The sequence below is a fragment of the Pseudomonas sp. UBA5666 genome (assembly GCF_002420785.1).
Lineage (GTDB): Bacteria > Pseudomonadota > Gammaproteobacteria > Pseudomonadales > Pseudomonadaceae > Aquipseudomonas > Aquipseudomonas fulva.
Genome location: NZ_DIIQ01000025.1, coordinates 52,013 through 109,683, shown reverse-complemented (window position 1 = coordinate 109,683; position 57,671 = coordinate 52,013). Strand labels below are relative to the sequence as shown.

General features: G+C 57.1%; 49 protein-coding genes and 1 pseudogene (2 of these 50 running past the window's edge). 14 read left to right on the top strand and 36 right to left on the bottom strand.

Features of this window, described 5'->3' with window-relative positions:
• The 21 genes from eno to rpsB all read right to left on the bottom strand — a co-directional run.
• Positions 1–448, bottom strand: the 5' portion of a protein-coding gene (eno, locus tag B2Y33_RS13130; protein WP_023534096.1) for a phosphopyruvate hydratase. 842 nt of this gene lie to the left of the window's left edge; 448 of the gene's 1,290 nt are visible here — the first part of the coding sequence; its start codon is at positions 446–448; its stop codon lies beyond the left edge, outside the window.
• 152 nt (positions 449–600) lie between these two features.
• A complete protein-coding gene (gene kdsA, locus B2Y33_RS13125; RefSeq protein WP_206405785.1) occupies positions 601–1,446 on the bottom strand; it encodes a 3-deoxy-8-phosphooctulonate synthase in 846 nt (281 codons plus the stop codon).
• 3 nt (positions 1,447–1,449) lie between these two features.
• On the bottom strand, positions 1,450–3,078 hold the full coding sequence (locus B2Y33_RS13120; RefSeq protein ID WP_049695534.1) for a CTP synthase: 1,629 nt from the start codon (positions 3,076–3,078) through the stop codon (positions 1,450–1,452).
• A 270-nt stretch (positions 3,079–3,348) separates the two neighbouring features.
• Positions 3,349–4,632, bottom strand: a complete 1,284-nt coding sequence (tilS, locus tag B2Y33_RS13115; RefSeq protein WP_049695567.1) for a tRNA lysidine(34) synthetase TilS — start codon at positions 4,630–4,632, stop codon at positions 3,349–3,351.
• 87 nt (positions 4,633–4,719) lie between these two features.
• On the bottom strand, positions 4,720–5,667 hold the full coding sequence (locus B2Y33_RS13110) for an acetyl-CoA carboxylase carboxyltransferase subunit alpha (protein ID WP_027913883.1): 948 nt from the start codon (positions 5,665–5,667) through the stop codon (positions 4,720–4,722).
• 106 nt (positions 5,668–5,773) lie between these two features.
• Positions 5,774–9,298, bottom strand: a complete 3,525-nt coding sequence (gene dnaE, locus B2Y33_RS13105; protein WP_027913882.1) for a DNA polymerase III subunit alpha — start codon at positions 9,296–9,298, stop codon at positions 5,774–5,776.
• Positions 9,299–9,473: 175 nt separating this feature from the next.
• Positions 9,474–10,097 carry a ribonuclease HII gene (gene rnhB, locus B2Y33_RS13100; RefSeq protein ID WP_059183693.1) on the bottom strand — a complete coding sequence of 208 codons (624 nt, stop codon included), beginning with the start codon at positions 10,095–10,097 and terminating at the stop codon, positions 9,474–9,476.
• 1 nt (position 10,098) lies between these two features.
• Positions 10,099–11,226 (bottom strand): lipid-A-disaccharide synthase, encoded by a 1,128-nt coding sequence (lpxB, locus tag B2Y33_RS13095; protein ID WP_027913880.1) that lies wholly within the window; start codon positions 11,224–11,226, stop codon positions 10,099–10,101.
• Between the two features lies 1 nt (position 11,227).
• On the bottom strand, positions 11,228–12,004 hold the full coding sequence (gene lpxA / locus B2Y33_RS13090; protein ID WP_027913879.1) for an acyl-ACP--UDP-N-acetylglucosamine O-acyltransferase: 777 nt from the start codon (positions 12,002–12,004) through the stop codon (positions 11,228–11,230).
• Positions 12,001–12,441, bottom strand: a complete 441-nt coding sequence (fabZ, locus tag B2Y33_RS13085) for a 3-hydroxyacyl-ACP dehydratase FabZ (protein WP_023534097.1) — start codon at positions 12,439–12,441, stop codon at positions 12,001–12,003. The genes lpxA and fabZ overlap by 4 nt, the downstream gene beginning before the upstream one ends.
• A gap of 113 nt (positions 12,442–12,554) precedes the next feature.
• Complete coding sequence (gene lpxD, locus B2Y33_RS13080; protein ID WP_111475253.1) at positions 12,555–13,610, bottom strand: UDP-3-O-(3-hydroxymyristoyl)glucosamine N-acyltransferase; 1,056 nt, start codon at positions 13,608–13,610, stop codon at positions 12,555–12,557.
• Position 13,611: 1 nt separating this feature from the next.
• Positions 13,612–14,115: an OmpH family outer membrane protein gene (locus tag B2Y33_RS13075; protein ID WP_023534153.1), complete on the bottom strand. Its 504-nt coding sequence runs from the start codon at positions 14,113–14,115 to the stop codon at positions 13,612–13,614.
• A 44-nt stretch (positions 14,116–14,159) separates the two neighbouring features.
• A complete protein-coding gene (bamA, locus tag B2Y33_RS13070) occupies positions 14,160–16,511 on the bottom strand; it encodes an outer membrane protein assembly factor BamA (RefSeq protein WP_027913877.1) in 2,352 nt (783 codons plus the stop codon).
• Between the two features lie 74 nt (positions 16,512–16,585).
• Positions 16,586–17,938: an RIP metalloprotease RseP gene (rseP, locus tag B2Y33_RS13065; RefSeq protein WP_206405784.1), complete on the bottom strand. Its 1,353-nt coding sequence runs from the start codon at positions 17,936–17,938 to the stop codon at positions 16,586–16,588.
• 67 nt (positions 17,939–18,005) lie between these two features.
• Complete coding sequence (gene ispC, locus B2Y33_RS13060; RefSeq protein ID WP_059183692.1) at positions 18,006–19,196, bottom strand: 1-deoxy-D-xylulose-5-phosphate reductoisomerase; 1,191 nt, start codon at positions 19,194–19,196, stop codon at positions 18,006–18,008.
• Positions 19,193–20,008: a phosphatidate cytidylyltransferase gene (locus tag B2Y33_RS13055; RefSeq protein WP_028686886.1), complete on the bottom strand. Its 816-nt coding sequence runs from the start codon at positions 20,006–20,008 to the stop codon at positions 19,193–19,195. The genes ispC and B2Y33_RS13055 overlap by 4 nt, the downstream gene beginning before the upstream one ends.
• Complete coding sequence (gene uppS / locus B2Y33_RS13050; RefSeq protein WP_027913873.1) at positions 20,008–20,763, bottom strand: polyprenyl diphosphate synthase; 756 nt, start codon at positions 20,761–20,763, stop codon at positions 20,008–20,010. Before uppS ends, B2Y33_RS13055 begins: the two co-directional genes overlap by 1 nt.
• Before the next feature lie 15 nt (positions 20,764–20,778).
• The gene (gene frr, locus B2Y33_RS13045) at positions 20,779–21,336 is read right to left on the bottom strand and encodes a ribosome recycling factor (RefSeq protein WP_049695527.1); all 558 of its coding nucleotides are present in this window, start codon (positions 21,334–21,336) and stop codon (positions 20,779–20,781) included.
• Positions 21,333–22,076, bottom strand: a complete 744-nt coding sequence (gene pyrH / locus B2Y33_RS13040) for a UMP kinase (protein WP_023534028.1) — start codon at positions 22,074–22,076, stop codon at positions 21,333–21,335. Before pyrH ends, frr begins: the two co-directional genes overlap by 4 nt.
• A 180-nt stretch (positions 22,077–22,256) precedes the next feature.
• Positions 22,257–23,120 (bottom strand): translation elongation factor Ts, encoded by an 864-nt coding sequence (gene tsf / locus B2Y33_RS13035; protein WP_023534066.1) that lies wholly within the window; start codon positions 23,118–23,120, stop codon positions 22,257–22,259.
• Between the two features lie 182 nt (positions 23,121–23,302).
• Entirely contained in the window at positions 23,303–24,040 is a 738-nt protein-coding gene (rpsB, locus tag B2Y33_RS13030) for a 30S ribosomal protein S2 (RefSeq protein WP_003252287.1), read from the bottom strand.
• 351 nt (positions 24,041–24,391) lie between these two features.
• Here rpsB and map point away from each other — a divergent pair, with 351 nt between their 5' ends.
• The 3 genes from map to dapC are packed head-to-tail and all read left to right on the top strand — an operon-like array spanning position 24,392 to position 29,136.
• The gene (gene map / locus B2Y33_RS13025) at positions 24,392–25,174 is read left to right on the top strand and encodes a type I methionyl aminopeptidase (protein ID WP_027913871.1); all 783 of its coding nucleotides are present in this window, start codon (positions 24,392–24,394) and stop codon (positions 25,172–25,174) included.
• 38 nt (positions 25,175–25,212) lie between these two features.
• Positions 25,213–27,912: a [protein-PII] uridylyltransferase gene (locus B2Y33_RS13020; RefSeq protein WP_027913870.1), complete on the top strand. Its 2,700-nt coding sequence runs from the start codon at positions 25,213–25,215 to the stop codon at positions 27,910–27,912.
• Positions 27,913–27,939: 27 nt separating this feature from the next.
• Positions 27,940–29,136, top strand: coding sequence for a succinyldiaminopimelate transaminase (gene dapC / locus B2Y33_RS13015; protein ID WP_028686888.1), 1,197 nt, complete (start codon positions 27,940–27,942; stop codon positions 29,134–29,136).
• Positions 29,137–29,162: 26 nt separating this feature from the next.
• On the opposite strand, the pseudogene B2Y33_RS13010 reads toward dapC, so the two are convergent.
• From B2Y33_RS13010 to B2Y33_RS12970, 9 genes and pseudogenes are all read right to left on the bottom strand, one after another.
• Positions 29,163–30,365 (bottom strand): annotated as a pseudogene (locus tag B2Y33_RS13010) (cation:proton antiporter); the annotation flags it as partial.
• Positions 30,366–30,563: 198 nt separating this feature from the next.
• Positions 30,564–32,093, bottom strand: a complete 1,530-nt coding sequence (locus B2Y33_RS13005) for a nucleotidyltransferase (RefSeq protein WP_206405783.1) — start codon at positions 32,091–32,093, stop codon at positions 30,564–30,566.
• Positions 32,090–32,650 (bottom strand): SLATT domain-containing protein, encoded by a 561-nt coding sequence (locus tag B2Y33_RS13000; protein WP_046784291.1) that lies wholly within the window; start codon positions 32,648–32,650, stop codon positions 32,090–32,092. The genes B2Y33_RS13005 and B2Y33_RS13000 overlap by 4 nt, the downstream gene beginning before the upstream one ends.
• Before the next feature lie 97 nt (positions 32,651–32,747).
• The gene (locus B2Y33_RS12995) at positions 32,748–33,152 is read right to left on the bottom strand and encodes a hypothetical protein (protein WP_206405782.1); all 405 of its coding nucleotides are present in this window, start codon (positions 33,150–33,152) and stop codon (positions 32,748–32,750) included.
• Complete coding sequence (locus B2Y33_RS12990) at positions 33,152–35,113, bottom strand: tyrosine-type recombinase/integrase (RefSeq protein WP_206405781.1); 1,962 nt, start codon at positions 35,111–35,113, stop codon at positions 33,152–33,154. Before B2Y33_RS12990 ends, B2Y33_RS12995 begins: the two co-directional genes overlap by 1 nt.
• The gene (locus B2Y33_RS12985; protein ID WP_206405780.1) at positions 35,114–37,039 is read right to left on the bottom strand and encodes a hypothetical protein; all 1,926 of its coding nucleotides are present in this window, start codon (positions 37,037–37,039) and stop codon (positions 35,114–35,116) included.
• Positions 37,036–38,454: a site-specific integrase gene (locus tag B2Y33_RS12980; RefSeq protein ID WP_206405779.1), complete on the bottom strand. Its 1,419-nt coding sequence runs from the start codon at positions 38,452–38,454 to the stop codon at positions 37,036–37,038. The genes B2Y33_RS12985 and B2Y33_RS12980 overlap by 4 nt, the downstream gene beginning before the upstream one ends.
• Before the next feature lie 1,039 nt (positions 38,455–39,493).
• Positions 39,494–39,856, bottom strand: coding sequence for a hypothetical protein (locus B2Y33_RS12975; protein ID WP_206405778.1), 363 nt, complete (start codon positions 39,854–39,856; stop codon positions 39,494–39,496).
• A 49-nt stretch (positions 39,857–39,905) separates the two neighbouring features.
• Positions 39,906–40,520 carry a hypothetical protein gene (locus tag B2Y33_RS12970; RefSeq protein WP_206405777.1) on the bottom strand — a complete coding sequence of 205 codons (615 nt, stop codon included), beginning with the start codon at positions 40,518–40,520 and terminating at the stop codon, positions 39,906–39,908.
• Between the two features lie 315 nt (positions 40,521–40,835).
• Here B2Y33_RS12970 and B2Y33_RS12965 point away from each other — a divergent pair, with 315 nt between their 5' ends.
• The 4 genes from B2Y33_RS12965 to B2Y33_RS12950 all read left to right on the top strand — a co-directional run bounded on the left by B2Y33_RS12965 (position 40,836) and on the right by B2Y33_RS12950 (position 42,151).
• The gene (locus B2Y33_RS12965) at positions 40,836–41,222 is read left to right on the top strand and encodes a hypothetical protein (RefSeq protein WP_206405776.1); all 387 of its coding nucleotides are present in this window, start codon (positions 40,836–40,838) and stop codon (positions 41,220–41,222) included.
• Entirely contained in the window at positions 41,223–41,450 is a 228-nt protein-coding gene (locus tag B2Y33_RS12960) for a type II toxin-antitoxin system Phd/YefM family antitoxin (RefSeq protein WP_206405775.1), read from the top strand.
• 15 nt (positions 41,451–41,465) lie between these two features.
• Positions 41,466–41,789, top strand: a complete 324-nt coding sequence (locus B2Y33_RS12955) for a DUF7693 family protein (protein WP_206405774.1) — start codon at positions 41,466–41,468, stop codon at positions 41,787–41,789.
• A gap of 152 nt (positions 41,790–41,941) precedes the next feature.
• Positions 41,942–42,151 carry a hypothetical protein gene (locus tag B2Y33_RS12950; RefSeq protein ID WP_236166220.1) on the top strand — a complete coding sequence of 70 codons (210 nt, stop codon included), beginning with the start codon at positions 41,942–41,944 and terminating at the stop codon, positions 42,149–42,151.
• Between the two features lie 718 nt (positions 42,152–42,869).
• On the opposite strand, the gene B2Y33_RS12945 is transcribed toward B2Y33_RS12950, so the two are convergent.
• Positions 42,870–43,934, bottom strand: a complete 1,065-nt coding sequence (locus B2Y33_RS12945; protein ID WP_236166222.1) for a hypothetical protein — start codon at positions 43,932–43,934, stop codon at positions 42,870–42,872.
• Positions 43,935–44,376: 442 nt separating this feature from the next.
• Between B2Y33_RS12945 and B2Y33_RS12940 the strand changes: the two genes are divergently transcribed.
• Entirely contained in the window at positions 44,377–45,384 is a 1,008-nt protein-coding gene (locus B2Y33_RS12940; RefSeq protein ID WP_206405773.1) for a metallophosphoesterase, read from the top strand.
• A 120-nt stretch (positions 45,385–45,504) separates the two neighbouring features.
• On the opposite strand, the gene B2Y33_RS12935 is transcribed toward B2Y33_RS12940, so the two are convergent.
• From B2Y33_RS12935 to B2Y33_RS12925, 3 genes are all read right to left on the bottom strand, one after another.
• Positions 45,505–45,975: a hypothetical protein gene (locus tag B2Y33_RS12935; protein ID WP_206405772.1), complete on the bottom strand. Its 471-nt coding sequence runs from the start codon at positions 45,973–45,975 to the stop codon at positions 45,505–45,507.
• A gap of 196 nt (positions 45,976–46,171) precedes the next feature.
• A complete protein-coding gene (locus tag B2Y33_RS12930) occupies positions 46,172–47,818 on the bottom strand; it encodes a Na+/H+ antiporter (protein ID WP_206405771.1) in 1,647 nt (548 codons plus the stop codon).
• Between the two features lie 435 nt (positions 47,819–48,253).
• Complete coding sequence (locus B2Y33_RS12925) at positions 48,254–48,622, bottom strand: histone-like nucleoid-structuring protein, MvaT/MvaU family (protein WP_206405770.1); 369 nt, start codon at positions 48,620–48,622, stop codon at positions 48,254–48,256.
• Between the two features lie 120 nt (positions 48,623–48,742).
• Here B2Y33_RS12925 and B2Y33_RS23260 point away from each other — a divergent pair, with 120 nt between their 5' ends.
• The 4 genes from B2Y33_RS23260 to B2Y33_RS12910 all read left to right on the top strand — a co-directional run bounded on the left by B2Y33_RS23260 (position 48,743) and on the right by B2Y33_RS12910 (position 54,390).
• Positions 48,743–48,913, top strand: coding sequence for a helix-turn-helix domain-containing protein (locus B2Y33_RS23260; RefSeq protein WP_125920377.1), 171 nt, complete (start codon positions 48,743–48,745; stop codon positions 48,911–48,913).
• Positions 48,914–49,253: 340 nt separating this feature from the next.
• A complete protein-coding gene (locus tag B2Y33_RS12920; RefSeq protein WP_170976261.1) occupies positions 49,254–50,372 on the top strand; it encodes a hypothetical protein in 1,119 nt (372 codons plus the stop codon).
• A 377-nt stretch (positions 50,373–50,749) separates the two neighbouring features.
• Complete coding sequence (locus B2Y33_RS12915; RefSeq protein ID WP_206405769.1) at positions 50,750–51,736, top strand: HamA C-terminal domain-containing protein; 987 nt, start codon at positions 50,750–50,752, stop codon at positions 51,734–51,736.
• Positions 51,733–54,390, top strand: coding sequence for a DEAD/DEAH box helicase (locus B2Y33_RS12910; protein WP_206405768.1), 2,658 nt, complete (start codon positions 51,733–51,735; stop codon positions 54,388–54,390). The genes B2Y33_RS12915 and B2Y33_RS12910 overlap by 4 nt, the downstream gene beginning before the upstream one ends.
• 52 nt (positions 54,391–54,442) lie before the next feature.
• On the opposite strand, the gene B2Y33_RS23255 is transcribed toward B2Y33_RS12910, so the two are convergent.
• On the bottom strand, positions 54,443–54,670 hold the full coding sequence (locus B2Y33_RS23255) for a DarT1-associated NADAR antitoxin family protein (protein WP_373870382.1): 228 nt from the start codon (positions 54,668–54,670) through the stop codon (positions 54,443–54,445).
• Positions 54,671–54,840: 170 nt separating this feature from the next.
• Between B2Y33_RS23255 and B2Y33_RS12905 the strand changes: the two genes are divergently transcribed.
• The gene (locus tag B2Y33_RS12905; RefSeq protein ID WP_206405767.1) at positions 54,841–55,734 is read left to right on the top strand and encodes a LysR substrate-binding domain-containing protein; all 894 of its coding nucleotides are present in this window, start codon (positions 54,841–54,843) and stop codon (positions 55,732–55,734) included.
• Positions 55,735–55,777: 43 nt separating this feature from the next.
• Here B2Y33_RS12905 and B2Y33_RS12900 read toward each other — a convergent pair whose 3' ends face one another.
• A complete protein-coding gene (locus tag B2Y33_RS12900) occupies positions 55,778–56,731 on the bottom strand; it encodes an AEC family transporter (protein ID WP_206405766.1) in 954 nt (317 codons plus the stop codon).
• Positions 56,732–56,834: 103 nt separating this feature from the next.
• Between B2Y33_RS12900 and B2Y33_RS12895 the strand changes: the two genes are divergently transcribed.
• Positions 56,835–57,671 carry the 5' portion of a LysR family transcriptional regulator gene (locus B2Y33_RS12895; RefSeq protein ID WP_206405765.1) on the top strand. Its footprint extends 51 nt past the window's final position, so only the first 837 of its 888 coding nucleotides appear in the window; its start codon is at positions 56,835–56,837; the stop codon falls past the right edge of the window.

The window sequence follows — 57,671 nt, the reverse complement described above, 5'->3', positions numbered from 1 at the left end:
TGGGTACCGGCATCGAGTACTGGCCTGGAGTGCCGTTGAGGTTGGCAATGTGGGCGTACAGGGGCAGGTCCTGATCCTGGGCTGCCGCTTTGGCAGCCGCCAGGGACACGGCCAGGATGGCGTTGGCGCCCAGCTTGGCCTTGTTCTCGGTACCGTCCAGCTCGATCATGGCGTGGTCCAGGGCCTTCTGGTCGGAAGGGTCCTTGCCCAGCAGCAGGTCGCGGATTGGGCCATTGATGTTGGCGACAGCCTTCAGCACACCCTTGCCCAAGTAACGGCTCTTGTCGCCATCACGCAGCTCCAGCGCTTCGCGCGAGCCGGTGGAAGCACCGGACGGCGCGCAGGCGCTGCCGATGATGCCGTTGTCGAGCAGTACATCGGCTTCCACGGTGGGGTTGCCACGTGAATCGAGAACTTCACGACCTTTGATGTCGACGATTTTTGCCATTGTTGTAAGCACTCCAGAATTGACGAAAACAACGCAGCTTAGAAAATTCTTGCCGTTCACCGGACGAGGATGCAGAGGCAGGCCCGGCGAAGGGAGCCCCTGACCGAGTGGTCAGGGGTGAATCGGACGGTACTTTACCCGAGAAAAGTGCTTTACGCGGTTTCTACCGTCGGAAAACTTTTCACCAGGTCATCCAGTTGCTTGAGCTGAGCCAGGAACGGCTCCAGCTTGTCCAGGCGCAAGGCACACGGGCCGTCGCACTTGGCGTTGTCCGGATCGGGGTGAGCTTCGAGGAACAACCCTGCCAGCCCCTGGCTCATGCCGGCCTTGGCCAGGTCGGTCACCTGAGCGCGGCGTCCGCCTGCGGAGTCGGCACGACCACCCGGCATCTGCAGGGCATGGGTCACGTCGAAGAACACCGGGTACTCGAACTGCTTCATGACACCGAAGCCGAGCATGTCCACGACCAGATTGTTGTAACCGAAGCTCGAACCACGCTCGCACAGGATCAATTGGTCATTACCGGTTTCCTCGCACTTGGTCAGGATGTGTTTCATCTCCTGGGGTGCGAGGAACTGAGCCTTCTTGATATTGATCACCGCGCCGGTCTTGGCCATCGCCACCACCAGGTCGGTCTGGCGCGACAGGAAAGCCGGCAACTGGATGATGTCGCAGACCTTGGCCACCGGCTCGGCCTGGTAGGGCTCGTGCACATCGGTGATCACCGGCACGTTGTAGGTGCGCTTGATCTCCTCGAAGATCTTCAGGCCCTCTTCCAGGCCAGGGCCGCGGTAGGAAGTGACCGAGGACCGATTGGCCTTGTCGAAGCTGGCCTTGAACACATACGGGATACCGAGCTTTTCGGTAACCCGCACGTATTCTTCGCACACCTTCATGGCCAGGTCGCGGGACTCCAGAACGTTCATGCCACCGAACAGGACGAATGGCTTGTCGTTGGCGATATCGATGTGACCGACGCGGATGATCTTCTGGGGCATGGGTCAGGCCTTGTTCTTCTGGGCGAGCGCCGCCTTGACGAAGCCACTGAACAGCGGGTGGCCATCGCGTGGGGTGGAGGTGAACTCCGGGTGGAACTGGCAGGCGACGAACCACGGGTGGTCCTTGGACTCCACCACCTCGACCAGGGCACCGTCTTCGGAACGACCGGAAACCACCAGGCCTGCGTCCACCAGCTGCGGCAGCAGGTTGTTGTTCACTTCGTAGCGGTGACGGTGACGCTCGGTGATGATGTCCTTGCCATAGCACGCATGCACGTTGGAACCGGCAGCCAGCTGGCAGTCCTGGGCGCCCAGGCGCATGGTGCCGCCCAGGTCCGACGCCTCGCTACGGGTTTCGACCGCGCCGGTGGCATCGGCCCACTCGGTGATCAGACCGACGACAGGGTGGCCGCTGTCGCGATCAAACTCGGTGGAGTTGGCGTCGCTCCAGCCCATCACGTTACGGGCGAACTCGATGACCGCCACTTGCATGCCCAGGCAGATACCCAGGTACGGCACCTTGTTCTCACGGGCGTATTGCACCGCCGTGATCTTGCCTTCGACACCGCGCAGGCCGAAACCACCGGGTACCAGGATGGCATCGGCGCCCTGGAGCAGGCTGGTGCCCTGGTTCTCGATGTCTTCGGAATCGATGTAGCGCAGGTTGACCTTGGTGCGGTTGGTGATGCCCGCGTGGCTCATCGCTTCGATCAGCGACTTGTACGCATCGAGCAGCTCCATGTACTTGCCGACCATGGCGATGGTGACTTCATGCTCCGGGTTGAGCTTGGCGTCGACCACCTTGTCCCACTCGGACAGGTCGGCACTGCTGCACTGCAGGCCGAAACGCTCGACGACGAAGTCGTCCAGACCCTGGGCGTGCAAGACACCTGGAATCTTGTAGATGGTGTCGACGTCTTCCAGCGAAATCACCGCGCGCTCTTCAACGTTGGTGAACAACGCGATCTTGCGGCGCGACGATGCATCGACAGGGTGGTCGGAGCGGCAGATCAGCACGTCAGGCTGCAGGCCGATGGAGCGCAGCTCCTTGACCGAGTGCTGGGTCGGCTTGGTCTTGGTTTCACCGGCGGTGGCGATGTAAGGCACCAGCGTCAGGTGCATCAGCATCGCGCGCTTGGAACCCACTTCCACGCGCAGTTGGCGAATGGCTTCGAGGAACGGCTGGGACTCGATGTCGCCCACGGTGCCGCCGATCTCGACCAGGGCCACGTCGGCATCGCCTGCACCCTTGATGATGCGGCGCTTGATTTCATCGGTGATGTGCGGGATGACCTGGATGGTCGCGCCCAGGTAGTCACCACGGCGTTCCTTGCGCAGCACGTGCTCGTAGACGCGGCCGGTGGTGAAGTTGTTGTTCTGGGTCATGGTGGTGCGGATGAACCGCTCGTAGTGGCCCAGGTCCAGGTCGGTCTCGGCGCCATCCTGGGTGACGAATACTTCACCGTGCTGGAACGGGCTCATGGTGCCTGGGTCGACGTTGATGTACGGATCCAGCTTGAGCATGGTGACCTTCAGGCCCCGCGCCTCCAGGATGGCCGCCAGGGAAGCCGAGGCAATGCCTTTCCCCAATGAAGAAACAACACCGCCCGTGACGAATATGTAGCGCGTCATGAAAAACCCTAGAAGTCTGCGTTAAAGCGGCCAGCGCCGCCGGAGATAGCGAAGGAGGGCAAACGCCCCCGATCACCTGCGTCAATCACAGTGCATCTCGAAAAACTGCCGCGTGTGTACAGACCAGGGGTAACCCTGGCAGGGCGCTCGCTCGTCATTTCTAAGAATCAGCCCAGCAAAAAACTGCTTGGTAATCGGCAACTCCTGTGTTTTCGCGGAACCCACAGAAGCTGTATCAAGAAGGGAGGGTAGTCTACCCGAATGTACCCACTAGCTCAAACCTTGCGCGCGCGTCGGCAACTGCCAATGCAGCCGGTAATCCCCCTGAGCCAAACTGGGCAGGTTGGCCACCGCCAGCAGCCGCTCACCTTGGAAAAGCAGAGGCAGGCGCATGCGCAGAAAATGCGGCACTTGCAGCTCATTGAGCAGGCGCTTGAGATCACGCCGCCCGCGTCCTGGGATGTCCAGCCACTCCCCGCCCTGACGGTAGCCGATACGCAGGCCCGTCAGCGAGCCTGCGCCAACAAGTCGCACACTGCCGTTGCCCGGCAAGGCCAACGGCTCATCGGCGTTTTCCCAAGCCATGGCCTGACGCGGCGTTTGCAACCAGTCGCCGCTCAGCCACCAGATGCGCCCTTGGCTGCGCACCAGTTGGCCATCGCTCAGTTGCCACACGGGGCAGGCATCGCCAGCGGCGTCGCGCAGGTCCGCCCAGCCGGCCCAGTGGCGCGTGTCGGGCAAGCGGGTTCGGTGGCTGAGCCAATACTGCAACGCATTGCGTTGGCGTGCAGGTGAAAGCGCGAGCAGGCCGGCCAGGTCCAGCGAATCGAGTCCAAGCCAAACAGCAGGGGCATTTTGGCGTACCGGCGCCAGGTCGCTCTCGGCCAGCTCGTCCAGCAGGCTCAGGGCTTCGCCCAGGTGGTCGGCGGCACGGGCCAGGTTCTGCCCGGCTTGCGGCCAGCGCTGCCGAAGGGACGGCAGAACCTCCCTGCGCAGATAGTTGCGGGCAAACCGGGTGTCGGCATTCGAAGGGTCCTCGACCCAGCCCAACGCGTGCGCCTGTGCATAGTGTTGCAACTGTCGCCGGGAGCAACCGAGCAAAGGCCTGACCAGCCTGCCCTGCCCCAGCGCCCGCTCCCTCGGCATCGCCGCCAGGCCGCGCAACCCCGCGCCCCGCAGCAGGCGAAACAGCAGCGTTTCAGCCTGGTCGTCGCGGTGCTGGCCAGTGAACAGCATGTCATCTGCCGCCAACACCCGCTCGAAGGCGGCGTAACGGGCATGGCGGGCAGCCTGCTCCAGGCTCGGGCCCGGGGCGACGTCGACCTCGATGACCTGCAGCTCGATGCCCAGGTCATCGCAGACGCGTTGGCAATGGGCAGGCCACGCCCGCGCGACCGGTTGCAGGCCATGCTGGATGTGAATCGCGCGCAGCGGCGGTGCACGATGGCTGCGGGCGTAGGCGGCGAGCCAGTGCAGCAGAACGGTGGAGTCCAGGCCGCCAGAGAGGGCGACGTACCAGGTGCGGGCGCAAAGCCAGGGGGCGGGATCAATCATCAAGGCTTCCATCAACCTGAGTGACGGATGCGGGTGAGCCTGGGTTCCAGGCTCACCCGAGGGGCCGACAGACGGCCCCGAAGGCGATCAGACGCCGTAGCTCATCAGACGATCGTAACGGCGAGCCAGCAGTGCGTCGTGGTCCAACCCGCTGAGCATGTCCAGCTGCTGCACCAGCTCGGCGCGGATGCTTTCGGACATGGCGGCAGGGTCACGGTGAGCGCCACCCAGTGGCTCCGGGATAACCTTGTCGACGATGTCCAGGCTCTTGAGGCGCTCAGCCGTGATGCCCATGGCCTCGGCGGCATCGGCAGCCTTGTCGGCCGTCTTCCACAGGATCGAAGCGCAGCCTTCGGGCGAGATGACCGAGTAGGTGGAGTACTGCAGCATGTTCAGCTGGTCGCACACGCCGATGGCCAGCGCGCCGCCCGACCCGCCTTCACCGATCACCGTAGCGATGATTGGCGTCTTCAGGCGCGCCATCACGCGCAGGTTCCAGGCGATGGCCTCGCTCTGGTTACGCTCTTCGGCGTCGATACCTGGATAGGCACCCGGCGTGTCGATGAAGGTCAGAATCGGCATGCGGAAACGCTCGGCCATTTCCATCAGACGGCACGCCTTGCGGTAGCCCTCAGGGCGCGGCATGCCGAAGTTACGGCGAACCTTCTCCCGCACTTCGCGGCCCTTCTGGTGCCCGATGACCATGACCGGCTTGCCGTCCAGGCGTGCGGTACCGCCAACGATGGCAGCATCGTCGGAGAAGTGGCGATCGCCGTGCAGTTCTTCGAATTCGGTGAAGATGTGCTGCAGGTAGTCCAGGGTATAGGGACGACGCGGGTGACGTGCCAGGCGAGCGATCTGCCAGCTGGTCAGGTTGCCGAAGATGCTTTCGGTCAGGGTATTGCTCTTGTCTTGCAGACGGGCAATTTCATCGCTGATGTTCAGCGAATTGTCGTTGCCTACCAGGCGCAGGCCTTCGATCTTGGCTTGCAGGTCGGCAATCGGCTGTTCGAAATCGAGAAAGTTCGGGTTCATAGTCATCCGTCTTGGGTCTACGGCCAGGCGGCCGGCCGGTTGATCCGTTTGGCGCCATACCTTAAGGGATCAGGCGCCTTCAGGTCGAGATTAAATGTTGAGCGGCTCAACGGTATTGCAAAAAGACGTTCTCACGTCCGAACTGGTCACGCAGGGTCTGAATCAGCCCGTCTGCGGGGTCGATGGCCCACTGGTCGCCAAATTGCAGCATGGCCTTGGCATCGCTGCCGGTGTATTCCAGCGTGATCGGGCAGGCGCCGCGGTGACGGGTGATCAACTCACCCAGCCACTTGAGGCGATCGCCCTTGAGCGCCTCGTGGGCGACCTTCAGGCGCAGGCTCTCGGCCAGCTTGGTACGGGCATCCTCCAAGGTCATCACCTGCTTGACCCGCAGCCGCAGGCCGCCTGAGAAATCGTCGTTGCTGACCTCCCCTTCGACCACCACCATCGCATCGTTCTGCAGCAGTGACTGGGCCGTGATATAGGCATCGGCAAACAGCGAGGCCTCGATGCGGCCAGACCTGTCGTCCAGGGTGACGAACCCCATCTTGTCGCCCTTTTTGTTCTTCATGACCCGCAGGGCGATGATCATGCCGGCGATGGTCTGGGTTTCGCGCGAGGGCTTGAGGTCGATGATGCGCTGGCGCGCGAAGCGGCGGATTTCAGCCTCGTATTCATCGATCGGGTGACCGGTGAGGTAAAGCCCCAGCGTGTCCTTCTCGCCCTTGAGCCGCTCCTTGAGCGTCAGTGGTCGCGCTTTGCGATAACTGGCATACACGTCGGCGTCCGGCTCGTCGAACATGCCGCCGAACAGGTCGATGTGACCGCTGTCGGCCGTGCGGGCCGTCTGCTCGGCCGCCTTGATGGCATCGCCCAGTGCCGCCAGCAGGATGGCCCGGTTGATGTCGATGTGGGCGTGGTAAGCCTTGATCTCGTCATGAAAGTGCGGGCCGAGCCGGTCCAGCGCGCCACTGCGCACCAGCGCATCGAGGGTGCGCTTGTTGACGCGCTTGAGGTCGATACGCTCGCAGAAGTCATACAGGTCCTTGAACGGGCCGCCCTCGGCACGGGCCTCGACGATCGCCTCCACAGGCCCCTCACCCACGCCCTTGATGGCGCCGAGGCCATAGACAATGCGGCCATCGTCGTTGACGGTGAACTTGAAGTCCGAGAAGTTCACATCTGGCGCGTCCAGACGCAACTTCATGGTGCGCACTTCCTCGACCAGCACCACCACCTTGTCGGTGTTGTGCATGTCCGCCGACAACACCGCGGCCATGAACGGTGCCGGGTGGTGGGTCTTGAGCCAGGCTGTCTGGTAGGACACCAGGCCATAGGCGGCCGAGTGAGACTTGTTGAAGCCGTAACCTGCGAACTTCTCTACCAGGTCGAAGATGTTGCCCGCAAGATCCCCATCGATTCCATTATTGGCACAGCCTTCAATGAAACCGCCGCGCTGCTTGGCCATTTCCTCGGGCTTCTTCTTGCCCATCGCCCGACGCAGCATGTCGGCGCCACCCAAGGTGTACCCTGCCATCACCTGGGCGATCTGCATCACCTGCTCCTGATACAGGATGATGCCGTAGGTCGGCGCCAGCACCGGCTGCAAGCCGTCGTACTGATAGTCCGGATGCGGGTAGGCCAGCTCGGCACGTCCGTGCTTGCGGTTGATGAAGTCGTCTACCATGCCCGACTGCAGCGGGCCGGGGCGGAACAGTGCCACCAAGGCGATGAGATCTTCGAGGCAGTCGGGCTTGAGCTTCTTGATCAGCTCTTTCATGCCGCGCGATTCGAGCTGGAACACCGCTGTGGTTTCGGCCTTCTGCAACAGCTCGTAGGTCTTGCGGTCATCGAGCGGGATGAAGTCGATGTTCAGGTCGGGCAGGTCTTTCTTGGCCTGCTCACGGTTGATGATCTCCATCGCCCACTTGATGATGGTCAGGGTGCGCAGGCCCAGGAAGTCGAACTTCACAAGGCCCGCCGCCTCCACGTCATCCTTGTCGAACTGGGTGATCAGGCCACCGCCTTCTTCGTCGCAGGCGATGGGCGAGAAATCAGTAAGCTTGGTCGGCGCAATGACCACGCCACCGGCGTGCTTGCCGGTACCGCGCGTGACGCCTTCGAGCTTCAGGGCCATGTCCCAGATTTCGCGAGCGTCCTCGTCACCCTTGAGGAAGTCGCGCAGGATTTCTTCCTGCTCGTAGGCCTTCTCCAGGGTCATGCCCACTTCGAACGGAATCATCTTCGACAGACGATCGGCCAGGCCGTAGGACTTGCCTTGCACGCGTGCCACGTCGCGCACCACGGCCTTGGCCGCCATGGTGCCAAAGGTAATGATCTGGCTCACGGCATTACGCCCGTAGGCCTCTGCCACGTAGTCGATGACCCGGTCCCGGCCGTCCATGCAGAAGTCGACGTCGAAGTCGGGCATGGACACCCGCTCAGGGTTCAGGAAGCGCTCGAACAGCAGGTCGTAGGCCAGCGGGTCGAGGTCGGTGATCTTGAGCACGTAGGCCACCAGCGAGCCTGCACCCGAGCCTCGGCCAGGCCCCACCGGTACGCCGTTGTTCTTGGCCCACTTGATGAAGTCCATCACGATCAGGAAGTAACCGGGGAAGCCCATCTGGATGATGATATCCAGCTCGAACTTCAGCCGATCGAGGTAGACCTGGCGCTTTTGCTCGTAGTCGGGCGTGGTCTCTTTCGGCCACAGCACCGCCAGGCGCTCTTCCAGGCCTTCGTGGGACACGTGCCGCAGGTAATCATCGATCCCCATGCCATTGGGCGTGGGGAAGTCAGGCAGGAAGTACTTGCCCAGTTGCACCTGGATATTGCAGCGCTTGGCGATTTCGACGGTGTTGGCCAGGGCGTCCGGCAGGTCGCTGAACAGCTCGGCCATTTCCTCGGCCGATTTCAGGTATTGCTGGTCGCTGTACAGGCGCGGGCGACGCGGATCGTCCAGCGTCCAGCCTTCACCGATGCATACACGGGTTTCGTGGGCGTCGAAATCGGTCTGTTTGATGAAACGCACATCGTTGGTGGCCACCAGCGGCGCACCCAGCCGATCGGCCAGGGCCACGGCGGCATGCACATACTCTTCGTCCCTGGGGCGACTGGTGCGCTGGACTTCGACATAAAAGCGCTCGGGGAACATGGCCATCCAGTCCTCGAGCAGCGCTTGCGCCTCCTCACTACGCCCCCCCAGCAACGCCATGCCGATGTCGCCTTCCTTGCCCGCCGAAAGCGCGATCAGGCCTTCGCTGGCCGCGGCAATCCAGTCACGCTGGATGATGACCAGGCCATTGCGCTGGCCCTCGGTCCAGCCCCGGGAAAGCAACTCGGTCAGGTTGCGGTAGCCCAGAGGGTTCATGGCCAGGAAGCAGATACGCGACAGCGGCGCCTGCGCATCTTCACCGGCCAACCACAGGTCCGCACCACAGATCGGCTTGATGCCCGCCCCCATGGCCGCCTTGTAGAACTTGACCAGCGAGCACATGTTGCTCTGGTCGGTGATCGCCACCGCAGGCATGTTCATCCCGGCCAGCGCCTTGGCCAGCGGTTTGATCCGGACCAGACCGTCGACCAGCGAGAATTCGGAGTGGACGCGCAGGTGAACGAAGGAAACCGACATGAATGATCCTGTAGCAGTGCTTAACGACAAGGGCGCGATTGTAGCTCAATTGGGCAGGGGTTTTGAGGGCCGGTTGCCCCTGCGCGACGGCAGGGCGGCCTGAGCAAATGCCCGGGAACGTGGTCCAGCCCGGCCCCGCAGGGCCTCAAGCCCCTGGATACGGCAGGGTTGGGTATCAGATCAGCGAGGCGGCCACAGCCTCACGCACACCCCAGGCGGCACGCACGGGCGCAAACGATCGACGATGAATGGGCGTCGGCCCGAGCCGTGCCAGTGCCTCCAGGTGGACCGGCGTCGGGTAGCCTTTGTGCGCGCCTATGCCGTACCCGGGGTAGATCAGCTCGAAGGCGCCCATTTCGCGATCCCGCGTTACCTTGGCCAGGATCGAAGCCGCCGCGATGGCGGGCACCTTGGCATCCCCCTGCACGACCGGTGCCGAGGGCACCGACAGCTGCGGGCAGCGATTGCCGTCGATCAAGGCCATGTTCGGGGTGATGTGCAAGCCTTCCACCGCGCGCTGCATGGCCAGCATGGTGGCATGCAGGATATTGAGGCGATCGATTTCTTCGACTTCAGCGCGGGCAATGAAAAAGCTCAGGGCCTTGTCGCAGATTTCGTCGAACAAGGCCTCACGGCGTGCCTGGGTCAGCTTCTTCGAGTCGTTCAGCCCCAGGATCGGGCGTGCTGGGTCAAGGATCACGGCAGCCGTCACCACGTCGCCACACAGGGGGCCGCGGCCCACTTCGTCGACGCCGGCGACCAAGTCTTCGACCAGGTTGAAATCCAGACCGAACTGCATCTCAGCGTTTCTCCAGCAGGGCCAGCACGGCGTCGGCGGCCTGATTGGAGGCATCCCGGCGCAACGTGCGGTGAATCTCGTCGAACGAGTCGGTTTGCCCGCTACCGTCGCGCAGCAAGGGCAGCAGCGCATCGACCAGCGCTTCGCTGGTCGCGGCGTCTTGCAGCAACTCGGGCACCAGTGCACGGCGCGCCAGCAGGTTGGGCAAGGACACGTAGGGGCTTTTCACCAACCGTTTGAGTATCCAGTAGGTAAGCGGCGCCAGGCGGTAGGCGACTACCATGGGTCGCTTGAACAGCAGCGCTTCCAGGGTGGCCGTACCCGATGCGATCAGGACGGCGTCACACGCGGCAAGCGCCTCGTGCGAGCGGCCATCGAGCAGGGCCAACGGCAAGTTGCGGCCCTCGAGCATTTGCTCGAGCTGCGCGCGGCGAGCGGCGTTGGCACAGGGCAGCACGAAGCGCACACCCGGCACCTGCTGCTGCAGACGTTGCGCTGCATCCAGGAACAGCGCACCCAGGCGCCCGACTTCGCCCCCACGGCTGCCTGGCATCAGGGCGACCACCGGGCCATCGCCCAGGCCCAGGGCGGCGCGCGCCGCGGGCCGATCCGCCTGCAGGGCAATGGTATCGGCCAGCGGGTGGCCGACGAATCGCACCGGCACGCCCTGCTCTTCATAGAAGCGGGCCTCGAACGGCAACAATGTCAGCATCAGGTCGCAACCCTGACGTATCTTCAACACGCGTTTTTGCCGCCATGCCCACACTGAAGGGCTGACGTAATGGACGGTCTTGATCCCCGCCTGGCGCAGTTTGAGTTCGATCTCCAGCGTAAAGTCGGGCGCATCGATACCGATGAACACGTCCGGCTTCTGCTCGATGAGTGTCTGGACCAGCAGCTTGCGGCGCTTGAGCAATTCACGCAGGCGACCGAGCACCTCGACCAGCCCCATGACGGCCAAGCGCTCCATGGGGAAGTAGGATTGCAGGCCTTCGGCCTCCATGAGCGGGCCACCGACACCGATGAAGCGCACATCGGGATGGCGCGCCTTCAAGGCGCGCATCAAGCCGGAACCGAGGATGTCGCCGCTGGCTTCACCGGCGACTAGGGCTACGCAGAGCTGGGCCATGTCAGCGAGTGATGCCGCGGGCCGAACTCACGATCGACTGGCGGAACAGCTCGACCTCGGGATGCTGCGCCGCCGGCGCTTCGAGTTCGCGCAATGCATCCTCCACCGTCAGGCCCTGGCGGTAGACGATCTTGTAGCAGCGACGCAGCACATGGATGACCTCGTCGCTGAAACCACGGCGGCGCATGCCTTCGAAGTTCATGCTGCGCGCTTCGGCGGGGCTGCCGAAAACGGTGACGAACGCGGGTACGTCCTTGCCGATGGCCGTGCCCATGCCAGAAAACGCATGGGCGCCGATGTGGCAATACTGGTGCACCAGGGTGAACCCGGATAGGATCGCCCAGTCGCCCACATGCACATGGCCCGCCAGCGCAGTGTTGTTGACCAGAATGCAGTGGCTGCCGATCACGCTGTCATGGCCAATGTGGGCATAGGCCATGATCAGGTTATGGTCGCCGACGGTGGTTTCGGCGCGATCCTGCACGGTACCGCGGTGGATCGTGACGCCTTCACGGATGACGTTGTGATCGCCGATCACCAGGCGGGTGGGCTCACCCTTGTACTTGAGGTCCGGGGTGTCTTCGCCAATCGAGGAAAACTGAAAGATACGGTTGTGCTTGCCGATCCGGGTCGGCCCCTTGAGCACAACGTGTGGGCCGATGACGGTGCCCTCCCCGATTTCGACATCGGGGCCAACGATCGACCAAGGGCCCACCTCGACGCCTTCGGCCAGCTTGGCCGAAGGGTCGATGATGGCCCGAGGATCAATCGAATTCATAGGGAGCGTTCCGCACAGGTGATTTCGGCCGAGCATACTGCCTTGCCGTCGACCAGGGCACGGCATTCGAATTTCCAGATCATGCTTTTGCGGCTCAGGAACTTCGCTTCCAGCACCAGCTGGTCACCCGGCAGCACCGGCTGACGGAAACGCAGCTTGTCGGAGCCTACGAAGTAGTACAAGGTGCCGTCGGCAGGCTTGGCATCGAGCATCTTGAAACCGAGGATGCCGGCCGCCTGGGCCATGGCTTCGATGATCAGGACGCCGGGCATGATGGGGTGCGCCGGGAAGTGACCGTTGAAGAACGGCTCGTTGATGCTGACATTCTTGTAGGCACGAATGCTCTGGGCCTCGTAATCCAGATCCGTCACGCGGTCCACTAGCAGGAACGGGTAACGGTGAGGCAGGTATTCGCGAATCTCGTTGATGTCCATCATTTCGGGGGGGAAGCCTGTATAAGAATAGGGAGCGCAGGTGCTGACCACACGCTCCTTTTGCAATCCAAAGAGGAGCCAGCTAGCGACTGTTCACTCTTGCTCAGGAAATGGTATCAGCCTTCTGATGTCGGCTGCCCACCTGAGGTCACGGTATCGACGCGTTTTTCCAACTGCTGGAGACGCTTGGCCATGTCGTCCAGGTGGCGGATACGCGCGGCGCTCTTGCGCCAGTCAGCCAGAGGCTGCATGGCAGTCCCGGAAGAATAGCCACCCGGCTCGGTGATCGAGCGGGTCACCATGGTCATTCCGGACACGAAAACGTTGTCGCAGACCTCGATATGACCGACCATGCCCACGCCACCGGCGATGGTGCAATGCTTGCCGATACGCGTGCTGCCGGAGATACCCACGCACGCGGCCATGGCCGTATGCTCCCCGATCTGCACGTTGTGGGCAATCTGGATCTGGTTGTCGAGCTTGACGCCGTCGGCGATGCAGGTGTCGGACAAGGCGCCACGGTCCACGGCCGTGTTCACACCAATCTCCACATCGTCACCAATGCTGACCCCGCCGATCTGGGCGATCTTGCGCCACACGCCTTTCTCGTTGGCAAAGCCAAAGCCTTCACCACCGATCACTGCGCCGGACTGGATGACCACCCGCTTGCCAATGGTGACATCGTGATACAGCGTGACCCGCGGCGCCAGCCAGCCCCCTTCGCCGATCACGCAGCGGGCACCGATGAAGCAGTGGGCACCGATGGTGACATGGGCGCCGATACGCGCACCGCTTTCAACGACCGCGAAAGGCCCGACACTGGCCGTCGCATCTACCTGGGCATCCCCGGCCACCACGGCGCTGGGGTGAATCCCCGCCACAGCCTTGGGTTTGGGGTCGAACAGGTGGGAAATGCGGGCATATGCCAGGTAGGGATCGGCAACGATCAGGGCATGACCGGCGAACGCCTCGGCATCGGCGGCCTTGAGCAGCACGGCAGCCGCCTGGCTCTCGTCCAGGTATTTGCGGTACTGCGGGTTGGCAAGAAAGCTCAACTGACCCGGCCCGGCCTCCTGCAAGGTGGCAAGGCCTGTGATCTGCAGCGTCTCGGGGCCCTTGAGGGTGGCCCCGAGGGTCTCGGCCAGTTGGCCAAGCGTCATGGTCACGGTCATATCAACGGGCTTGGTTCATACGCTCGATAACCTGGCGGGTGATGTCGTACTGAGGCTTGACATCAATGACCGCACCGCGCTCGAGCACCAGGTCGTAACCGCCCTTCTTGATCACTTCCTCGACGGCGCCGTCCAGCTTGGGCTTGAGCTGCTTGAGCATGTCGCGGTCGGCAACGGCCTTGGCTTCGTTCAGCTCCTTGGACTGGAACTGGAAGTCACGGGCCTTTTGCTTGAACTCGAGCTCCAGGCGCTCACGCTCCTGCTGCTGCATCTTGTCACCGCCCTTGATCAGGCGATCCTGGATGCCCTTGGCGCTGCTTTCCAGGCCTTTGAGCTTGGTCAGCTGAGGGCCGAACTTCTTTTCGGCATCCACGGCGTACTTCTTGGCGGCATCGGACTCGAGCAGTGCCATCTGATAGTTCAGAACGGCAACCTTCATTTCGGCGAAAGCCGGGGTGGCGACCAGCGCCGCGGCCACTACGGCCATTTGGGTCAACTTGCGCACGATGAACTCCTGGATAAACCGTTGTCGTTAAGCAAGGGCCGACCTTAGAAGGTCTGGCCCAGAGAGAATTGGAACACCTGGGTGTCTGCCTCGTCCGGCTTCTTGATCGGCATCGCCAGGCTGAAGCTCAACGGGCCCAAGGCCGTGATCCACGTCACGCCAAGACCGACCGAACTGGCCATGTCGGAGAAACCGACCTTGGTGCAGTCCGGCTTGTTGCCGCAGTTGGTGTCGAACACGTTACCCACGTCCCAGAAGACCGAGGTGCGCAGGGAACGCTGGTCCTTGACGAACGGCAGCGGGAACAGCAACTCGACGCCGCCCTGGACCAGGACGTTGCCGCCGAATGGAAGCGGGTCTTGGTCGGGGTCAAGCAGAGTTCCGTTCTTCTCGTTAAGTTTACTTGGCGTACTGCGCGGCCCCAGGGTGCTGTCCTTGAAGCCGCGAACCGAGTTGAAGCCGCCCGCGTAGTAGTTCTCGTAGAACGGCAGACCGGAGGTACCCCCGAAGCCGTCACCGTAACCCAGTTCGGTGTGCAGACGCAGGGTGTAGTTCTGGCTCAATGGCTTGAACAGCTGGCCGCGGTAGTCCAGTTTGTAGAACGACAAGTCGCTGCCTGGAATCGTGGTTTCGAGGCTCAGGCTCTGAGAGTGACCGCGTGTCGCCAGCACACCTTTGTTCAACGTCGATTCGGACCAGCCGATCGAGGCTTTGAAGTTGGTGAAGTTCTCGCCTTCCTTGTTGATGAAATCAAAGATCTCGTCAACGGTGTACTTACCGGTCTTGAGCTTGTCCTGCTGCACACTCAACCCATAGGTCAGGCGCGACGTCTCGCTGATCGGGTAACCCAGGCTCACACCGGCACCCAGGCTGTCCACCGCGTAGCTCGCCACGTCGACATCGAGGTCGTCGTAGTTGGTGCTGCGGTAGAAGGCGTTGTAACCCAGGCTCACGCCATCGGCAGTGAAGTAGGGATCGACGAAGCCGAAGTTGTATCGCGACTGGTACTCGGACCGGGTCAGGCCAACGGAAACCTTGTTACCGGTACCCAGGAAGTTGCTCTGGCTGATCGAGCCACCCAGGATCAAGCCTGCGCTCTGGGCAAAGCCGACGCTGGCGGTGATCGAACCGGAGGCCTGCTCTTCGACGCTGTAGTTCACGTCGACCTGATCGTCGGTGCCCGGCACCGGTGGGGTCTCGACGTTCACGTCCTTGAAGAAGCCCAGCCGTTCCAGACGGGTCTTGGACTGGTCGATCAGGTAGGTCGAGGCCCAGCCGCCTTCCATCTGACGCATTTCGCGGCGCAGCACTTCGTCTTCGGTCTTGGTGTTGCCGCGGTAGTTGATGCGGTTGACGTAGGCACGCTTGCCCGGATCGACCACGAACATGATGTCGACGGTGTGATCCTGGTCGTTTGGCTGAGGCACACCGTTGACGTTGGCGAAGGTATAGCCTTCGTTACCCAGGCGGCGGGTGATCAGCTCGGACGTGCTGGTCATCACCTTGCGCGAGAACACCTGGCCCGGCTGCACCAGCAGCAGCGACTTGACCTGGTCTTCCGGCACCTTGAGGTCACCGGAGAGCTTCACGTCACGGACGGTGTACTTCTCGCCTTCGTTGATGTTGACGGTGATGTAGACGTGTTTCTTGTCAGGCGTGATGGACACCTGGGTGGACGCGATGTCCATGTTGATGTAGCCGCGGTCCAGGTAGTAGGAACGCAGACGCTCCAGGTCACCGGACAGTTTTTCGCGGGCATACTTGTCGTCATTCTTGAAGAACGACAACCAGTTGGTGGTCTTGAGCTCGAACAGCTGACCCAGGGTGTCGTCATCGAACACGTTGTTGCCAACGATGTTGATGTGCTGGATGGCAGCGACGGTGCCCTCGTTGATCTTGATCTTCAAGGCCACACGGTTGCGCGGCTGAGGCACCACCTCGGCGTCGACCTCGGCCGAGTAGCGGCCCTGGGCCACGTACTGGCGCTGCAGCTCGTTACGCACGCCTTCGAGGGTAGCACGCTGGAAGATCTCGCCTTCGGCCAGGCCCGATTGCTTCAGGCCCTTCATCAGGTCTTCGGTACTGATCGCCTTGTTGCCTTCGATCTCGATGCTCGACACCGACGGGCGCTCGACCACATTGATGATCAGCACGTTGCCATCACGGTTCAGCTCGATGTCCTGGAAGAACCCGGTCTTGAACAGCGAGCGGGTCGACTCCACCAGGCGCCGGTCATCGGCCTGGTCGCCCACGTTCAGGGGCAAGGCACCGAAGACGCTGCCGGCGGAAACCCGCTGCAGGCCATTGACGCGGATATCGGAGATGGTGAAGGACTCGGCGTGAACTTCAGCGATCATCAGTGCGGAGAGCACCGCAGTTAGCAACAGACGTTTCATGAAGTCCTTTTATTCCAACTGGCAATAAACAACCTGCCGTCATGAACGACAGGTTTCGCAATTGAGCGAAGCTTTTATAGTCGACCCAGATCGTTGATCAGGGCGAGCAACATCACCCCCAAGACCAAACTGATACCGATCTGGACCCCCCAACCTTGTACCCGGTCAGACAACGGACGACCGCGCGCCCATTCAACCAGGTAGAACAGCAAGTGCCCCCCATCCAGTACCGGGATGGGCAGCAGGTTAAGAACCCCCAGGCTTATGCTCAGGTAGGCCAGGAAATTCAGGAAATCCCCCACGCCGGACTGGGCTGAAGCGCCCGCCACTTTAGCAATGGTTATCGGTCCACTCAAGTTTTTTACCGAGAGCTCACCGAACAGCATTTTCTTCAGTGACCCAAGCGTGAGCACGCTCATGTTCCAGGTGCGCGACAGGCCTTCACCCACCGCCTCCAGCGGCCCATAGCTGACTTCGCGCAGCATCGAGGCCGGCCATTGACCGGCTTTGACGCCCGCCCCCAGGTAGCCTGCCGCCGCCTCACCCTCGCCCTTCACGCCCAGCGTTACCGGTACGTCCAAGGGCGCACCGTCGCGCTCCACACGCACTACCACCTGGGCGCCGGGCCGCGCGCGCACGCTATCGACCACCTGCTGCCATTCGTTCACCGACTGGCCGCCGATGCCCAACAACCGGTCGCCGGTCTTCAAGCCCGCCGCCCCGGCCGGCCCCTTGGGGTCGATCTCGGCCAGCACCGGCTCGATGGCCGGGCGCCAGGGTTGAAGCCCCAGCGAGCGAATCGGATCGGGCTCATCGGCACCTTTCAACCACTGGTCGAGTTTCACCTGGCGCTGCTGATCGGTACTGCTGCCTTCATCGCGCACACCGATGTTCAGCGTGCCGCTCTCACCCAGGCGGCGAACCAATTGCAGGTTGACCGCCGACCAACCGTTGGTCGGCTTGCCATCCACTGAGACGATTTCCTGGCCGGCCGTCAGCCCTGCTGCTGCCGCCGGGCTGCCATTCTCGACGGTGCCGATTACCGGTCGGATCTGCTGGCTGCCGAGCATCGCCAGCACCCAGAAGAAGAAGATGGCCAGCAAAAAGTTGGCGACCGGCCCCGCGGCAACGATCGCGATGCGCTGGCCGACGGGCTTGCGATTGAATGATTGACCCACCAGTGCAGGGGGCACGTCGCCTTCGCGCTCGTCGAGCATTTTCACGTAGCCACCCAGTGGAATGGCTGCAATGACGAACTCGGTGCCCTGGCGATCATGCCAGCGCACCAGCGGCGTACCGAAGCCCACGGAAAACCGCAGCACTTTCACGCCACAGCGACGCGCCACCCAGAAGTGGCCGAACTCATGGAAGGTGACCAGCACACCCAAGGCGACGAGCGTACCGATGATCATGTAGAGCGCTGTCATGTCCATCTCCGAATGATGAGCAATGGGTCAATAGGGGTGCTGTCGTCGATGACCGGGCGAGCCCGCCTCAGCGGCCGTTGCGGTCCAGCCAGGCCCAGGCCAGCTCGCGCGCGCGCTGGTCGGCGGCAAACACTGCTTCCAGCGAAGTCAGCGGCACCACGGGCTCCTGGTCCAGTACCTGTTCGATCATACTCGCGATCTCCGGGAAGCGGATACGGCCCTGGAGGAACGTCTGCACCGCCACTTCGTTGGCCGCATTGAGCACGGCTGGGGCGCTGTTGCCTGCCTGCGCCGCCTGTCGTGCCAGGCGCAGGCAAGGGAAACGCTGCTCATCGGGCGCCTCGAAATCCAGGCGCGCAATGCTGAACAGGTCCAGCGGCGCGACCCCGGAATCGATTCGCTCTGGCCAGGCCAGGGCATTGGCGATGGGTGTACGCATGTCCGGATTACCCAACTGTGCCAGCACCGAACCGTCGACGTAATCAACCAGGGAGTGGATCACGCTCTGCGGGTGCACCACCACCTCAACCAAGCTGGGCGGCGCATCGAACAGCCAGCATGCCTCGATCAACTCCAGGCCCTTGTTCATCATGCTGGCCGAATCGACGGAAATCTTGCGCCCCATCGACCAGTTCGGGTGGGCGCACGCCTGTTCGGGCGTGACGTCCTGCAGGGCCTGGGTCGATGTCTGGCGGAACGGTCCACCCGAGGCCGTCAGCAGAATGCGGCGCACACCCACAGCGCTCAGCCCGCGCGCGTAGTCGCCGGGCATGCACTGGAAGATGGCGTTGTGCTCACTGTCGATGGGCAACAACACGGCGCCCGACTGACGCACGGCGTCCATGAACAAGGCGCCCGACATGACCAGGGCCTCCTTGTTGGCCAGCAGCACCTTCTTGCCGGCCTGCACGGCGGCCAGGGTCGGCCGCAGGCCGGCGGCGCCGACGATGGCGGCCATGACCGCATCCACTTCGCTGGCGCAGGCGACCTGGCACAACCCGGCCTCGCCTTCCAGCACTTCGGTAGCGCACCCTGCCGCTGCCAGGCCTGCACGCAGGCGCCCCGCCGCGTCGGCGCTCGGCACCACGGCGTAGGCCGGGCGATGCCGCACACACAGGGCCAACAGCTCCTCGACGCGGGTGTAGCCGGTCAAGGCGAAGGCCTGATAGCGCTCAGGGTGGCGGGCAATCACGTCCAGGGTACTCAGACCAATGGAGCCGGTGGCCCCCAGCACGGTAATGCGTTGCACTTGACTCACATCACACCCCATTCAGCCGCCCACAACAGCACGGCGAACAATGGGATGGCCGCCGTCAGGCTGTCGATGCGGTCGAGCACGCCACCGTGGCCAGGCAGCAGATTGCTGCTGTCCTTGATGCCCGAGCGGCGCTTGAACATGCTTTCGGTCAGGTCGCCGATCACCGAGGCCATGACCACCAGCGCAGCGCCTGCCAGACCCAGCAGCAGCTGACCAATGCTCCAGTCTCGGCTGATACCCACCACCAGGGTGATCACCAGGCTGACCGCCAGCCCGCCGTACACGCCTTCCCAGCTTTTGCCAGGGCTGACCTGCGGCGCCAGCTTGCGCTTGCCGAAGGCCCTGCCGGAAAAGTACGCACCGATGTCGGCGGCCCAGACCAGAGCCATGACCGACAGGATCAGCCAGTTGCCCAGCGGCCAGTGCTTGAGCAGCACCAGGCCTTGCCAGGCCGGCAGCAACACCAGCAGGCCGATCAGCAGCCGGCAGGCAGCGCTGGCCCACAGTTCGCTGGTGCGTGGGTACGTTAGCACCAGCCAAGTGGCCAACCCCCACCAGATGACGGCAGCCCCAAGCACCCAGGGTGCAAGCTCCGGCAGGATGTACAGCAGCATCAACGCCCCGGCAACGACCAAGGCATAGGCGACACGCAGGGGCTGAGCCATCAACCCCGCCAACCGTGCCCACTCCCAGGCGCCGAGCGTTACCACCAGACCGATGAACAGGGCGAAGTTGCCCCCCTCGAGCAGGAAGAACCCACCCAGCGCTATGGGCAACAGGATCAGCGCGGTAATGATGCGTTGTTTAAGCATTAAGCACGCGCTCCAGCCTCGACCTGCTCGCTGGTCTTACCAAAGCGGCGCTGGCGCGAAGCGAAATCAGCCAATGCACTGCGCATGGCCTCGTGTTTGAAGTCCGGCCAGTAAAGGTCGGAGAAATACAACTCGGCGTAGGCCAGTTGCCACAACAGGAAATTGCTGATGCGATGCTCGCCGCCGGTGCGGATGCACAAGTCCGGCAAAGGCTGCTCGCCGGTCGCAAGGCACGTCTGCAACAACCCTGGGGTGATGTCGTCGGGGCGAAGATGGCCAGCCTGAACTTCACGCGCCAGCCGCTGCGCGGCCTGGGCGATGTCCCACTGCCCACCGTAGTTGGCGGCGATCTGCAGGATGAAGCGGCTGTTGCCTGCGGTCAGCGCCTCGGCTTCGCGCATGGCAGCCTGCAACTCCGGGTGAAAGCGCGAGCGGTCGCCGATGATGCGCAGGCTGATGTTGTTGTCGTTCAAGCGACGTGCCTCGCGGCGCAGCGCCGAGAAGAACAACTCCATCAATGCACCGACCTCATCGGCAGGTCGCTGCCAGTTTTCACTGGAGAAGGCAAACAGGGTCAGCACTTCGACGCCGGCCTCGGCGCAGACTTCGATGACTGCGCGCACGGCATCGACGCCTGCCTTGTGCCCGGCAACGCCAGGCAACAAGCGCCGTTTCGCCCAGCGATTGTTGCCGTCCATGATGATCGCGACGTGACGCGGCACCGAGGGAGGCACCGCTGGCTTGGTCTTTTCCATTAAAAAAACCCGGCCTTAGACGGCCATCAGGTCCTTTTCCTTGGCCTTGAAGGCTGCATCCACCTCGGCGACGAACTTGTCCGTCAGCTTCTGGATGTCATCGGCAGCGCGGCGCTCTTCGTCTTCGCTGATGGACTTGTCCTTGGTGAGCTTCTTCAAGTCCGCCAGGGCATCACGACGCACGTTGCGCACGGCGACCTTGGCGTCTTCGGCAACGCCGCTGGCCTGCTTGGTGTAGCCCTTGCGGGTTTCTTCGGTCAGGGCAGGCATCGGCACACGGATGGTGGTGCCGGCGCTCGACGGGTTCAGCCCGAGGTCGGAGGTCAGGATGGCCTTTTCGATGGCAGCGCTCAGGTTCTTGTCGTGAGCGACGATCTTCAAGGTGCGCGCGTCCTCGACGCTGATCGCAGCGACCTGGTTCAGCGGCATCTCGCTACCCCAGGCAGTGACCTTGACGCTGTCCAGAATGCTTGGGTGCGCGCGACCGGTGCGGATGGCCGCCAGGTTGCGGCCCAGGGCCTCGATGGACTTGGTCATGCGGTCCTGCGCGTCTTTCTTGATGTCGTTGATCATGCTTGGCCTTCCTCGATCAGAGTGCCTTCAGCGCCGCCCACCACGATGTTCAGCAGGGCGCCTGGCTTGTTCATGTTGAATACCCGCAATGGCATGCCGTGGTCACGGCACAGGCAGATTGCGGTCAAGTCCATCACGCCGAGCTTACGGTCCAGGACCTCGTCATAGGTCAGGCGATCGAACTTCTCGGCGTGCGGGTCCTTGAATGGATCGGCAGTGTACACACCATCGACCTTGGTCGCCTTCAGCACCACGTCGGCATCGATTTCGATGGCTCGCAGACAGGCTGCCGAGTCGGTGGTGAAGAACGGGTTGCCGGTACCGGCGGAGAAAATTACCACATCCCCGGAGTTGAGGTGGCGAATCGCTTTGCGACGGTCATAGTGATCGGTGACGCCCACCATGGAGATGGCCGACATGACCAGTGCCGGGATGTTCGAGCGCTCCAGCGCATCGCGCATGGCCAGGGCGTTCATCACGGTAGCCAGCATCCCCATGTGGTCGCCGGTAACGCGGTCCATGCCGGCGGCGCTCAGCGCAGCCCCTCGGAACAGGTTGCCACCACCGATGACCAGGCCGACCTGCACACCGATACCGACCAGCTGCCCTACTTCAAGGGCCATGCGATCAAGCACCTTCGGGTCGATCCCGAAGTCTTCGGAGCCCATCAGGGCCTCGCCGCTAAGTTTGAGCAAAATGCGTTTATAGCGAGGTTGGCGACCACTCACCTGCTGAGCCATTGCGAGTCTCTCCTGCGGCGTACTGTAGAAAATTCGTGCGGGCTGTTTGCAGCCTGCTAACTGTAGCGTGGCACCGTTTCGGCGCCAGCGGCGGCAGCGTCGTGTAAACGCCTCGCCGCTTTGACAAAGAGGCTGCGCGCGTGAGCGGGCAGCCTCTTTGGGGCGACAGACGGGGCTGTCTTACTGCTTGGCAGCAGCAACCTGTGCGGCAACTTCGGCAGCGAAGTCGTCGACTGGCTTCTCGATGCCTTCGCCAACCTTGAAGTAGGTGAAGGAAACGATTTCAGCACCGGCTTTCTTGGCCAGCTCGCCGACCTTGACTTCCGGGTTCATGACGAACGCCTGCTCTTTGAGCGAGGCTTCAGCCTTGAACTTGGTGATACGGCCGTTGATCATGTTTTCAACGATGTTTTCCGGCTTGCCGGCAATCTTGTCGGCGTTCAGCTGCAGGAAGACACCCTTCTCGCGCTCGATGGCTTCGGCGGAGATTTCCGACGAGTCCAGGAACTCGGGGTTGGACGCTGCAACGTGCATGGCGATGTTCTTGGCCAGCTCGACGTCACCGCCTTTCAGGACAACGACAGCACCGATCTTGTTGCCGTGCAGGTAGGCGCCGACCACGTCGCCTTCCACACGTACCAGGCGGCGGATGTTGACGTTTTCGCCGCACTTGGCGACCAGGGCTTCACGGGCAGCTTCACGCGAGGCGATCAGCGGAGCGGCGTCGGTCAGCTTCTGGGCGAAGGCTTCTTCCAGGCTTTCGGCGACGAAGTTCTTGAAGTCGTCTTGCAGGGCCAGGAAGTCGGTCTGCGAGTTCACTTCCAGCAGTACGGCGGCCTTGCCGTCGGTCTTGACGGCGATAGCGCCTTCGGCAGCCACGTTGCCAGCCTTCTTGGCGGCCTTGATGGCGCCCGAGGCACGCATGTCGTCAATGGCTTTTTCGATGTCGCCGTCAGCCTTTTCCAGGGCTTTCTTGCAATCCATCATGCCTTCGCCGGTACGCTCGCGCAGTTCTTTGACCAGCGCTGCAGTAATTGCTGCCATTTCAAAATCCTCTTGGAAAGTTTTTCAACCATTCCACCCGTTTGTGACGGGCGTTCAATTCTGCTAATCCGCTGTCTGTGCCTGCATGCCCATGAAAGGGACGGCTGCCGACAGCAGGATTTCAAGGTGGCAAAAAGGGGGCATAGCCCCCTTTTCGCGTGCCAAGTCGACGCTAGCGTCTATTACTCGGCAGCAGGTGCAGCCGCTTCTTCAGCGTAGACTTCGGTGCCGCCAGCAACGTTGTTGCGGCCACGGATGACAGCGTCAGCCATGGAAGTCATGTACAGCTCGATAGCGCGAATGGCGTCATCGTTACCTGGGATGATGTAGTCAACACCTTCCGGGCTGCTGTTGGTATCGACAACGCCAATGACCGGGATACCCAGTTTGTTGGCTTCGGTGATCGCGATGCGCTCGTGATCAACGTCGATGACGAACAGAGCGTCAGGCAGACCGCCCATGTCCTTGATGCCGCCCAGGCTGCGGTCCAGTTTTTCCAGATCGCGGGAGCGCATCAGGGCTTCTTTCTTGGTCAGCTTGGCAAAGGTGCCATCTTCGGCCTGAGTTTCCAGGTCGCGCAGACGCTTGATCGAAGCACGGATGGTCTTGTAGTTGGTCAGCATGCCGCCCAACCAACGGTGGTCAACGTACGGCGAACCGCAACGAGCAGCTTGCTCGGCGACGATCTTGCCGGCGGAACGCTTGGTGCCGACGAACAGGATCTTGTTCTTGCCCTGGGCCAGGCGCTCAACGAACGACAGGGCGTCGTTGAACATCGGCAGGGTTTTTTCCAGGTTGACGATGTGGATCTTGTTGCGCGCACCGAAAATGTACTTGCCCATTTTCGGGTTCCAGTAACGGGTCTGGTGGCCGAAGTGCACACCGGCCTTCAGCATATCGCGCATGTTGACTTGGGACATGATAGTTCCTTGATAAGTCGGGTTGGGCCTCCACGTATCCCAATGACCAACCCGCGAACCCTGAAGCTCGGGGCACCCAGGCCATCGTGTCGACACGTGTGTGGGTTTGGATGCAGACGGAGCTGGCTCCGAAAGCGGCGCATGTTATACCACAGGCTGCGCGCAAACAAAACACGAAACTCACCCCCCAACCGCCGGACGGCAGGGCATGTGCGCCAGCGCACGACCAGCGACGGTGCAGGTGTGGCGTGTTTGCAAGGGCCGCGTGCCGCTACGAGCCCGCACCTCTGATAGAATGACGCCTTTCCCGATTTGAACGCGCCGCCTGCGGCGCCGAGTAGAGAGCCTGTAATGACCGTCACCATCAAGACTGCAGAAGACATCGAGAAGATGCGCATCGCCGGCCGCCTGGCAGCCGACGTGCTGGAAATGATCGAGGAGCACGTCAAGCCCGGTGTCACCACCGAGGAGCTCGACCGCCTGTGCCACGACTACATCGTCAACGTCCAGCAGGCCATACCGGCGCCGCTCAACTACAAGGGCTACCCCAAGTCGATCTGCACGTCGATCAACCACGTGGTCTGTCACGGCATCCCCAATGACAAGCCCCTGAAAAACGGCGATACCCTGAACATCGACATCACGGTGATCAAGGACGGCTACCACGGCGACACCAGCCGCATGTTCCACGTCGGCACCGTGCCGGTGTGGGCCCAGCGTCTGTCCCAGGTCACCCAGGAATGCCTGTACAAGGCCATCGAACTGGTCAAGCCGGGCTGTCGCCTGGGCGACATCGGCGAAGTCATCCAGAAGCATGCCGAGAAGAACGGTTTCTCGGTGGTGCGCGAGTTCTGCGGCCATGGCATCGGCAAGGTATTCCACGAAGAGCCGCAGATCCTGCATTACGGCCGCGCCGGCACCGGCATGGAACTCAAGGAAGGCATGACCTTCACCATCGAGCCGATGATCAACCAGGGCAAGGCCGACACCAAGGTGCTGGGCGATGGCTGGACCGCGATCACCAAGGACCGCAAGCTCTCGGCGCAGTGGGAGCATACCCTGGTGGTCACGGCGACCGGGTACGAGATCTTCACCCTGCGCAAGGACGACACCATCGCCCGCACCTCGGCCTGAGCCACCCCAGCAGCCTTCGATGACAGGAACCTGACCCCATGCTCCAGCTCGACCCCGAACTGTTCGACCGTGGCCAGTTCCAGGCGGAACTGGCCCTCAAGGCCAGCCCCATACCCGCCTTCAAGAAGGCCATTCGCCAGGCGGGCGAGGTGCTGGACAAGCGCTTTCGCGCAGGCCACGCCATCCGCCCACTGATTCAAGCTCGGGCCTGGCTGGTGGACAACGTCCTGCAGCAGGCCTGGAACCAGTTCGACTGGGGCGAGCAAGGCGGCATTTCCCTGGTGGCGGTCGGCGGCTACGGGCGCGGTGAGCTTCACCCGCACTCGGACATCGACCTGCTTATCCTGCTGGGAGAGGCCGAGCACGAACGGTATCGCGATGCCATCGAGCGCTTTCTGACCCTGCTGTGGGACATCGGCCTGGAGGTCGGCCAGAGCGTGCGCACCGTCGATGAGTGTGCCGAACAGGCCCGCGCCGACCTCACCATCATCACCAACATGATGGAAAGCCGCACCATCGCCGGCCCGGAAGCCCTGCGCCAGCGCATGCTCGAGGTCACCAGCACGGCGCACATGTGGCCGAGCCGCGAGTTCTTCCTGGCCAAGCGCGCCGAGCTGCAGGCGCGCCACCACAAGTACAACGACACCGAGTACAACCTCGAGCCCAACGTCAAGGGCTCGCCTGGTGGGCTGCGCGACATCCAGACCGTGCTGTGGGTGGCGCGCCGCCAGTACGGCACCCTGAACCTGCATGCCCTGGCCGGCGAAGGCTTCCTACTGGAAAGCGAGAATGCGCTCCTGGCCTCCTCCCAGGATTTCCTGTGGCGGGTGCGCTACGCCCTGCACATGCTCGCCGGCCGTGCCGAGGATCGCCTGCTGTTCGACCACCAGCGCAGCATTGCCGCCCTGCTGGGCTACAGCGACGAAAACCCCAAGCGTGCCATCGAGCAGTTCATGCAGCAGTACTACCGGGTGGTGATGAGCATCAGCCAGTTGTGCGACCTGATCATCCAGCATTTCGAGGAAGTCATTCTCGCCGACGACGACAGTGGTACCACCCAACCGCTCAATGCGCGCTTCCGCCTGCATGACGGCTACATCGAGGCCGTGCGCCCGAACGTGTTCAAGCGCACGCCGTTCGCCATGCTGGAAATATTCGTGCTGATGGCCCAGCACCCGGACATCAAGGGTGTGCGTGCCGACACGGTACGCCTGCTGCGCGAGCATCGGCACCTGATCGACGACACCTTCCGCAACGATATTCGCAACACCAGTCTGTTCATCGAACTGTTCAAGTGTGAAATCGGTATTCATCGCAACCTGCGGCGCATGAACCGCTACGGCATCCTCGGGCGCTACCTGCCGGAGTTCGGGCTGATCGTCGGGCAGATGCAGCACGACCTGTTCCACATCTATACCGTCGATGCCCATACCCTCAACCTGATCAAGCACCTGCGCAAGCTGCAGTACACACCGGTGTCGGAGAAATTCCCGCTGGCCAGCAAGCTCATGGGCCGCTTGCCCAAGCCCGAGCTGATCTACCTGGCCGGTCTCTACCACGACATCGGCAAAGGGCGTCAGGGCGATCATTCCGAGCTCGGCGCGGTCGATGCCCTCAAGTTCTGCGAGCGCCACCAGCTCCCAGCCTGGGACAGCCGGTTGATCGCCTGGCTGGTGCAGAACCACCTGGTCATGTCCACCACCGCCCAGCGCAAGGACTTGTCCGATCCGCAGGTGATCAACGACTTCGCCCTGCACGTGGGGGATGAAACACGGCTGGACTACCTCTATGTGCTGACGGTGGCGGACATCAACGCCACCAACCCCACCTTGTGGAATTCATGGCGAGCCAGCCTGTTGCGCCAGTTGTACACCGAGACCAAGCGTGCCCTGCGCCGTGGGCTCGAAAACCCGCTGGATCGTGAGGAGCAGATTCGCCAGACCCAGTCCTCGGCATTGGACACGCTGGTGCGCGAAGGCACCGACCCGGATGACGTGGAGCAGCTGTGGTCGCAGCTGGGGGATGACTACTTCCTCAAGCACACCGCCTCCGACGTGGCCTGGCACACCGACGCCATCCTGCAACAGCCGGCTGACGGTGGCCCGCTGGTACTGATCAAGGAAACCACCCAGCGCGAATTCGAAGGCGGGACTCAGATCTTCATCTATGCCCCTGACCAGCACGATTTCTTCGCCGTGACGGTGGCGGCCATGTCGCAGCTGAACCTGAACATCCACGACGCCCGCATCATCACCTCCAGCAGCCAGTTCACCCTGGACACCTACATCGTGCTGGACAACGACGGCGGTGCGATCGGCGACAACCCGCAACGGGTCAGGCAGATTCGCGACGGCCTGACCGAGGCGCTGCGCAACCCCGAAGACTACCCCACGATCATCCAGCGTCGGGTGCCGCGCCAACTCAAGCACTTCGACTTCCCGCCGCAGGTGACCATCCTCAACGACGCCCAGCGCCCGGTGACCATTCTCGAAATCACCGCGCCCGACCGGCCGGGCCTGCTGGCGCGGCTGGGGCGCATCTTCCTGGAATTCGACCTGTCGTTGCAGAACGCCAAGATTGCCACCCTGGGCGAGCGTGTGGAGGACGTGTTCTTCATCACCGACGCCGACAACCAGCCCCTGTCCGACCCGCAACTGTGCAGCCGCCTGCAGGAAGCCATCGTGCAACAACTGCAAGCAGGGCAGGCCAGCGCCAGCCCTGCCCGCGTGACCTTTTGACGACATGATTGACGAGACCTTGCGCCAATGAACCCTGCCTTGAGCCAGCTTCAGCCCTACCCTTTCGAAAAGCTTCGTGCCCTGCTGGGCAGCGTTACGCCCGCTGCTGACAAACGCGCCATTGCCCTGTCGATTGGCGAGCCCAAGCACGCCTCGCCACCCTTCGTGGCCCAGGCGATGGCCGACAACCTCGACAAGCTGGCGGTATACCCCAGCACGCTGGGCCTGCCTGCCTTGCGCCAAGCCATCGGGCAGTGGTGCGAGCGCCGCTTTGGCGTGCCTGCTGGCTGGCTGGATGCCGATCGTCATATCCTGCCGGTGAACGGCACCCGCGAAGCGCTGTTCGCCTTTACCCAGGCGGTGGTCGACCGTAGTGCCGATGGCCTGGTGTTGAGCCCCAACCCGTTCTACCAGATCTATGAAGGGGCTGCGCTGTTGGCCGGTGCCACCCCGTACTACCTGCCGTGCCTGGAAAGCAACGGCTTGAACCCCGACTTCGACGCGGTGCCCGACCACGTCTGGGCCCGTTGCCAGGTCCTGTTCCTGTGCTCACCCGGCAACCCCACCGGCGCCCTGGTGCCCATGGACACCTTGAAAAAGCTGATCGCACTGGCCGATGCGCACGATTTCGTGATCGCTGCCGACGAATGCTACAGCGAGTTGTATTTCGATGAGGATGCACCGCCACCGGGGCTGTTGTCGGCCTGTGCGGAGCTGGGGCGTAATGATTTCAAGCGCTGCGTGGTGTTCCACAGCCTGTCCAAGCGTTCGAACCTGCCGGGGCTGCGCTCGGGCTTCGTGGCCGGCGATGCCGACATCATCAAGCCGTTTCTGCTGTACCGCACCTACCATGGTTGCGCCATGCCGGTGCAGACACAGTTGGCCAGCATCGCCGCCTGGGAGGATGAGGCGCATGTGCGCGCAAACCGCGACCAGTACCGCGCCAAGTACGACGCCGTGCTGGCCATCCTCGAGCCGGTCATGGATGTGCAGCGCCCGGACGGCAGCTTCTACCTGTGGGCCAAGGTGCCGGGTAGCGATGCCGACTTCACGCGCGATCTGTTCGAGGCCGAGCACGTGACCGTGGTACCCGGCTCGTACCTGTCCCGTGAAGTGGACGGGGTCAACCCCGGCGCCGGACGCGTGCGCATGGCGCTGGTTGCCCCGCTGTCCGAATGCATCGAGGCGGCCGAGCGTATTCGCGCGTTCTTGCACACGCGCTGAAGCCTTTTAGGCAAGACGGGGCCAGTTCACTTGATCTGGCCCAGGTTAGCCTCGCTCATGTCCAGGTCGCCCAGCACATGCCGCACCACCTCGTCACCGAGCAGGTGCTGGCGGTGCAGGTTGTAGAGCTCCAGGCGCTGGGCCCGCAGCGCACGCAAGCGCAGGCGGCGCTCGAGCAGGTCCATCTGCTCGGCCAAGGCCCTGGCCTCCTCACTGTCATTGTGCCGGTCCAGCTGGTCGCGATACTCAGCCATCAGCCGAGCCTTCAATTCTGTAGCCAGTGTGGCCTGGGCGGCATCCTGCGGCGCGTTGGCATCGACCACCTCCTCGGCCTCCAAGGCGTGAATCGCGGCCTCAGCGGTGCGTCGCCAGGCTTCATGCACCTCTTGCTGCATGCGCTCGTCAGGGCTTTTGGTCACGCCGCGCAGTAAAAGCGGCAGTGCGACACAGGCACCGATCAACGACAGCAGGATGACACCGGCGGCAATGAAGATCAGCAGATCGCGCTCTGGAAACGCCTTGTCCGCGCCCATCAGCAACGGAATCGACATCACACCCGCCAGGGTGACGGCCCCTCGCACACCGCCCAGCGTGAGCAACCAGCACGAGCGTGCGGTGGGCAACATCACCAGCGCAGGCTTGCCGCGCCAACGGCGCAGGACCCCCACCAGGCGCCAGATACTCTGCACCCAGATGAACCGCAGCACGATCAGCGCCGCGAAGATGGCGACCACGTCCAGGCAGCGCCAGGCCAGGGTCGGCCACAGCGTGGTTTCATGGCTGACCACCGCCTTGACGATGTCGGGCAGTTGCAAGCCCAACAACAGGAAGATCAGCCCATTGAACGCGAACTCCAGCAGCGACCACACGCTACGATTGAGCAGGCGGGTGCTGGTCTGGCGTGGCAGCAGGTCGAGCCAGCTCTGCATCATGCCGGCCGCCACTGCCGAGAGGATGCCCGACACCCCGAGGCGCTCGGCCAGCACATAGGCCGCGAACGGCAGCAGCAGCATGAACACCACATGGGTGGCCGGGTCGTCCCAGCCGCGGCCGATCATCCAGGCACGCAGGCGGCCGACCAGCCAACTCAGCGCCACCCCCACGGCCAGACCGCCAAGCGCCACCAGTGCGAAGCTCAGGCTGGCATCGGTCAGTGAAAAGACACCGGTGATGGCCGCAGCCAGGGCGAACTTGAAGGTAACCAGGCCCGAGGCATCGTTCATCAGGGCTACTCACCATATGTGGACACAAATCCACATCTCGCCATACACACAGATGGACAGACAGATCTTGCAGGCATGCGACCCAAAGGGAGTACAGCCGCCCCTCCCCGCTACCAACACGAGGAGAAGGCAGGCAATAGAACAGGCTTTGGCTTAGGTGCGTCGTAGGAGAGGGTTAGGTGTAGGGCTGAGTTTCAACTCACCTCAAGCCTTGATGTCCACGACGAACTGGCCACTTCGAGCAGCACAGTAGTTGTCTTTCACGATGAAGCACTCAATGGTGTGGGTGCCAATGTACAAGGCCGTTTCATCCTTCCAGAGACTGCCCAGCTCAGAGGTCGACATTTCGAATCCGCCTCGAAGGCCCTTGTTCTTGGCAGCCTCCTTTCCTGTGTTCACGATCTGCCAATAAACCTTGAAAGGTGGCGCTACGTCGGTGGTTGCCATGAAGTTGAGAGAGCAGCCTCTCCTTACAGGCACTCCGCTGCTGACATAACCAGTGCGGAATCCGTTCTGTGACGAGCGAGCTAAAAGGTGCACGTTCCCTCCGGGCACTTTAGGCCAGGTCATTGGTTTCCTGTGCGGTGCATCAGCTAGGCGCTGGTTCGGGCTCCTGCGCTTCTCCCTCGATCTTGCGAGGGCCTGGAAGCTAGTCGGCAGAACTGCGCTCTCGACAAGAGGACGGCCCATGCGTGGCGCTAGTATGTCTATGACCGACTCCATGTCGTCCTGCTGAGCGGCGAGGGCAAAGTCTGACCTAGCCACTTCTAACCACTCATAGAATCCCTCTTTCAGGACAGGCTCATGCTCCCATCCATCCGCGAAATTCTCACGGGGGTTAGAAGGGTTCTCAATCCATGTCACCCCGTTCCGCTCATGAATGAATCGATCCATGGAGGCAAGAATAGATAGGAGCGCACCCGTTACAGACCCCTCTTGGTTGTAAGCATGAGCAGCCAAGGTACTGATGATTATCGATGAGGGTCTTCCGTCTTCCACCTCAGAAAACCGCATGTCTCGATGGCGCTTCAGCAGTTGGATGGCCGCCTGCAGAGGTGTCTTCACCCGGAACGATGGGATGTCTTCAACATCTGCTTTCGCTTCAGCCAGCATCATCGCTCGACGCCTCTGATCGAACGCAGGCTTCATCCTGGCGTAGAACCAATCCGCATATCCCTTGGGATTGCTCGAAGGCCAGTCATCTGATCGAAGCCTGTAGTTTACGTGGGAGCGATCAGTTATGGAGATTGAGGTCTGGACGTGTGCCAAGCTCAACATTCGTTGTTCACGAAGAAGCCGCTGTCGCTGTCCATCAGGAACTGAAGGCAGCAAATCCATGTGAAACTGGGCAGAGTCCGAGTAATTCAGCGTCCAGCAGCGATCCCAACCCTGCGGCGGCTCCATACCGTAGCGTCTTGCATAGGCCATCAGCTCGGCCCCCAGAGCCTCGTACACGTCTTCCTGGGTATTGCGCCCCTTACTCAGGTCAAACTCGAACACGACATCTAGGTCGTAGTCCTCCTCCCCGCTTAACGGACGGATGACAGTGCCCAGTCGAAATGAGCCTTGGGCATAAGCCTGGATATCAACACCGTTGAACTGCGAATCGGGTCTCTCCAGCCAGGTGCACACCGACCGGTAGCTCCGATCCGCAGCTTCGTATCGTTCAGGCGGAATATCCAATGCAGTCGCGAGATCGCCAATGAAGTGTTCGCCAGCTGTTGCACGATTCATCGCTGGCCCTCCTTTCGGAATGCCTCAGGAAGGAAGCAGTCAACTTCATCGTTCGAGAGGGTGTATTCCTCGTTGAGCTTCAGGGCATCCTGAGCCTTTTTGTAGGCTTTCCCATTGGTCTGTGGGGCGCTCTTGTAGACCGCAGCCAGCTGGGCCTGCAGAGCTTCGCGACGTATCGCAGCCTGGTCGTAGGTAATCTGGCCGGCGTTGATATCCGTGAGCAGCGATAGGTAGGACTCACGGATAGTCCAAATACTCGCAGCAGCATCGCGGTGCTTTTGAGCAACCCCTCCTGGATCAAAACCCTTCATGTAGCTGGTGATAAGCAGGGTTATGACGGAACATACCCCGGTAGCAATTTTGATCCACTCCGGGTCACAGAAGCCTGCTGCAACGGCGACCGTAGCCGTCGCAGCCGAGGCAATGAGCTGGGCCATTTTCCACCCATTGAGCCTTGCTGAGCAGGCATCCGCCATTTTTTCATGGGTCTTGTGGGTGTAGACGACACGGCCAAAGCAATCCCTTACTTGGGCCTCAAGGCGACTCAGATCATTCATGAACAACCGGCTCCAGCCAGATTTGGGGAAGACGGTTACTAGCACGGTGCCACCTATCAATCAAGCCTCGGTGGCATGAGGTAAATGCAGACAGTATTCAGACTGGATTAGGATTGGAATGGGCGAGACGTGGTTTGTTCCTAATCTCTAATTTCTTTTCAAGCCTACTGATGTAGTCGATGAGCAAAACCTCTCTTGCGAGTACCAGTTCGTATTTTGCTTTCCAAGCCTTAATCTCCTCGATTTTCTTCTGGTTCGACTCCCTAGCTGCAGTCTTCGTGAACTTTTTTGGTTTAGCATTTTGCTTCGCCATTTCTTCAGCTATACGGGCGCGAATTTCATCGTGCTGCTTTCTATTGGCTTTGAGATAGCCACGCTTGAACCCTGCCTCCAAACACACAAGATCATAGGATAAAGGATCGTTAACGCTAACAATTAAAGGTTTGCCATCCAATATTCGTCTTAATGCCGCCCAAAGCAACACCAACCCTTTTACACCCATTACGCGACTCCAAGTTTATGAGCCAAATCATTTAGCTCTAACAAAGTATTGTTTTCAAATTGAAATTCCGGCGCCCCTTCCAGCCTGTGTACTGACTTCTCTTGAATTGAGATGAGCTTTATCAGTTTAGACTGGACAATCGCTGCATTCGAGCATCCGTCACAACCTACAAAGCTGACCGTAATACGCTTTTCACACGGCCCATTCAATGTGCATCCGCCGACAGGCGTTGGGCGGTAGAAAATTTGTCCCTTTTTCATTTTTCCAAGAGTTTTTTCCAAGCTATCCGCATAAGCAAGAGATTTAAGTACCGGCTTTGAATTACGTTCAATCCAAGTACCCGCCGGCCCTTTTAAAACCTCATCAGGAATTATCAACTCCTTTACATACTGGAAAGAACGGACAAATAGCTCAGATTCTTGATATCTTACAACCCATGCGTCCTTGTCGCCCTCACTTCTCTTAAGAATATTATGGGCATACACTGAGCCTTTAGCATAATAACGAGACATGGCTACCGTCAGGTGCTTTAACATATTTTTAAGAGCAGCCAGACTTACAAGCCCACTTGCCATAGCATAGACAGCCGTAGACCGTCGCAACTGATGAATCTTGAGTGGCCATTGACTTCCAACTTCAAATTTTTCCTCTGCCTCCCATACGCGAAAAGGATTAAGGTTTTTTAGCTCCGCGACATGGTGCGCCCTGATAGTAATTGCAGAAAAATGCATTTGATACCTGGAAGGCTCATAATTTCCGCAAGTAGGCGCCTCAGAGTCAAGCGGCGATAGCTTTCCGCCAGAACTAGAAAATGGAAAATAGCTTGCAGAGATAAATAAATACTGGTCACTCAATTGAACATCATTACACTCCATGATGAGATTACAAATATACGATGCAGCCTCAAATGGCGCTTCCACATCAACAGATGTGTACCAGGCAACGCGCTTCCTGACTCCTCGAAATTTGGTCGTGAACCCATTAAGCTTGCGAGCTTGAACTACGCCTTTTTTTGAAAGCACTTGAAGCGAACTGAGCTTAAGGCTATATGCCTCAGACTTACGCATACCAGTGAAGGCATAAATAAGCATAATACAAGCGTAATAAATCGCGCCAAATTGACGAAGCAGTTCTAGCACAGAAGTGACATTGTATTTTTTTGCGTACTCAACAAGCCCCGCTTCTTCAAGTGCGTCCTCGTAGCTAGTAGACTTGCCGCGATGAGAATTTCCATTGCGGGCATAGTGTTCATCAGCTGAGATACGCAACGCAAAATCGCGAAGACTATCCTTGACAGCCAAAAAGTCCGCAACAACAGCCTTATAGTCCACCAGCATATTGAGATAAATCTCAGTAGGGATAATTTCTGTCTGGTGGTATTCACGAAGGGCATCACGCTCTGGAGATGGCCGCATTGCAAAGGGAATTGAGGCGGGTTTAAAGCCTACATACCGGAGTGGCAGAAAACTAAGCTTAACTACCAAGTCATGCAAAGCATCACAGCTGCTCGATGCATTTTTCTTATACAGCTCATATGCTTCACCGAGGTGCCTAGCGCTCGACAGAACTTCAAACACATTCAGGCCGGACTTTAGAGAGTATCGCCTTACGTGCTGAAGCGCTAAGTTGTAACGGTTCATTGAAGCGACGCCGAGAGGCTTCCCAGGAGACTGATAGGCATGCCGATCTAAAACCATCAATATACTTTTAGATTGCTTTAAGTTAATCGATGCTTGCGCCGACAGGCGCTCTCCTTTGTACACAACGGAAATCTGGTTCTTCTTGTTTACAGCTATCCCTCGGTTATAAAGAAACCATGTATTGTCTTTGAAGCGCACTACAGCACCATCTGGCCCAATGCCGATGACATAGTCATCATGAGGCATGAACCAACCGTCATCATCTGCTAACCAGGGTGACGAAGACTCATCGAAATACTCGACCAAGCTCACCTTTGCCAATTAGATAACTCCAAGCTCGTCCAATATATTTAGCTTTGCTTGCCAATAAGCCGTCAAGGATTCATTCTGAAATATTTTCTGACGCATAAGCGGAACCTGCACTCGCAAAACCTCACTAAACGAACCAATAGTTTTTAGCAGCCAACTTATCCTGGCTAGCGTCGGGCCATAAACCAAATGAAATTCAGAAGGATCACTTTGGATAGATTCCAGCTGAGCAATCAAATACTCCATGCTGATCAGTTTTTCAGCATCGCCCAGATCCATGTGTAGTATGTAGTGCTTACAGAACAAGCACCCGATCAAGTTTTTGCAATCTGGAGTAAAACCTTCATCCACATCTATTTGAACAGCCTCGATCAAATTACCGACGCAACCACCGGCCTGTGTAGAATGATGTTCACTGACCGCATGACCAAGCCCCGAAAAATACATAACCCCTTCGGATATGACCACATCTTCATTACCAGAGGTATAACTATTTATAGCCGTGATTTCAGTATGCTGTGCTGAATGAGCGGCAACAGCCAATCCATCATGATTAGTTTTCGAATTATGGTGATAAACCCGAAGCTCCTTGTAACCGATGGCATCTAAGCGAGGATTGACTACCCTTCTTAATTTTTGAACCAAAGCTGCTGACGGGTTATCACTGACCTGAAGCGGCTCTTTCTTAAAATCGAAAGTACCGAAAAGATATTTAAAACCATTCACGCCTGGAAGATAGGCTCTTAATTTAAAATAATCCCGAAGCCGGTTGAGAAAACGGACACCGAAAATCACATCTACTGACTTGTTTTGCGCCCGCCGCTTGATAGAGCGTAGTCGCTGAACCTCGGCCTCGATCTCCAGCGCCTCGCTCCATCGAATATTTGCAGCTACAGAAACGTTAGCGCTAGTATTCAATATAAATATAAATAAAAAGCAATCATGCGCTAACATAGCCAAACGATGAATGTGCTCCTGCCTAAACCTCACAGGAAGTCTCTCAAACCTTGTTCGACTGGAAACCCCTTCATTGATCAACGCCCCACCACTCAGCAGGCGCTGCATAACCATCTTGATAGCTTCAGATGGAGAGATAGTTCCTGCAGATTCTTGACTCAGTTTCAAAGCATGAGCCCTGATGACTGTAAGAATCACTCCACGCGATTTCTTTCTCTGGTTTTCAAAAATAGCTGTTTCAGTTATCAAAGGGTAGTATGTTGGTAAAAACCAGTAACTCTCACCGTACCTCTCAACAACCTTTGGCTGTTTATCATTACTACACAAGAAGCCCAAAACCTCTTTGAATACTGCATCCGCCACCCTATAGATGGGGAATAGCTTTTCTTCATCAGGCACACGGGTATGATTCTGTTCATCTTTGCTGTAGCCAGGAAACTTTACTCCTACAGCAAAATTATAATCAGCGCCGGGGAAAATATCACTTGCGATTGACCCGACAACAGTCAAGATTCGATTAGCACCATTCCCTTTTCCAGTTTCGGACACGCCCTTGTCAAGCTTGAAAGAATATTTAATTAGCGCTGAGTGGTAGTTGCTAGGCCCATCAAGCACATCTTGAAGATCATTTGAGTCGCAAAACTCTAAAAACCCAGAAAACCTCGAGAATCTTTCATATACTGCAGATGGTGACAGTTTCATCTTCTTATCTATGAGCGAAGATGCAAAGCGACTCAACGGCTTGATTCGAGATGTACGGATTGAATTGGGATCTACCCAGCGCTTCCTAAAAGGCCGTGTGGCATATCTGCGGGTATATGCCAAGTATCCCACAGGCATTCTTCTGACCCTTGTATAGTCACGCACCCTCAGCTCTAGCTCGAGCAAGCATGATGAATCTTGATCAAGATCTACGTCAGCGCTTTCAGGCACATCAAGATCAATGATTGCTGGTTCAAACAACACCATATTATTCATCATGGATGATCAACCTCTAACTTTCCATCCGCAAGCATCGACTGGAGTTTCAACTCCATAAAATCTTGAGCAATGTATGAAAGCTGTTGGGCCTGGATTTCACCGATATATCGCTCGGCTACCTCACGCGATGACTGCCCCAGCTTATCCATGACTAAATCGATCAACTTAGTCATTTTCATTTTCCCTTTATCGACAAGCTCGAGATTACCCATGACAAAATTTGTTGCATATGTCGCGCGCAAGTTATGGAAGCGGACATAAGTGCTATATCCCATGTCACGGAGACGGGGAGTAAGTTGCTGCCGAATGAAAGCATCAAGCGCTTTCCCAACTGGTATCGCTTGAAAGACGCGATTTCCGGGGTCATCTCTTCGAGCGTAGTATGGCAAGCCTTTTTTCGTGATAAATAGGTAATCATTATCACAACCTGCCGGCACTAGCTGTAGACGCTTGAGATAACGCTCCGACTTCAGATATGTGACAATTTGATTAGCGAGCCAACCAGGAATGTAAATTTTAAAATGCTTTTGCTTTTTTGTATCAGCGCTATGCCCCTTGCCCACCTTGACCATAAATACTTCTTGCCCGTCATATGCATCAAAAGCCGAACGTTTTAAAGTAAGTGCGGTTTGCTTTCGGGCAGACGTTGTCAAAGAAAGTGCGAACGCAATACTCATTTCTGTATTATCAATGGCTCGAAGCGCCTGCTCAATGGCAATTTGGTCGCTGTCACCATAGGGTTTTAGCTTTTTCTCCGGCGCAGGAGCGATGCTTTTCACCGTCAGATCTGTTACACGAATTACCTTGGTGTACGATTTACCATATTCATTCTTTAATACGATATGCCGCTCAGACTCCTTCCACATATCATGAGCTGGTGAGAAATAATTTTCTGACTTCGCCCACCTATAGAATTCGGTCACCTTATAAATCTTTTCGTTAGCTCCGCCTTCTGCTTCTGGACGTTCATCTACAATTCGTTTCCAATGATAGCTATAACAGTAGGTAGATCGTCTCCTTAGCCTTAGGGGGAATTCAAACATCCCAACCCTCTCATCACGCAGAACCTTCCAGTGATCCTGTAGCGCCAAAGCTGTTTTATAGAGGGTGTTATGATGTGGCTGAGGGTAGTCCGTTGCCAATTTCACAAGGTAAAGGTTGCCCAACACCCAAGGTGAGCCATCCTCATTCAATAAGATCGGGAACTGATCACAATGATCATTGTGAGTCTCATCCATAGGCACGAATTTTTGAGTCTCTTGAAAATCCTCAAACGAATGGCGACCTGTAAAATAAGATTCAACAACATGGTCGTCGTACTCAAGCTTATTAAGCTTTGAGAATGGCTGCAGCAGTGGGAGAAAAGGAATTTTCTTGATCGACAGTTCGCCGACTGGACTTCCGTAGTTAATCACGACAATCTCCCACCTTCTGAATTTGCCCGACGAGAGCCGGCACCATGGTTCAACTGGAGGAAGAGCCTAGCCACAAAAAACAGCCTGCACAAGAACTTTTTCAACAACTTTAGGGTATGCGGAAAACATACCAAAAGCCACCTTCAAAATAATTACCTATAAATTGACATATTGCTTTATCGCTTGCAGATTAATATATCTAGCTTATTCTGCACCGCACTTGCAACAGCATAAAAATACTGTCACCGTTGCGATGTACGCCCACCAGCCTCTCTATTCCGTGGCTTCTAGCATCCAGCTCATGCATACCCCTTGGAATCTTATGCGCAGTTCGAACCCTAGCCGATTAAGAAAACTCATATCTTGGTTCGCAAAATCACAAAATAATTGGGAGGCCAAACAAGAACGAGAGTTTATAGAGGCAGTTAATAAACTCCGAAATTTCTCCGTATCACCTAGCGGCAGATTATCAATCGATCCCGATGAGATCAGGGATTACGTCATAGCTCGACGTCAGGAGCTCAGCCACCTGGTTGATCCTAGGTACAGGAAGAAACGCGGCATCGACACTGATAGCTACGTAGTCGACGCGTGTGTTGAAGTGATCTCTTGGCGACGCTTGAGTGACAAGGCCGCTATCAGATACGTATGTCTGCAGGCGCTTGATGGCAGAGGGTTCAGCGTAGCGTCTGCCCGCTACATCTCGGCTGAAGATCCGGTTTCGCCATATCAGGACGAAGAGCGCCGGGTTTCTCGCAGGTTGATGGGAGTGGCCAGCGAACTGGTACTGGAATGGCACCCTACGCTTGGGGCTGCGCTAGATGCTCATGACAGGGCCATTTGAGCCTAGAGTTGGGCGCATCCGCTGGGCCGGCTGGCGTAAACCGAGCCCAGGTGGAGCCCGGTCTCGTCCCTTCGGGCTGCCATCCTCGCGCCACCGGCCTTAGGCCTTAAGCCCTCGCGCTCCGCTTGGCTTGGCACACACCTAGAAGTTTTCAATCAAGATTCAGATCTTTACTGGGCTTGATTGTTACTCAGGCTACTTTGGCCGGGCACATCTATGCTGCTCAAGATGAGCCATTTCCTTTTGCCACTCTGAAAGGAATTTCTCCCAGTCGTACCAATAGGCCCCCTCAAGCAGACGGGTCGAACCTCGGCTCGCGCAGTAAAAGCGCTGCTTCCAAGGCTCGGGGATGTCCCCATCACGCACAATCACGATACCGCCCGGTATCTCAGTGGCCGTTACCGATGGGAATGGGCTGCGTTGTTCTTGTCGTTCGATGCCGTCAAGAATGACCAAAGCGTCAGCGGCTCGAGGATCACCAGGTGTGAGACCTGCGAGCGCCCAAAGCGCTTGCCGCCGTGCAGTCTCGCGTAAGCGCAAATCGTCATCACTGGCCATGACGGTGTCTCCTAGTGAAATCTGTGTGGGCCAACATCCTCCAGGGAGGCTATTCCCGAGTTTCAAACGGGGCGCTCCCCCTTCTTGATATCTCGTGACGCTTAGCCTCCAGAAACTCCTGTTCCTTCTGGCTTCGTGCCTTCCGCCCGCGCTTCTTTATCGGATTGATAATGTTGCTTCGGATCTTGTTAAACCTCATCCGCGCTCGCAGCTCGTCCGTAATGCGTGACGATGGCCAGCTTTCGGGGCGCTCAGAAGCAAGTAAGCCATCTCGAAGAAGCATATCCGTCAACCAGAGATTATCTACATAGTGATCAACGGAACGGCATTTGAAAGAGGTTTTAAAATCTCGATAACCCAGGCAGTTAGCCACCATGCTGTACGCATGATTCAACTTCATGATAGCTCCGCCCGCTTTCGCCAATTTCCGCACCCTCCTAGCCTGATATTTAATCTGGGCGATGGTCATTCCTTTTGCGGTGCCGAGGGTGACCAACACGTCGGCTAACTTGTCATCCTTCAAGACATAGTCTTCATCCGTAGTCCATTTCGAAATATTATTGGCGTTAAGGAACGCTTGCAGGTGCTCCCCCAAGCGCGAGATCGCAACTCGAGCAGTAATAGTCTTTGGAATTTCTTGCGGTGCATACAGGACGATGTTCATTCCAACCAACCATCTTCGAAAAACTGTTTGCCCCTCATGATTAGCCAACACGGGCAAACCTTCAAGCACTTTTTTTGCAGACTCGTCAATATATGCTTTAATAGTTTATTATATATTGACACACCAACCTCTAATTTGGCCGGCTCCAGCCCTGATTAGAGCTTTCGAGCTGAGGGAAAGATTGACTCATCGGACTAAGGGTATGCCAAGTGCATACCCTTTAGTTGCCTCGACAGTTTCACCACAGCTTGATAACCTCAAACCACACCTGCCCACCGCTTAAATCATTCGCTTTCCTCCAAGTGCCAGCACCCTATGAATACGGAAACACCCGAGATCAGCATCGCAGAGTTCAGAGAACGCTATCCCCTGCTGTTCGCTGATCCATCTGTGGATGACATCTACTGCAGCCGAGGTTGGCGTGGGCTCCTATTTTCCCTATGCGACGTGCTTCAGGCCCACCTGGATCGACACGCCGACGTTTCGCAGGTCGTGGTGGCACAGGTGAAGTCGAAGTTTGGCGAGCTCCACTTCTTCTATGACGGTGGCGATAGCTACTGCACGGGTGCTGTTGCTCTTGCCGAACAGATATCGCTGAAGACCTGCGAGCAGTGTGGCGCGCCTGGCAAACAAATCGACGGCGGGTGGGTGAGTACGCTCTGCCCTGCGCACGATGGCAGCATCCACGCAGGAGAAAGCTAAGTGCCCACGATCATCAGTCTCAGCCAAGCTCGGAGACGCTTTCGACGGCTCGCCGCGCTCGTGGTTAAAGGGCACTCATTCATCATCACTAGGCATGGAAAACCCTACCTGCTGATGGACGCACCTGAGCAATGGAACAACCCTAACCCTGGAAATTCCAGGGAAGGAGAACATTTGTACTCCACTATAAAACAACCTTACCAGGCGCACCACAGCCCAGAGCTCTGATCGAGGACGAGAGACATGAACGAGGACGGTGTGAACTCACTCACGGCACGTGAGGTTTCTCAAGTTCTGCGAGAGGCGGTGTTCGGTCGAAGCCACATGCGAAAGACCGGCCCCCAGAGATGGGACGAGATGTTCGTCGGCCTTTTCATGATCGACATCGAAGGTTGGCGCATCACCGTTTTCAATGACTGTGATGAGCTGGACTACTGCGAGCGCTGCGAAAGCCCGGATGGGCGGGTTTGGTGTTTCGACCCTGGTGATCGATACGGGACGGATCCGATTGCCCTACTCAGCACTTGGGAGCACGGAACGCTTCAGAGCCTGCTGAGATCGCTTTGAGAGTAGCCACACCGTGCTCGGGCAATAGGTGATAGCCGCACCTACGGCCTTCCTGACAGATCTATATCCAATCTTCTTCGCGGTGACCAATGAGCTCTCTTCGTGGGAAAGGCAAATCAGCATCTCATACCCTTATCAGGAGCACTCCCAAGATGGAAATCTTCGACGACCCATCGGAAAAAGCGACGGCGTTGCTACACCGACTGGGTGTCCATGAAGTGTCTTCGGGGATCTGGGCGTTCACAGGCATGGACGTCGCGAGCCACGGCCATGTGCACCACTCTCAGCAGCCGGTTGCTCTTGCTGCATACGCCCCATCAACCCAACGTTTGCAGCCGGTCGCTTTCCCGGATACACGCTAATTGACCTGGTTGAAAAATTGCGCTGCATGGACGGCACTGAAAATTCCGCCTTAGCGAAGGTTTGCCAGATACCTCCACCGATAGACTGGTCACCCGAGGAACGAGGGAAAAAGTTCGGAGAGGTCGCTTGGCACATCGTTAGGAAATACGAGTTGAATGCCTGCTTCACTCAAAGTAAGCCTTGGGGGATCCAAGAAGGTAGTCATTACAGCATGCGTCCTTGCGGCTTCGATCATGATCGGTCAGAGCCTGATCCTGAGGGGTTAAAGGCGATGCGCCAAGCGTACAGAAAAATGACCGTTTTACAGCGAGTGATGGTACTTACGCTGCTTCACCTATATTCTCCAGGAAAGGATGACTTCTACCTGATAGGTGGCTGCCCGACCAAGATTTCTGCAGCTGAAGCACTTGGAGTTTTGCGAGCTGATGGAAATGCGATAAAGGAGTGGGGACTGCTCGTAACTCATTACGCAGGCTGGTGATGCTGAGTGAGGATACCGGACAGACCGCAAAGACTTGATCTCGAAGCTGAGCGCAGAGCTTGCAGACCTGCAGCGGGATGGAGGTCTAACAGGCCTGAAAATTTCGGTGAGCGTCGCAGAGCACACCCGTGCTCCAGCGGCTCAACGAAGATCCCGAGCCGCCAGGAGAGCTGTAATGCCAACCTCGTTGCAAACCGAGTTGGCATTCGTAGACTGACCAGCGGCTTCGTCAGCTTCTATAGGATACTGCTCAGAACCTTCTCCAGGCTCTCGCCCTTGCTGTTCTCAAAAACACCGGCTTCACCGAATAGTACCTGGATGTTGGCGTCGTCGAAGAACTCGGCTGCCGCGAAGTCGGATGCAGTGCTCGCAGGGAGCACCAGGATGAGCTTGGTATCAGCATTCCCGAAGCAATGCCGGTAATACGCAAGCTGGCCAACAGCGGTGTAAAGCTGTGTCGACATTGAGGCGCTGGTTTTGACCTCAAAGATCACCCTGGCCTTGTCTGTAGCCCTATCTACTAGCGCCAAGTCGACACGATGCTTACCGACCCGTAGCTCAGGATGTCCATCAATAAGCTCATCCAGCTTGCGATGGAGGGCATTGCAGAGTGGGCCATGGAGATACTGGTACTCGCAGGGGGCGCCGCTTGGGGTATAGGACTTGCTGCCCTCAAACTCTTCCTGCCCCCGCCAATTGGCACCCGACTCATCATCGCCATCGAGAGCTACATCTGAGTCTTCGGCCTCATCCTCCAGTTCCGCCTTTCTCTGATCCTTGAGTTCTTTCACCTTGAAAAGGAACTCTGCGATGTCATTCGCAATGCTGGGGGAGTTTGTTGAAGATACAGCAATCACATCTGCTGATCGCCCATCGTCGTCAACCTCCATCAGCCAATCCTGAAAGTGCTCAAACGCGTCTGCACGGGGCACCCGGCCACGGAATGCAGTGAAGGTGCCGCGATGGCAGATTAAGGTTTCGCCTTCAGAGGCAGAAACCAATGCTCCTGAGACCTTGCGGTTTAGTCCGTCCGGAATGTTGATCTCAGCATCCGGAGAGAGGGTTCCCCCCTCGTAGCGCAGCTTGAACAGGTGCGCTTGCCGTCCATCCCAAGGCGGTGGAACAGCAAATAGCATCTCACCCAGGTTGGTCTCCAAAGCATAGGTGCGGCAAGGTGCTCGATCTCCGCTCGGAAATGCCCACTCTCTTTTCCCAAGTAATTCTGCTTGGTCGATGAGGGCCTGTTGGAATGAGCGAATGCCTCTGCGCAGTCGGGCATTCGCAGTGATTACCTGCACCACCTTGTACCTCCATATTTCCCTAATAGGCCATCAAGATATTTGCAAAATTCAGTGACGGCAAAGCTCGCAATGATAGCACTTCGACATATGCCGATCTTATGGACAGGCGTGTAGGACACTCTTTCCTTGGGAAACATCTTGAAGCACGCTGACACCTGCATCGTGCGGTCAGCTCTGCCCTCTGGCTAGGCAGAAACTCACCATCTTCAAATAGGAAATAAAATCCGAAATATTTCGGCATGTACCGGCCCGCAGGCCAGGTACAACAAGGTATCTAGGGATTCGACAAATCCGCGAAACTGGAGATTGCGGCGCGAGTCGCCGATGGATAACAATGCGCGGTATTGCCCTGTCACAAAGCCCTGCTTTCGAGACCGCGAGATAGGCACAAAAAGGTAAAATATCCGAGTCTTTCAGCCCGGCTCAGGAGCGTCTGTAGCGTATGCCTCATCTGCTAAAACCCCCTCAAAATCGGGCTGGCCGCGACTTCATTGTCGGTGACATTCACTTCAAAACACGAGAGCTCCATAGAGGCCTCAAGGCGCTCAGCTTCGACCAATCCGTCGACCGGCTGATAGCAGTTGGAGATCTCATCGACCGTGGGCCAGGCATGCTCGACGGACTGAAGCTATTAGGCGAACCGTGGTTCTTCACAGTGAAGGGCAATCACGAGCAGATGCTCATCGACGCCTATCGAGCTAGCCCTCACCTCCCCTACTCCGCTCATGGAGCGAGGTGGTGGCTCACGATTGATGACGAGTCCAAGCCCATGGTTATCGACAAACTGGATAGCTTGCCCATGGCTATCGAGGTGGAGACAGTTCGGGGCGTGGTCGGAGTGGTTCACGCTGATGTGCCTGTGGGATTGGCCTGGAATGATTTCACCCAGAGTCTCGAAAACCCTCAGATCCAGGATGTTGCTTTGTGGGGTCGCGAGCGGATCAAGAAGCATCATCGAGGTGGTGTGCCTGGCGCATGGCGTGTCTGTGTCGGCCACACTTGGATTCCGCATGCTCTACGTCTCGGCAATGTCCTTGCTCTAGATGTCACAGGCGGCGGAGATGGGCCTCTGGCGATCTACTCACTACAGGACGACGTCGTTTACGTGAATGGCGAGGCTTCGGGGATCGATCAGGTAGAGCGCCTTGGTGAGCAGCTGACTGAGCTTGAGCAGTCGCTCATCTCACTGAAGACCCTAGCACACGCAAACAAGCTCATTGAAACTCAGATCGCGAGCCGGGAGGCTGAGGCCCGTGCTCAGCAAATCACATCTACCTGGCTCAATCTGGCTGACGATATCGCTGGTATGCAACAGCTGTTCAACGGCCTACACGGGCTGAGTCTGCTGCCTGAAGTGCGTCGGTCTGCCAAGCTAGAAGAGCTGCAGGCGCGGTACGTTGGCACACCCACAGGCGAACTGCTCCGTCGGCTATTTGGCACCGAGAACTAACTGATTTCTTTGCGGGGTTAAACCCGCAAAGAAATCCGAAAAAAATCGGACGTGTTTCATTCGGAAGCCCGCCCGCGCCGAATTCTACGACCCACTCACTCCAAACCAATTAAAAGTCACCTAAACTTTTACTTTACCAAAATAGTAACCAATAACCACGAGCCCGATACTACTTAACTCATGAGGTATCACATTACCAGAAATTGCCACTATACATATCGTCACAATAACGACCAGTGCCATCAAAGAAGGCAAGTTATCCTTAAGCCCCTCTGAATTAAATAGCTTTTCGGGTGTAAACCATTTCAACAACCCAACCACAACCAACAAAATTACAATCGGCACAATAGCCTTTAACACACTCCCCGCAACGGGATTAACATTTTCCCAAAAACCAGCCAGCATAGACCTTATATCTCTCGAAGCTTCAAGCGACTTATCAGAACGCTCAAAAATCGACCAGATATAAAACCCAACCAAACTAATCATAGAGATGACAGGGACAAAAATTATCAACCACACAATATTCAAAAGGCTATGAATTACTGAGTATAGTCCCTTACTTGATGCGTCTTGGCCAGTTTCCGACACGTAACTCTCCCTTTAAATTCAACAATGTTGATTAACAGCCCAAAGACCAGCTCTCTGACATGAAATACTCGAGCGCTGCCCATGAAGCGGCCAAATGCTACCATCTACCGATAACTCTTAACCATCCTCTGCTAGAAGATGGATATCCAGGGCAAGCGGGCAAAACTGGAGCATCGACTCTTTCAAGGTACAGCACCTACCTTCCATGCCCTAGATTCGCCTCGCTCATGTCGAGTTCACCCAGAACCATGCTTACCACCTCATCGCCAACCAAGTGTTGGCGGTGCAGGTTATACAATTCTAAGCGCTGAGCACGTAAGGCCTTCAGCCGCAAGCGGCGCTCAAGCTGATCCATCTGCTGCGCCAAGGCTCTCGCTTCATCGCTGTCGTTGTAGCTCTCCAACTCCTCGCGGTACTCCGCCATCAACCGCGCCTTTAGCTCAGTGGACATCGCTGCTTGAGCGGCATCCTGGGCTGAACCTACCTCGGCCACGTCTTCTGCCTCAAGCGCGTGGATGGCTGCTTCAGCGGTACGCTTCCAGACCTCCTGCACTTCCTGGTGCAATTTTTCATCCGGGCTCATGCTCACCCCGCGCAGCAGCAAAGGCAGTGCGATGCAAGCTGATATCAGCGAAAGCAGTATCACTCCGGCAGCGATGAAGATGAGTAGGTCGCGTTCTGGAAATACGGTGCCAGGAGCGAGGAGCAGAGGCACGGACATGACACCAGCCAAAGTCACCGCTCCACGCACACCGCCCAAGGTCAGAAGCCAGCAGGAGCGCGTGGTTGGCATAAGTACCAGTTCGGCCTTACCCCTCCAACGGCGGACTACCCCTATGCCTCGCCAGATGCTTTGCACCCAGACGAAGCGCAGTAGGATCAACACACCGAATATCGCCAGCACGTCCAAACAGCGGAACGCCAACGTCGGCCACAAGGTTGCCTCGTGACTTACCGCAGCCTTGATGATATCGGGCAGCTGCAGGCCCAGCAGCAGGAAGATCAGTCCGTTGAAGGCAAACTCCAGCAACGACCAAACACTGCGGTTGAGTAAGCGCGTGCTGGTTTGGCGAGGCAGCAGATCGAGCCAGCTCTGCATCATGCCAGCAGCAACAGCCGACAAGATACCTGAAACGCCCAGCCGCTCTGCCAGAACGTAGGCTGCAAACGGCAACAGCAACATGAATACGACATGAGTCGCTGGGTCATCCCAACCTCGGGTGATCATCCACATCCGGAGCCGCCCAAGCAGCCAGCTCAAAGCTACACCCACAGCCAAGCCGCCCAACGCCACCATCACGAACGACACGCTTGCGTCGGAAAGAGAGAACACACCTGTGATCGCCGCTGCTAAAGCGAATTTGAACGTCACCAGGCCAGACGCATCGTTGAGAAGGGCCTCCCCTTGCAGCATACGCATGAGAGGCGTTGGCAGCCTGCCTTGGGTGATCGCCGAAACTGCCACCGCATCCGTTGGTGAGAGTACAGCCGCTAAGGCGAATGCAACCGGAAGCGGAATGCTCGGCAGGATCCAATGAATAAAGTATCCAGCTACGACTACGGTGAATAACACTAGGCCCACGGCCAAGGCCACCACCGGGCCACGAATACGCCATAACTGACGTTTAGGGATACGCCAGCCATCGGCGAACAACAGTGGCGGGAGGAACAGGAAGAGGAACAGCTCGGGATTTAACGCAACGTGAAAACCTAACGTCGGCCATGCCAAAAGCGCCCCAGCGCCAATCTGCACGAGCGGCAAAGGTATGGGGAGCACCCTCCCGATTAGCTTGGAGACGCTTACTAGCATCAGCAGGATTAGGACGGTGTAGGCTGACTGCATGCTACGGAGTTCCTCGTCAATCGAGAGCGATGTACCAGTGTCGACGACCTGGACTTTGCCATTTGAAACAATATGTTAGTAGGAAAGTGGAGGGCTGGCCGCTGCACCAAAGTCGGATCGGGCAAGAGGATCTGTATCATGATGTTGCTGGGAATGTACATCCGATACGGAGTTCGTTCATTCCGTATCACCCGTAGTCGGACGCTATTGCCCTGCCTCACGCCTATAGATGCAATTACCCTGGAAGCACTAAACGAAGGCGCCCCGCCGACACAGCATTCCCTATTGGGTGCACGCATCATCGGCAGCATGTTCTCGTCATCGCAGTGAAAACGGAGTGTGACCTGCAGGTGACTCTTCAGCTAAGCACCAGGGAAGGATCACAATTGAAAAAGCCCCCAATTGGGGGCTTTAGCAAACCATCAGTGGAGCGTGTTACTGGGCGAGCCAGCCTTCCACCACGTCGCCACCATACTGGGCTTTCCACTCCTTGAGCAGCTTGTGATTGCCGCCCTTGGTCTCGATGATTTCGCCGTTGTGCGGGTTCTTATACTGTTTGACTTGGCGAGCACGGCGCGGGGCCTTCTCAGCTACAACTGGAGCAGCTGCACGGCGGCTCGCCTGCGGATCCAGAATGTTGATGATGTCGCGCAGGCTGTAGCCGTACTCAGCCAGCAAGTCACGCAGTTTGGTCTCAAATTGAATTTCGGCTTGCAGCTCGGAGCTGCCCTTGAGTGCTTCAAGTTCTGCGAGCTGGGCGGCAAGCTGTTGCTCGAGTTGACGGAATTGTGCCAGGCGAGACATGGATAAGTTTTCCTTGTACAGGTGATAGGAGGAAATGTCGTCATACTACCCGCTAACTTCTACTGAGTCTGCGCTTGGTACCATGGAGCTAGGGATCCTCCGAGCAAGTTAGCTTCTGGCGTGCAGAAGCTAACGCACTGGCTCGTGCAGAACACAGACCGGTCTGTGGCCCAGATCGCATACGAGTGCGGATTCTCCGATAGCACCCACTTCTGCAAGAGCTTCAAGAAGCGCTTTTCGATTTCACCTGCGCGGCTTCGCAAGCAACACAGGGAAATGGGCTGCGTCTAGCTCGATCAATTGACCCGCTGATGTTCACGCGGGCTGCTACAGCGGTCTCTTTAGACCCCGGTATTCAGCTCCCAAAACGCCCCATCCTGGCTCAAGGACAATTGTCGCGGCGAGTCGCAATCTGGCATGAAGGCGGCGCATTGGGAAGGTTCGCCATGCAAAAGCGGCACGTACATTGCTGATGTAACGAGTACAGCAAAAGGCAGCCTTATCGCGAGCTTTCCACTCGTTAGTTTTAATCGTTGGACGTCGGCGAATACGGCAGGAGCCGTCACGTTTTGTACTGCCTACAGGCGGTCATGCCTGGGCACATGATTATAAAAAGAGGACGCTACTCATCATGACGATGCCAAAGTCAACCCTGGATGTCTCCAGAATGTTCATTATTGGTGGTGCATGCATTGCACTACTCATCGGCTCAGGTTTTGCGACGGGCCAGGAAATCATGCAGTACTTTGTCGCCTATGGTCATGCCGGGCTGATCAGTATCCTCCTGATGTTTGCACTCTTTACCTATGTTGCGTTCAGTTTCGTCATGGCGGGTTACGAACAAAAGTTCAGCGCGCCCAAGGAAATATTCACGTATTACTGCGGTAAAAAACTCGGCGCCTTCTTCGACTATTTCTCGGTGCTTTTCCTGTATATGTCGTTCTGGGTGATGATTGCCGGAGCGGGGGCCGCGCTCAATCAGAAACTTGGCTGGCCTAACTGGTATGGCGGCGTGTTGATGGGGGGCTTGACCTTGGTCACGCTGTTCTTCGGCTTCAATCGGTTGATCAGCGTGGTGGGTTCGATCGGCCCTCTGCTTTCGGTTCTAGCGATCATGATAGGTGTGGCAGGTGTCGTCATGAACACCCAGGGGCTGGTTGAATTCCCTGCCGTATTGAAGCCATTGACCGAAAGCAAGACCGTTCTGCAGGCCGGGAGCAACTGGTTTACAGCCTGCCTTTCCTACGTAGGTTTCTGCATGATGTGGCTGGCGGTCTTCATGACCAACCTGGGCAGTACCAGCAAGAGCCGGGCAGAGGCAGGGGGTGGTGCGTTTTTGGGGATGTTGCTTTTTTCCCTGGCCGTGCTGGCCATGATGCTGGGCCTGGCTGCAAACCTCAGCGATGTTGCCACTGCGCAGATCCCATCCCTGGTGCTGGTTGAAAAAATTTCCCCTTCGCTGACCGGCCTGATCACGGTGGTGATTCTCGCCGCCATCTACACCACGGCAGCGTCGCTGCTCTGGGCCCCAGTGAAACGCTTCGCGCCAGATGAGTTCAGCATTCGTCATCGACTGCTGCTGTGTGTGCTTTGCACCGTGGGCACGCTGGTTGGTCTGAATGTGCCGTTCGATGCACTGATCAACGTGGTATACGTGGTCAATGGCTATATTGGTTTCGGTTTGCTCTTCCTGATGCTGGTCAAGGATTTCAAGACCCGCGTATTGAAGCGCTCCCTCCAAACCGTATAAGCAAAAATCGCTTATCTTCACGCTGAACCTCACAGGTATCGACTGAGACGCTGTTGGACGTCTCAGTCGATCTTTGCTTATATGAAACGCTTAGGGAAACTCCGATCAAGTCAGCACAGGCAGCCTGACCTGTGCTGACTTGATCGGAGTTTCCCTAGAGGCCTGGCGAGGCACCACGCCCTACAGGTTGGTCAACGACCCTCCACGTGGGCGAAGAGCTCTGCAGGCCTGCAACGCCCTTGTCTGGGGCTCTAAAACCTTTGTCGAGCACAGATCGACCGGAGTTTCCCGTGTAGAACGTCCGTCGTGGAAGCGGCCACAAGCGAAACGGCTGTAGTATCATTCTGGCACTACACAGCTATCCAGACGGGATTCAGATGCAAAAGCTGTTCGAGGGTATCACCTGGAGTGACTGCCTCACCGTCAAGACTGATTGGGTCGAAAAATTCTTCCATCGGATCCCCGAGGTACTGGATCTCAAAGTCAGGGCACACGCTTTGTCCCTGAAATTTTCAGGGAACCGCCAAGAAAGCCTCGCTCTAGCAAAGTATGTTGGCAACCGGATTCAGCATTACGTTTTCGACAGGAATGAACTCGAAGAGTACGAAGAAAGAGACGAAAACCCTTACCCAATGGCATCGAGCTTCTTCGCGAACACTGATCCAGTGTACGACGGAAAGTATGGTGAACTTATCCTATACCTGTTGGTTGAAGCCATCTTCAAAACTCCAATGGTATGCCACAAGTTAAGCTTGCTCACAAATGTAAAAGATCAAGTTAAGGGCGGAGATGGGATATTTTTTGGGGAGAGACACAACAACCTATCAATCTTAATTGGTGAGTCAAAAATATATCAAGATCTTGGCGGCGCAATTGGAAGCTCGCTAGACTCAATTGACCGATTCAACCAAAACCACCTACCGAGCTCCCTTGATCATGAGCTTTTCATCGCCCGATCAAACATTTCAAAAAATCTCACACTTGATCAGGCAAAAGCCCTGCTTCAAGCGTTTCGCCCTGGAACAGATGAATACCAAGCGTGCAACAAAATATTCCCAATCCTTCTAATTTATGACGATAAGAAAATCGACAGCATTGAAGAGGAAGCGAATAACAGAGATCACGCTGAAGAGCTTGTTGCCGAGTGGATAAAAGAACACTCATCAGAAGCAGTTAAAAACATCAGAGCGCGACTTCAGAACAAATCCGAGCTACGGAAGCTATTCCTTGAATTTTTCCTCATCCCAATGAGTAGCGTCGAAACATTCAAAAAGACACTTTTCAAGCAAATCCATGGGATAGAATTCAAAGAAACACCAAAAAAACCGAACCCTAACAAGGCAGCTAGGAAGGCAGCTAAATGAACAGGGATACAGAAGCCCTCCCACTCGAAGCCTCTAAGGATGAAGGGTTTGTAGAAACCTATGACAACTTGCTAAAAAATCTATTCCTCAGCAAACAGGCTGGCGAAACTAATGGAATATTTATACCCCATCAGAAGCTTCAACACGCCACATGGCTTGCCTCAATTATTTCGCTGAGCAAATCTGAAACATTAAAAAACTTGGCCAACTCCTTTGGCGCACTGCTGCACCTTTACGCGCCTAACAACCCCGCATACCAGAGGGCGTGCTACATTATCCAGTCGAGATCTGGAAACCTACTTTCAAGTAAGCACATCCCTAATATTTTCGAAAACGGCAAGTATTTAAACAGCTTTGGTGCTCTCCTTGACATTGAACTTGGCACAACACGAGGCCGGTTAACACACAGACTAGAAGGTGCAGGCGAGTTTGTATTTACCGACTACCAAGCAAAGCTTTGGGCAGCCATTCGAAGCGGCGCTAACGTCGCAATTTCTGCCCCTACATCTGCCGGCAAGTCATTCATTATTAGGCGATACATTGTTGAGAAACTAAGAGCCACCCCTGAAACAGCAATATTTGTGGTGCCGACCAAAGCACTGATTAACCAAGTAAGCATGGACTTTAAATCCGACCTTAAAGACCGCGCTCATGTTTACACCACATATCGTCCTCAAGATGATGGCGATGAAAAATCAACGATTTATGTATTGACCCCGGAGCGATGCAACAAGCTGCTTCAGGACAAAACCATCAGACCTCCTAAGATTATCTTCATCGATGAGATCCACAACCTTGAGGCGGAAGGTCGTGGCATGGTTTTTGAAAACTGTCTTTACGGGCTGGTGGCGAGATTCCCGCAAAGCCAGTTTATCTTTGCCGGCCCTTTCATTGAGGACATCGCGACACCTCTAAAGGAGCTTTCAGGCTTAGAACTCATAGACGAAACCACTGTCGCAACTCCTGTATTCCAAGTCAAAGCTGCAATCACTTTCTTGTCACGGAGTTATTCCGCTGAGTATCGAATTTCCAGCCAGACCGGCAACGTAATTTCCGGCGAAACAGTCTTGAACAAAAGACTTTTTTCTAAAGCCAAAAGCAAGAAAGGCCAAGCGATTGCTGCGTTCTTGGGGAATCTGAAACAGGACGAAAGCTGTATTGTGTTCGCACCTGGTAAAGCTACCGCTGAGAAGTGGGCCCTCGAGTTACCTCGTTCAAACAACTCAAGCCGAGAACATGAGGATGCGATTGAGGAACTTATTGATTTTTTAGCCGATGAAATACACCCTGATTACTCACTAATCAGAACACTGCGAAATGGTGTGGCGTTCCACCATGCTGGCCTGCCAGACATTGCCAGGATTGAAATCGAAGAATTGTACTCAAAGGAAGCGATTAGAAGCTTAGTATGCACATCGACACTGCTACAGGGCGTTAACCTACCTGCAGACAAGCTCATAGTTATCAGCCCTAAAAATGACAGCACACCCTTAACACCTTTCGAGTTCAAAAATCTTATTGGTCGAGCCGGGCGTATCAGCACCAACCTCTACGGTGAAGTCTATTGCTTGGAAGTAAAGGACGAAGAGTGGGGTGAAGAAAAGCTGACGAATCATGAAAAGACCAAAATCAAAACCAACACGACCGCCATCCTTCAGAAACATACCGACTCAGTAATTCGACTCGCCACCGCCACCCGCAATGAAATATTCGAAAACCAAGATGACGGAAAATTATACTCTACCATCTGTTACCTTAGACACCTTTTCGTGTCTGACAAAAAGCACTTTGACCGATTGCTAGGCACGTCACAGATAAGAGGTGACCATAGAGTAGAATTAGAAGAAAAGCTATCCCAGGTAAAGGATCAGCTTTCCATACCTATTGAACTTCTTCGCCAAAACCCATACGTAGACCCACTACTTCAAAATCAGCTTTATCTAAAGATAAAAGAAGATCCATTTTCCTGGATCCCGACGAACCACCCTAATACACGGCGACTCCCTCCAGCGCCTGACGACATCAGCTTTAAAAGTCAGAACTTTTATCAGCAATTTGATGACATCGCACGCAGACTGGATAGAATCTTCCATATTGAGAAAGAAGTTAACTCTAAATTCACAAATCCAGGCGAGTACGTCAGCATCGGCACATTGGTCTACGATGCTTACCAGTGGATGTCTGGAAAGTCACACCGCTTCTTCATCGATAAATTCCTAAACAAGCTTGCTCAGAACCCTGAGGACTTCTCTAAAGAAGAAGATACTGAGAACGAATCAAAAAAACGGCCAGTAGACAAAGCCGCTAGACACGTCACCAAAAACATCAGTAGCAACATAACATTTAAACTTGTCAAATACTTCTCTCTTTGGTCGGACATAACCAAAGCTTGTACGTCTGAGGCCGTTCATGAAGAGTACGCATACGCCCTAAGCCTTCCATCCATGATTGAACTCGGAAGCTACGACCCAAGGGTACTTGAACTCATGTCACTTGGCATAAATAGAAGTATTGCACTAAAACTACGGAAAGATCTTCCAAAAACCGTGGAAAACGTTGAAGCTTGGCTCCAAAACTACAACACCACCAAATTATCCCCGTTGCTTCGCAGATACCTAGAACGCTCAGGACTCACAAGAAGGCATGATGAATAATCATGCCGCCGCTCGGAAAGGGGCTGACTACCAGCCCCTTAACACACAGAGTTCATTTCAACATGTCACCCTGAACATCTTCATTTTGGCTAGCACTTGAGACTAGAACCTTGCCAACAGTCGACAAGAATGATTCCTTCGAAGCAATAGCATCATCCAGTAAATTCTGCTTATGCAAGGAAACAAACAAGGCTACGGAGTAAGCCTGACAGTTGATTGACTTCTCAGGATTGAACTCGATATCAGTAAAAGCCGAGTACGAAAGAATTTCCTCAATCATATCTGGAGACTGAATCCGTTAGATGCTGGTTCAATCCGCAGCAAGGGATCCATAGTGCCAACCTCATCTTTTATTGTTTTTGGAGACCCATAGTTGACTTTAGGCGTATGGATTGACAAACGAAGGCTTCTCACCCAAGGTTGAATTAAATTTAGCCTAACCTAATAATAATGAGAAAGATTCCTAACTTCGCCGCAATCAAAGCATTTGAAGCTGCTGCGCGCCTGGAAAGCTTCGTTGCCGCCGCCGATGAGCTCCATCTATCCGCCTCGGCAGTTAGCCACCAGGTCAGAAAGCTGGAGGCCACTCTGGGCATGGAGCTGTTCAAACGTCAGCCTCGCTCGGTGGAGTTGACGATCCAGGGGCGGGCGCTTGCCCAGCGCTTGACCGTCGCGCTCGACGGCCTGGAGTCTGCACTTTCTATGTGGATGCCGAGCGCCGAGCAACTGCACCTGGCCGTTCATTGCTCGCCAAGCTTTGCTTCCAAATGGCTTTCACCACGCCTCGCTCGCCTCGTCAGTGAACCCAATCCGCTTCATATCCGCCTCACTTCCAGCGCCACGCCGCCTGAGCTCACCCGACACGAGGAGATCGACATTGCGATCACCTACGGGGCGCCGATCCAGCGGGTGGGCGTGATTGCCGAACCTCTGGGGTTGGAGACTATCGCACCAATGAGCTCGAAGCAGTTCTTCGACGCTTCCCAGACGCTCGAACCGCACCTGCTTAAGCCTGGCTCACTTATCGACTCCCAACTGAGCCCAGTGCGCTGGAGCGACTGGTTCCGCCATGAAGGGGTTGCCGAACGCGCAGACTTGGGCGGTTTGTCGTTCGACCGTGCCGCGCTCGTCCTCTCCGCCGCAGCGGATGGGCTGGGTATTGCCCTGGAGTCCACCCGTCTGGCAGAGACAGAGTTGCGCCAAGGCTCTCTGGTCGTACTGAATGGACATCAGCCTCCCTTGCAGCGGGAGATGCATTTCCTCTGCTACCGTGGCTCGATGAAAGGGAGCCGCAAAATTGAGCGGTTCAAGGAATGGATCATGAACCAGATCCATGAAGCTTGATGCTCGCCCTTCACCGCTCCACTGTCAGCAGCAACGGCTAACCCTAGGCCCCTGCAATACCCGTATTCATCCAGATCATCAGCCCGGTTAGGGTAGCCAGGGAACCCAGGGTAGAGATCAGGATGGTGCGGGAGATAAGCCCTGCCTCCCGACGATAGAATTCAGCCAGCATGAAGGGCCCAGTACCGGTGGGCAAGGCGCTGAGCAACAGCGCGGAATTGGCCCACATCGACTGCAGCGCGAAGACTTTGAACGCCAGGAACCAGGTCAGCAGCGGCTGTCCCACGAGCTTGATGGTGACCAGCGGCCAAGGGTTGCTCTTCCCTCCAGTCGACTTGACCGTTTTCTGGCCCAGGAACAGGCCAAGCGAAACGAGAGCACAAGGCGTGGTAGCCGTAGCGAGCATGTCGAGGAAGCTCATGACTGGGTGAGCCAGCGGAATACCTGTCATCGCCCAGACAGCCCCAGCGATGGGCGCAATCACCAGAGGGTTCTTGGACAGCGCCTTCACTACGACCCCTACTGCTCGGCCGAGATGCCGCTCTTCCTGCAAGCCGATTTCGATGCAGATCACCGCAATGGCGAAGAGCAGGCACACAACGATGATCGTCGAAATGAGCGCCGGTTGAAGACCTGGATGGCCGAATACAATCGCACACAGCGGAATGCCGATGTAGCCAGTGTTCGCATAACCAGCGCTCAAGCCGTCGATGCTTGAAGTGGCAAGGCTATGGCCGGTGCACAACCGCCACACCAAAGTTGCGACGAAAATGGCCAGCGTGCCGGCACCGAAGGAAATGATGAAGCCCGGCTGCCAAATTTCAGCCCACGACGCGGTCGCGGTCACCTTGAACAGCAGCGCGGGTAGGCAGAGCCATACCACCATCTTGTTGATCTCGGAGGCGGCCTGGTCTCCGAGTCGGTTGGTCTTGCGGCAGATGAAGCCTGCGAGGATGAGGGCAAAGATGGGCAAAACGATTGCAAGGACGGTGTACATGACTTCCACGTTTGGAGGGGATTTTAGGCCTGTATAGATTAAAATCGCCGACCAATGCAGTCCAATGACTATAAAGTAGTAAATCGATACCTCTGGAGCATCAATGATCGAACATCGCCATCTACGCTACTTTCTTGCCTTAGCCGACCACCTGCACTACGGCAAAGCATCAGCGCAGGTAAACGTAGCGCAGCCCTCGCTGAGTCGGCAGATTGCCGATCTTGAATCCCAGCTAGGCTGCCGGCTGTTCGCTCGCACCTCCCGGTCGGTGGAGCTCACCTCAGCAGGTTACGAATTTCAACGAAGCGCGCAGCTGGTCATACAGGCTATGGACTCGGCGATTCGCTCCACTCAAGCTGTCGCTCGGGGCGAGAAGGGAGAGTTGCGTATCGCGTTTACGTCCATGATCGCCTGGTCAGGCCTACCCAAGATGATCAAGGACTACGCCGCTAGCGCGCCTGGTGTGAACCTGGAATTGAGCGAGTTGATACCGAGTGCGCTGATGAAAGCGGTAGAGACGGGAGAATGCGACATTGGGCTTACCTTCACAGCCACGGTTCAGCCACCGTACCAATTTCGGGAATTGCAACGTGAGTCCCTCAGTATCGCATTACCGGCTGATCATCCGCTGGCGGGCAAAAAGTCGGTAACAGTCCAAGACCTTACTGATGAGCCCTTCATCTTGAGCCCTCGCGATACCGCCTCCGCCCTGCACGACACAATCTTCAAACTATGTCGAGACAGTGGATTCGAACCCCGCGTGCGGATGTACACCCAGCTGCAAGGGACGATAGTCAATCTGGTTGGTGAAGGTCTTGGCGTCTCGATCATTCCGACGTCCATGTCGAAATCGAATCCAGACTCGGTTCGGTTCATTCCAATTACCAACGCACCCGAGATCACCTTGGGGATGGTCTGGAACATGGAGAACTCCAACCCA

Bases quoted from the DNA above. Each gene is read 5' to 3' on its own strand.
- B2Y33_RS12920 (WP_170976261.1), top strand. From the start codon at position 49,254: ATGACGATGCCAAAGTCAACCCTGGATGTCTCCAGAATGTTCATTATT.
- rpsB (WP_003252287.1), bottom strand. From the start codon at position 24,040: ATGTCCCAAGTCAACATGCGCGATATGCTGAAGGCCGGTGTGCACTTC.
- B2Y33_RS13000 (WP_046784291.1), bottom strand. From the start codon at position 32,650: ATGAATGATCTGAGTCGCCTTGAGGCCCAAGTAAGGGATTGCTTTGGC.
- B2Y33_RS12995 (WP_206405782.1), bottom strand. From the start codon at position 33,152: ATGGGTGTAAAAGGGTTGGTGTTGCTTTGGGCGGCATTAAGACGAATA.
- lpxB (WP_027913880.1), bottom strand. From the start codon at position 11,226: ATGGCCCAGCTCTGCGTAGCCCTAGTCGCCGGTGAAGCCAGCGGCGAC.
- B2Y33_RS12925 (WP_206405770.1), bottom strand. From the start codon at position 48,622: ATGTCTCGCCTGGCACAATTCCGTCAACTCGAGCAACAGCTTGCCGCC.
- bamA (WP_027913877.1), bottom strand. From the start codon at position 16,511: ATGAAACGTCTGTTGCTAACTGCGGTGCTCTCCGCACTGATGATCGCT.
- B2Y33_RS13120 (WP_049695534.1), bottom strand. From the start codon at position 3,078: ATGACGCGCTACATATTCGTCACGGGCGGTGTTGTTTCTTCATTGGGG.
- B2Y33_RS12905 (WP_206405767.1), top strand. From the start codon at position 54,841: ATGAGAAAGATTCCTAACTTCGCCGCAATCAAAGCATTTGAAGCTGCT.
- B2Y33_RS12940 (WP_206405773.1), top strand. From the start codon at position 44,377: ATGCCTCATCTGCTAAAACCCCCTCAAAATCGGGCTGGCCGCGACTTC.
- B2Y33_RS23255 (WP_373870382.1), bottom strand. From the start codon at position 54,670: ATGATTGAGGAAATTCTTTCGTACTCGGCTTTTACTGATATCGAGTTC.
- pyrH (WP_023534028.1), bottom strand. From the start codon at position 22,076: ATGGCTCAGCAGGTGAGTGGTCGCCAACCTCGCTATAAACGCATTTTG.
- tilS (WP_049695567.1), bottom strand. From the start codon at position 4,632: ATGATTGATCCCGCCCCCTGGCTTTGCGCCCGCACCTGGTACGTCGCC.
- B2Y33_RS12910 (WP_206405768.1), top strand. From the start codon at position 51,733: ATGAACAGGGATACAGAAGCCCTCCCACTCGAAGCCTCTAAGGATGAA.
- B2Y33_RS13005 (WP_206405783.1), bottom strand. From the start codon at position 32,093: ATGAATCGTGCAACAGCTGGCGAACACTTCATTGGCGATCTCGCGACT.
- B2Y33_RS12915 (WP_206405769.1), top strand. From the start codon at position 50,750: ATGCAAAAGCTGTTCGAGGGTATCACCTGGAGTGACTGCCTCACCGTC.
- dapC (WP_028686888.1), top strand. From the start codon at position 27,940: ATGAACCCTGCCTTGAGCCAGCTTCAGCCCTACCCTTTCGAAAAGCTT.
- rnhB (WP_059183693.1), bottom strand. From the start codon at position 10,097: ATGCAGTTCGGTCTGGATTTCAACCTGGTCGAAGACTTGGTCGCCGGC.
- fabZ (WP_023534097.1), bottom strand. From the start codon at position 12,441: ATGATGGACATCAACGAGATTCGCGAATACCTGCCTCACCGTTACCCG.
- B2Y33_RS12965 (WP_206405776.1), top strand. From the start codon at position 40,836: ATGAATACGGAAACACCCGAGATCAGCATCGCAGAGTTCAGAGAACGC.
- B2Y33_RS13055 (WP_028686886.1), bottom strand. From the start codon at position 20,008: ATGCTTAAACAACGCATCATTACCGCGCTGATCCTGTTGCCCATAGCG.
- tsf (WP_023534066.1), bottom strand. From the start codon at position 23,120: ATGGCAGCAATTACTGCAGCGCTGGTCAAAGAACTGCGCGAGCGTACC.
- B2Y33_RS13020 (WP_027913870.1), top strand. From the start codon at position 25,213: ATGCTCCAGCTCGACCCCGAACTGTTCGACCGTGGCCAGTTCCAGGCG.
- B2Y33_RS12985 (WP_206405780.1), bottom strand. From the start codon at position 37,039: ATGATGAATAATATGGTGTTGTTTGAACCAGCAATCATTGATCTTGAT.
- rseP (WP_206405784.1), bottom strand. From the start codon at position 17,938: ATGACAGCGCTCTACATGATCATCGGTACGCTCGTCGCCTTGGGTGTG.
- lpxA (WP_027913879.1), bottom strand. From the start codon at position 12,004: ATGAATTCGATTGATCCTCGGGCCATCATCGACCCTTCGGCCAAGCTG.
- B2Y33_RS12950 (WP_236166220.1), top strand. From the start codon at position 41,942: ATGGAAATCTTCGACGACCCATCGGAAAAAGCGACGGCGTTGCTACAC.
- kdsA (WP_206405785.1), bottom strand. From the start codon at position 1,446: ATGCCCCAGAAGATCATCCGCGTCGGTCACATCGATATCGCCAACGAC.
- dnaE (WP_027913882.1), bottom strand. From the start codon at position 9,298: ATGTCGGTTTCCTTCGTTCACCTGCGCGTCCACTCCGAATTCTCGCTG.
- lpxD (WP_111475253.1), bottom strand. From the start codon at position 13,610: ATGACCGTGACCATGACGCTTGGCCAACTGGCCGAGACCCTCGGGGCC.
- B2Y33_RS12955 (WP_206405774.1), top strand. From the start codon at position 41,466: ATGAACGAGGACGGTGTGAACTCACTCACGGCACGTGAGGTTTCTCAA.
- uppS (WP_027913873.1), bottom strand. From the start codon at position 20,763: ATGGAAAAGACCAAGCCAGCGGTGCCTCCCTCGGTGCCGCGTCACGTC.
- B2Y33_RS12900 (WP_206405766.1), bottom strand. From the start codon at position 56,731: ATGTACACCGTCCTTGCAATCGTTTTGCCCATCTTTGCCCTCATCCTC.
- B2Y33_RS13110 (WP_027913883.1), bottom strand. From the start codon at position 5,667: ATGAACCCGAACTTTCTCGATTTCGAACAGCCGATTGCCGACCTGCAA.
- map (WP_027913871.1), top strand. From the start codon at position 24,392: ATGACCGTCACCATCAAGACTGCAGAAGACATCGAGAAGATGCGCATC.
- frr (WP_049695527.1), bottom strand. From the start codon at position 21,336: ATGATCAACGACATCAAGAAAGACGCGCAGGACCGCATGACCAAGTCC.
- B2Y33_RS12930 (WP_206405771.1), bottom strand. From the start codon at position 47,818: ATGCAGTCAGCCTACACCGTCCTAATCCTGCTGATGCTAGTAAGCGTC.
- B2Y33_RS12975 (WP_206405778.1), bottom strand. From the start codon at position 39,856: ATGGCCAGTGATGACGATTTGCGCTTACGCGAGACTGCACGGCGGCAA.
- B2Y33_RS12970 (WP_206405777.1), bottom strand. From the start codon at position 40,520: ATGAACATCGTCCTGTATGCACCGCAAGAAATTCCAAAGACTATTACT.